Here is a 57,671-nt window from a genome sequence, read left to right as displayed (position 1 = left end):
CAACAAACGGCACTGGCGATCGCGGGTGCGAAGTTTCACTCTCCGACCACCCGTACATTACTGAAAGAGTTTGACGGGTTAACCCATGTGATCGTGCGTCTACCGGACGGGACGGTCACCCATTAACTTCAAGGACTCACCGAGAAGGGGATCCAGATTCTTCGGTGGATTCGGATCCGGACGGATAACCTCTTGATGGAAGCTTCCTTGCCACCGGCGGAAAGCGGGTAATCGACCTCTCGGCGGGCGGGTTTTCGACAATAAACGACAACTGAATCCTCCGAGAGGTCCTCGTTTGTGGAAATGACGTCGAACTTTGTCGAAAATAGGTAGATAATCAATTCCATGTTTCGACATTCTTCGATATGCGAAAAATGGGCTCGACCCGCGGGATGGGAGGTATTAAGCGATCGCAGTAAGCTAAAAATTCTGATCTCAACAACCGCGCCCTCTACAAAGGAGGGATTTGTTGCAATTCCTGTTTATGGAAGTGTCGTCGATCAGAGATCGAGCAAAAACCCCGGGGGATCGACGACAAGAGACGGGTCGCTCAAAGTCACCAGAATCCGCGTCATCTGAAACAAAGACTCCGTTTCAGGAGTTGACGCACTTCTCCGCACACTGTATGCTAGTAGCGACAGATCCCTTGTATAATGCGGAAAAAATGGGTTCGTAGCGTGCCTATGAGGAATGGAAACCAGATTCGATAGCCCCGAGCTTTGCGGCGCGGTCGACGGGTTCGTAGCGTGCCTATGAGGAATGGAAACAGGCTTCGACGGCTCACCACCAGAGCCCCCAGAACCTCCGTTCGTAGCGTGCCTATGAGGAATGGAAACTCCTCCCCCGGCACCACCGGCCCCCGGCGAATAGATGTTCGTAGCGTGCCTATGAGGAATGGAAACTGGTCGGCGGCCGGACGAGCATGGGGAAATCGGCGTTCGTTCGTAGCGTGCCTATGAGGAATGGAAACAGTATCACCCCGGATTCGGATGGCACATGAGCATCAGCCGTTCGTAGCGTGCCTATGAGGAATGGAAACCCCCCACTATCGCCGCCCAGGGTTTTACTGCGCACGAATGTTCGTAGCGTGCCTATGAGGAATGGAAACTTGCACTTCCGCCGCCGGTGTCGCCCCCGGCCTGTCCTCGTTCGTAGCGTGCCTATGAGGAATGGAAACTCCTCCCCCGGCACCACCGGCCCCCGGCGAATAGATCATGTTCGTAGCGTGCCTATGAGGAATGGAAACCCGCGCCAATCGTAATTTTCGCCCCCACGGCTCTCACGTTCGTAGCGTGCCTATGAGGAATGGAAACGAGAGAAGATGATCGAAGTTGGAGAGAAAAACGAATGTTCGTAGCGTGCCTATGAGGAATGGAAACAGACGAATTTTCTCGATGCGGCGACCGTACTCGAAAGGAGTTCGTAGCGTGCCTATGAGGAATGGAAACCGGCAGAAGCGATCTGGAGGCGCGGGCACGGAGCGTTTAGTTCGTAGCGTGCCTATGAGGAATGGAAACATATGGCTCAGGCTCAGTCATCCAAAGGCCAATTAGGCAGTTCGTAGCGTGCCTATGAGGAATGGAAACTCGCGTAAACTCCTCACCCAATCCGGGTGCATCGGACGAGTTCGTAGCGTGCCTATGAGGAATGGAAACCGGGAAGGAGCCATCGTGGAGGTTCAGCAAACGGAAGCGTTCGTAGCGTGCCTATGAGGAATGGAAACCTCTGCGAAGTTTGACAATCCTCTCGGCAAACACAGTTCGTAGCGTGCCTATGAGGAATGGAAACTAGAATAATACGCCAACCGTGATGTTCATGCTTTCTTCCGTTCGTAGCGTGCCTATGAGGAATGGAAACTCCAAAAGGCTGGCCACAAGGTCCGGATCATGCACCTGAGTTCGTAGCGTGCCTATGAGGAATGGAAACCGATGCAGCCGGGGTAGGGACGGTCACTCACTCCGGAGTTCGTAGCGTGCCTATGAGGAATGGAAACTACAGGGTGACACGAAAACTCCGGGCCGCCGCACAAGAGGTTCGTAGCGTGCCTATGAGGAATGGAAACCAAGTCTCGTGATCGCCCCCGGATACAACGCCGACAGCGTTCGTAGCGTGCCTATGAGGAATGGAAACTGTGATGAGTCCGAGGGCCACAGCCTGCGCGAGGTCATCCGTTCGTAGCGTGCCTATGAGGAATGGAAACGAAACATGCCGTCGGACATCGATACCAATGAGGGAAGGTTCGTAGCGTGCCTATGAGGAATGGAAACCACCGTTCCCGCGTTTCGCCGAGGGTGGCGAGGGCGGAGTTCGTAGCGTGCCTATGAGGAATGGAAACTGTGATGAGTCCGAGGGCCACAGCCTGCGCGAGGTCATCCGTTCGTAGCGTGCCTATGAGGAATGGAAACGAAACATGCCGTCGGACATCGATACCAATGAGGGAAGGTTCGTAGCGTGCCTATGAGGAATGGAAACCACCGTTCCCGCGTTTCGCCGAGGGTGGCGAGGGCGGAGTTCGTAGCGTGCCTATGAGGAATGGAAACCGATTGCGGTGCCGGAGCCTCCCCGGGAGGCACATAGTTCGTAGCGTGCCTATGAGGAATGGAAACCGCGGGCTTGATCCGGTCGATGCCCGCCCTCCGGAGTTCGTAGCGTGCCTATGAGGAATGGAAACTACGAAGCATTCCCAAGTCTTGGGTACGGAGCGATCCCGTTCGTAGCGTGCCTATGAGGAATGGAAACATGTCAGCGGTGTAATGTCCGCTCCCACCCAAATGGGTTCGTAGCGTGCCTATGAGGAATGGAAACCCAAACGTCTGGCTTGGCGTTTCTGTCGAGAACCAAAAGTTCGTAGCGTGCCTATGAGGAATGGAAACTTCGGCAAGGACAGCCAGAATCGATCAGACTTTGAACTGTTCGTAGCGTGCCTATGAGGAATGGAAACTTCGGCAAGGACAGCCAGAATCGATCAGACTTTGAAGTTCGTAGCGTGCCTATGAGGAATGGAAACAGGGTTATTCGCCGGTCTCCGAGGTCGAGGACAGCCTCGTTCGTAGCGTGCCTATGAGGAATGGAAACGCGAGACACGAGGTCAAGCGATCATGCGCTGTGAGTTGAACGTTCGTAGCGTGCCTATGAGGAATGGAAACCAGTATCTCGTATGAGGAAATGCTTCGGATGCGCGAGGCGTTCGTAGCGTGCCTATGAGGAATGGAAACTGACATCCCTCCATATGTGTTTTTCAGAGCATCCGCGCTCGTTCGTAGCGTGCCTATGAGGAATGGAAACATGACTACGAAATTATCGAGGTCGAATTTGATGACGATGTTCGTAGCGTGCCTATGAGGAATGGAAACTCACAGTAAAACGCAGTTCCTAGGCACCAATTGCCAAATGGTTCGTAGCGTGCCTATGAGGAATGGAAACCTGTATGGAAAGAAAATGGTCCAGGTTCTGGAGTCGTTGTTCGTAGCGTGCCTATGAGGAATGGAAACGCAATCGCTGCAAACGATCCTGAGCTAATGGAAATCAGAGTTCGTAGCGTGCCTATGAGGAATGGAAACCCGAGCTTCACAGGACGCCCACCTTCTGGGCTAACAAGTCGTTCGTAGCGTGCCTATGAGGAATGGAAACATTTCGTTGCTGAAATGATAATGTTTTGGTTCCTCGTGCGGTTCGTAGCGTGCCTATGAGGAATGGAAACTTTGTCCACGGGAGGCCTCATAGCATACCCAATCACGGTTCGTAGCGTGCCTATGAGGAATGGAAACCGCTGTTCTGCGCCTCCGAGCAGGTCCGAGAGGTATGCTTGTTCGTAGCGTGCCTATGAGGAATGGAAACAGCAAACGCGACCGCACGAACCGAATCATCGACCTGGTTCGTAGCGTGCCTATGAGGAATGGAAACCTCGTAAGCTTTGGGCGGCCTGGGCACGGCATCGCCGCTCAGTTCGTAGCGTGCCTATGAGGAATGGAAACTAGCCGTCGTGTATCGGATTCGTGCCTCCAGCCATGCAGTTCGTAGCGTGCCTATGAGGAATGGAAACTTGGACGTGGATAGAAGAGGCGTATCAGGTGACGAACGAGTTCGTAGCGTGCCTATGAGGAATGGAAACTCGCCTCCAGGTATCTCACCTGTGGCGGGCCAAGCAGAGTTCGTAGCGTGCCTATGAGGAATGGAAACTGAAAGCCCACTGGGGGCCCGTCCGGCAGTTTGTGACCAGTTCGTAGCGTGCCTATGAGGAATGGAAACGGTGCACGTAGATCCTGTACTGCTGGATCCTCTGGATGGTTCGTAGCGTGCCTATGAGGAATGGAAACCAGACGAGCGTGGTTTCGTGGGTGAGCAGGGTTCGCGTTCGTAGCGTGCCTATGAGGAATGGAAACAACCGACACCGCCGGCAACCGGATATGACCTGGCCCAAGTTCGTAGCGTGCCTATGAGGAATGGAAACACCTCGGGCAAATAAAAATGGCCCGAATCCATTCCGGTGTTCGTAGCGTGCCTATGAGGAATGGAAACTTGACAACTCGGGTGGCTGTTGCCCGGCTGGCACGGGGAGTTCGTAGCGTGCCTATGAGGAATGGAAACCCCGAAGTTTTCCAGGATACTCAAGCCCTCGTTCGCCAACGTTCGTAGCGTGCCTATGAGGAATGGAAACTATTCCAAGGTGATCCGGATGTCGTAAATCCAAAAGGCAGTTCGTAGCGTGCCTATGAGGAATGGAAACAGGAAACGTGACCGGATCGCAAAGGCACTCATGGAAAAGTTCGTAGCGTGCCTATGAGGAATGGAAACCTTCGACGTTCTCCTATGATGGCTCCAATAACTTAATCGGGTTCGTAGCGTGCCTATGAGGAATGGAAACCCGAAGTCGACGTACCGCACGAGTATGGGTATCCGACGGGTTCGTAGCGTGCCTATGAGGAATGGAAACTCGGGAGTACGCCCAAACCTGGATAGACGAAGGTGAAAGTTCGTAGCGTGCCTATGAGGAATGGAAACAAGAGGAGGGAGACGAGGGCGGGGAGGGAACCGGCTTGGTTCGTAGCGTGCCTATGAGGAATGGAAACACATGGTTTATGTCTCACCTTCCGCCGCAGATCCCGAGTTCGTAGCGTGCCTATGAGGAATGGAAACTCGGGAGTACGCCCAAACCTGGATAGACGAAGGTGAAAGGTTCGTAGCGTGCCTATGAGGAATGGAAACTTGAAATCGACGCCCGCAAGGGCACGTGGCGTAAATTCGTTCGTAGCGTGCCTATGAGGAATGGAAACCCTACGCCGATGTAAAAACCTCCGACGATAACCACATGGTTCGTAGCGTGCCTATGAGGAATGGAAACGCGAACAACCCGATGGTGGTGGCGGACATCCTGTCCGGCGTTCGTAGCGTGCCTATGAGGAATGGAAACTGTTCCTCGGGGCGACGGGAAGTGGGAAAAGTTACCTGGTTCGTAGCGTGCCTATGAGGAATGGAAACATGTGGCTGTGGTTCACGCTGGGCGGGAGGGGGAGAACGAGTTCGTAGCGTGCCTATGAGGAATGGAAACAACCGCTGCGGAAGGATGTCGCCGCACTTCGGGCCGATGTTCGTAGCGTGCCTATGAGGAATGGAAACGCGAAATCCAAGGCGGACATTCAAAATGAGCGGGAGTTCGTAGCGTGCCTATGAGGAATGGAAACTACGCTCCTCTCGGAATCCACGTCGTAGAATCGCCGCTTACGTTCGTAGCGTGCCTATGAGGAATGGAAACTGAACGAAGGCCGATAGGACACCCGTCAGATAATCGGTTCGTAGCGTGCCTATGAGGAATGGAAACTAATTCAAAATTGTTCCCCCCGCTGGCGGTTGTGGTACGGTTCGTAGCGTGCCTATGAGGAATGGAAACCCCCCGACTCCAATCGGCCAGTGCGGTGATCGCGGCGGCGTTCGTAGCGTGCCTATGAGGAATGGAAACAATGCCATCGATCTCGGCATTTTTACGTAATTCCAATCGTTCGTAGCGTGCCTATGAGGAATGGAAACGAGACGCATTGTCGGCTGCGTTACTGGCCGCCATCGGGTTCGTAGCGTGCCTATGAGGAATGGAAACTCGCAACAGGGACGTGATCGAAGGTGGTCGAATCGAGTTCGTAGCGTGCCTATGAGGAATGGAAACTAGATTCGACATCCCCGAGCTTTGCGGCGCGGTGGACGGCGTTCGTAGCGTGCCTATGAGGAATGGAAACTTTGGATGGCATGGACAGGAATTTGTTGACAATCCCACCGTTCGTAGCGTGCCTATGAGGAATGGAAACTATCGTCCGGATCCAGAAGACAGTTTTCCCCTTCGTCCTTGTTCGTAGCGTGCCTATGAGGAATGGAAACTCGTCCGTTTCTCCCAACAATTCGGCCCGCAACTTGACGTTCGTAGCGTGCCTATGAGGAATGGAAACTTCTGCATCGGTAAAAGGCCCAAAAGCAGATCGGAGTTCGTAGCGTGCCTATGAGGAATGGAAACAACTCCATCACCGACGAGCAGTACGCCAGGACCAACTGGTTCGTAGCGTGCCTATGAGGAATGGAAACTCGGCGTCGCAGCCAGCAGCCGCATCTCTTGGACCGTTCGTAGCGTGCCTATGAGGAATGGAAACGAAAACCATAAGCACAAAATGAAGATGGGCTTAAATGTTCGTAGCGTGCCTATGAGGAATGGAAACTCTATGCGACGCGGCCACGGTGCCATCCACAGAGTCTGTTCGTAGCGTGCCTATGAGGAATGGAAACTTTCGTGCCCACCGCCACTTGCTCCACCCCTTTCTTCGGTTCGTAGCGTGCCTATGAGGAATGGAAACATCCTGCTGTCTGTTTTTACGTCCAGTTCATGAATAAGGCGTTCGTAGCGTGCCTATGAGGAATGGAAACCGCAGAGGAAAGGCGAGAAAACTTTTCGGAGAGTCTCTGGGTTCGTAGCGTGCCTATGAGGAATGGAAACCGGGCGGCAGAAAGATGGGGTATGGTCGCCAAAAACGGTTCGTAGCGTGCCTATGAGGAATGGAAACACGATTCTCATTCAGGTAGCAGCCTTGCTCCTTTTCTGTTCGTAGCGTGCCTATGAGGAATGGAAACTCAGCGTAAATACGCATTACTCCATCACCCCGAGCACCGTTCGTAGCGTGCCTATGAGGAATGGAAACCAACCCGCCGTATAAGCATTACGACGAGCTGGTCGCGGCGTTCGTAGCGTGCCTATGAGGAATGGAAACAATCGTTGTTGGGCCACTGTTGCTTGGTCAATGGCTTGGTTCGTAGCGTGCCTATGAGGAATGGAAACTCGCAACCCCGGACGCCACGTACTCCAACACACCCTCAGTTCGTAGCGTGCCTATGAGGAATGGAAACCCAATAAATCGACGATAGGACCGATAAAACCGGGATGGTTCGTAGCGTGCCTATGAGGAATGGAAACTGGCATGGAAGCCAAAGGGCTTGTGAGGCTGGCCGACAGTTCGTAGCGTGCCTATGAGGAATGGAAACATGTGCGAGTGATTCACCGACGGCGGGAGGGGGAGGATGTTCGTAGCGTGCCTATGAGGAATGGAAACTGCGCATACTGCGATGACAAAAAATGCGCGGTGTGCCCGAGTTCGTAGCGTGCCTATGAGGAATGGAAACGTAAATTCAAGGTCCAAAAAAGTCGGGGCACTTGAGTTCGTAGCGTGCCTATGAGGAATGGAAACGCGGGGTAAAAAAACACAACCCCAGGTGACGGCCTGGGGTTCGTAGCGTGCCTATGAGGAATGGAAACTCAAGGTGCATCCCCGCTCGGTCGGGGTTATGCGGTGTGTTCGTAGCGTGCCTATGAGGAATGGAAACTTGATGCGGGCCCGCTCGGCCGCAAGGACCTTCCTGTGGTTCGTAGCGTGCCTATGAGGAATGGAAACTGCGCGGATGGCGTAAAGCTGGCCGGCTTTCCTTCGATGTTCGTAGCGTGCCTATGAGGAATGGAAACATCGTCAAACGCCAGTTTGAGGCGGCGCAGGAAATGTTGTTCGTAGCGTGCCTATGAGGAATGGAAACCGTACATCGTTCCGTACAAAACCAGAGGGAAGATGGTTCGTAGCGTGCCTATGAGGAATGGAAACTCCGATCGACTCTCCACACCGCGGACGATTTGACTAAGTTCGTAGCGTGCCTATGAGGAATGGAAACCTCGTGGACGACAACCTCCGAGGCCGCCAACAAGGCATCGTTCGTAGCGTGCCTATGAGGAATGGAAACCGAAGCTTCGAGGTGTTGATCGTCAAGTAGAATTGACCCCGGTTTGGCACTGAATTTTGACCCCCCTCAGAAAACGGAAGTCATTGCTTGCCATGTCGTGTCGTCACTCAGGGTTCATCGTCGTCGGCCGTTGTCCCAACGGGCCGAGTGTATCGGCCCTGGCCGCTCCGTCAAGGGACGCTTCGCTCGCCCAAGGGCGCCCTTGACCTCGCGGCTGCGGGCCGATGGGGGGCCCTTAGGGGACAACGGCCACGTGTGCGTGTCGCACACGCACGGACAACATGGGGTACCAAGTCCGCCGGGCTGGTGATTAGGCGGAGGCATCGGCCTTGAGCTTGTCCTTCATCCGGTAACTGTGACCCTGAATGTGAAAAATGTGACTGTGATGCACCAGACGATCAATGATGGCGGCAGAAGCAATTGTATCGCCAAACACCTTGTCCCACTCGTCAAAAGGCATGTTGGTCGTCAGGATGATTGATCCCGTCTCATAGCGCTTGCTGACGAGCTGGAAAAAGAGGTTCGCCCGTTGCTTGTCCATGGGCATGTAGCCCAACTCGTCGATGATCAGCAGGTGGTAGCGGCTCAGCGACGCCAGCTTTTGGGGCGTGGAACGATCCGCTAAACTGGCATACAAGAGATCCGCCAGTTCAGAGGCGGTGAAAAACGCGACCCGGAGTCTGGCCGTGCACGCTTTGACCCCAAGGGCAATCGCTAAGTGCGTTTTTCCAACCCCTGGAGGACCTAGGAAAATAACGTTTTCTTTTCGGTGGATAAAGCCGAGTTCTCCCAATTCCCGAATCTCCGCGGCATGGAGCGAAGGTTGAAACGAGAAATCGAACTCCTCCAATGTACAGATCCGCGGGAATCGCGCCAGATGAATCTTCGTGGCAATGGACCGGTTGGTCTTCTGCAACACTTCCGCTTCCACGAGCCGCGTGAGAAAAGCTTGGTAAGTCAGCTTCATTTTCACCGCGTTCTCAATTTCCCGTTCCACCACCTCCCGCATATACGGCAGTTGGAGCGTTTTGAGATGTTGTTTCAGGGTCTCCATCGCATCTTCGGTCACGGGAACTCCCCCTTGTTAATGCAACAGTTGACTGTAGTAGGACAACGGGCGAATGGTGTCGGCGCGCCGAGATAACGCCTGGACCTCGACGTTTCTCGAAGAGGCGGCCGGTTTTGTCGGGTAGTTGGCCAGCAGTTTCAACACGACCTTCTCGTCCGTGGCTCCGTAAGCCAAGGCCTCCTTCAGGGCCATTTCAATAGACTCGTCGCTATAGGTGCTGCGCATGTCCAGGATGCGGGCGGCATGGTACCGAGCGTTGTGGGCATACCGACGGGTGAGCCCTTGGTAGAATGCCGCACCGCTGGGAAACACCTCGCAGAATCGCTGACGAACCGAGACACGCTCCCGGTGAGGCGCCTGGTGTTCGGGCAGCGTGTGGATCGAGCCGGTGTCTCTCGATTTGACGTGCCGACACAAGAAGGTGCCGTCTGGGCCGTACATCTCGACATATGCCCCCCTGGGTTGCGTCACCCACACCTCCCGGCCGAGGTAGGAGGGCGGGACCGAGTATTCCACGTGATCGACGGAGATGTATCCGTCTCTGCTGACGCGGCGCAAGACGCGCACACTGTCGACATACCTGCGCTCGGGGAGGGGCCGTAAAGCCGCCCGGTCCGCCTCAAACCGCTCCAACGGGGTTTGTCCCAACCGGCGGTGCACCCGCTGATTCTCCGATTCGTCAAAGGACTTCCCTTGGGTAATGAGGTCCTCAAAGTCTTTGAACTCCGTCCCTTTGAGGAAATGCTGTTCCAGCATATAGAAGGCCCGTTCCACTTTCCCCTTCGTTTGGGCGCGGTACGGGGCGCATGCATACGGGTCCATCCGGTACAGTCCCATGACCTTGAGAAATTCCGGGTGGTACCGTACAGCTCCATCCGGCCGATGATCCACGACCATTTGACCGGCATTGTCGATCAGCACCCTCTCAGGCACACCGCCAAAGTGGCGAATCCCGCACTCCAGAGCTTCCAGGACCGTCTCCAGCGTTTGATTCAGCGCAAAGTGCGTGTATCGCATTCGACTATAACTGAGAATGTAACGGTACGCGTATACCTTGACCTCCTTGCCTCCTATCTTTACTGAGTACTCCGACCAGTCGAACTGGGCTTGTTCACCTGGAGCCGTCTCCATCCGCTGAACCCGCACTTCGGTGTGCGGCTGTTCTTTCTTCAGCCGCTGCAGACACCGGTGAACCGCAGAAAGTGAACCTTGGTACCCCATCTTCTGCAACTCCGCATAGATTCGTGTTCCGATCAATTGTTTTTCCACGTACATCTGTCGAATGTGCTCCAGGAATGGGTCTGTTGCCCGAGCCGACGGCTTCTTTCGCACATACTTGGGTGGATCGTCTCCCCGCAAGGCACGACGCACAGTGTTGCGCGAAATTCCCAGTTGCCGCGCAATCGCCTTAATACTGACACCGCGGGCATGGAGTGCTCGAATCGCAGTCCAATCCTCGATAGAGATCAACCCTTTCTCCCCCGCTCCCACTCAGATTAGTAGGAGCGTACCAGTCTATCTGGTGGGGGTCAATTTTCACTGACGATCTGGGGTCCATTTTCAGTGTATATCAACACGAGGGCGAATGGTGGTCGCGAGCGACGGTTCGTAGCGTGCCTATGAGGAATGGAAACCCGTCTCCAAACTCATGTGACTCCTGAGCAACCTCGGGTTCGTAGCGTGCCTATGAGGAATGGAAACTCCTTCTCAATCGTCGCTTCAAGCGACTTGATATAGAGTTCGTAGCGTGCCTATGAGGAATGGAAACTCCTCGGCATCGTTCCGTATGGCGACGACACGCTTGAGTTCGTAGCGTGCCTATGAGGAATGGAAACATGAGCTTCCACGCGGCCTCATCCCACACCACGCCGAGCGTTCGTAGCGTGCCTATGAGGAATGGAAACACCAAATGAGGCAAGCGGTGGAGCGGCAAGGCGGCGCCCGTTCGTAGCGTGCCTATGAGGAATGGAAACTCGAATCTCCGACTCCCGTGGCACTCTCGGCTGTTTCCCGTTCGTAGCGTGCCTATGAGGAATGGAAACTTCTTTCTGGGTATAATATACCACATAATATATTAGTCGGTTCGTAGCGTGCCTATGAGGAATGGAAACGGAATGGATGAAGAACACCGCGACGACTACGTGGCAAAGTTCGTAGCGTGCCTATGAGGAATGGAAACATGCCTTCCGTGAGCATGTTCATCAGGTTCGGCGCCCACGTTCGTAGCGTGCCTATGAGGAATGGAAACCGGCTGACCTCTTTGCCGTTTGGATCGTACAAGATCGTTCGTAGCGTGCCTATGAGGAATGGAAACCCAGACTGGTTTCATCCTTGCGCTGAAGCCATTTGCTGAGTTCGTAGCGTGCCTATGAGGAATGGAAACACGGATGATGGGGGACCGTGAAGTGATCCAACTGGGTTCGTAGCGTGCCTATGAGGAATGGAAACACGTACGGATACACGATCATCCTTGACGTGTCATCGTTCGTAGCGTGCCTATGAGGAATGGAAACCAGCGGGGGGAACTTGACTCAGGTGCAAGAGGTGGTTGGCGTTCGTAGCGTGCCTATGAGGAATGGAAACACGATTATTTGCTCCAAAAGTTTGCGGACGCGTTCGAAGTTCGTAGCGTGCCTATGAGGAATGGAAACTCAGCGGGATCAAGCTGGACCGATACATCACGTTCTCCGTTCGTAGCGTGCCTATGAGGAATGGAAACCACCTCGTGGCCAGGTCCTGGTTTACATCCGCGGGGTTCGTAGCGTGCCTATGAGGAATGGAAACCGGAAGGAAGAGCTGATTCCCTACGTGGGCTGCGTAATGGGTTCGTAGCGTGCCTATGAGGAATGGAAACCCTACCATTTTTGATCGCCTCTTCCTGGCTCCAACAGAACGTTCGTAGCGTGCCTATGAGGAATGGAAACTAAGTGGATCGGCGGCTTCGACACCAAGAAGGCAGCCGAAGTTCGTAGCGTGCCTATGAGGAATGGAAACACTTTGGCGAGGCAATCATTCACAGGCCCGACCCCCTCGTTCGTAGCGTGCCTATGAGGAATGGAAACTCGTTTGGTGGGCGGGATGCAGCGCCCGAGCAATCTCGCGTTCGTAGCGTGCCTATGAGGAATGGAAACCGCCACCTCCACATTTTCCTCGTCGTGCACAACGACTCGTTCGTAGCGTGCCTATGAGGAATGGAAACCTAGCTTCGCGTCCGCTTCGGCAGCCTTCCTCTCGGCCTGTTCGTAGCGTGCCTATGAGGAATGGAAACCGAACGAAGATGGCTCCGGCGTCAAACGAGAGAACATCGTTCGTAGCGTGCCTATGAGGAATGGAAACCGGCGACGTGTCCGACGAGGATGTCATCGCCGCAGAGTTCGTAGCGTGCCTATGAGGAATGGAAACTCTGGATCATAGCCGACCATGGACAGGAACGCCTCAGAGTTCGTAGCGTGCCTATGAGGAATGGAAACTCTTCCGCCTGGTCTTCGATCATGTCGGCCGCGTCCAGGTTCGTAGCGTGCCTATGAGGAATGGAAACCTCCGTACGTGCCGGGAGATGGCCGGGTACTCCCAAGAGGTTCGTAGCGTGCCTATGAGGAATGGAAACATGTGTTACAGGAGGCCAGCATGTGATATACTGGCCGTTCGTAGCGTGCCTATGAGGAATGGAAACCAGGGCCAAATGAACCACCAAGCGTGAAGTTAGTCGTTCGTAGCGTGCCTATGAGGAATGGAAACGCTTCTCAGGCGTATAGCTGGGGTGCGAACCTCATCGTTCGTAGCGTGCCTATGAGGAATGGAAACGAGATGGAAAAGAAATACCGCAAACATGTTGTTGTGCGGGTTCGTAGCGTGCCTATGAGGAATGGAAACCTGGGATGACGAAAGAAAGATGTTGGTCGGAGAGATGTCGTTCGTAGCGTGCCTATGAGGAATGGAAACTAAGCAACGGACGTCTGCGGCAACAGAGGTGTGCCCCGTTCGTAGCGTGCCTATGAGGAATGGAAACCCTATCTGGAGTCGATCGGCGAAGGGGCGCGGGGAGTTCGTAGCGTGCCTATGAGGAATGGAAACATTCTCTACATCCGGGACGGGAACATCGTGGCACCGCGTTCGTAGCGTGCCTATGAGGAATGGAAACTGTGCCGGTCAACTATGCCCCGATAGATGCTCCTACGTTCGTAGCGTGCCTATGAGGAATGGAAACCGGTTTCGTATGATTTTGTCATTTTTATTATACGAAACGTTCGTAGCGTGCCTATGAGGAATGGAAACTAATCCTAGGTTCTATCTTTTTCACGGGTGCTTTCTTTGGTTCGTAGCGTGCCTATGAGGAATGGAAACCGTCGCTCCGACCGTCATGCTTGCGGGGGCGTCCAGTTCGTAGCGTGCCTATGAGGAATGGAAACCTTAGTTCGTCCATTCGACCATCTCCCCCAAAATGAGTTCGTAGCGTGCCTATGAGGAATGGAAACTACCGCGACTATCGGGCGATTTTGTCGGTGCTGAATGAGGAGTTCGTAGCGTGCCTATGAGGAATGGAAACTACCGCCGCCGCAACCCAAAAGACACGAGATAAGCGTTTGGTTCGTAGCGTGCCTATGAGGAATGGAAACCTCCACACGACATCTGCGAAGGTGATCCGCCGACCGTTCGTAGCGTGCCTATGAGGAATGGAAACCCGCGAGTCATTCCAGCGCGTTTCGCCGCTTCTTCGTTCGTAGCGTGCCTATGAGGAATGGAAACCGGCGCAAGGTGGAGCTGCCGATACGGCGCATGCTACTTGTTCGTAGCGTGCCTATGAGGAATGGAAACCGGAGTTTTTCGGGGTGAGCACGGACTACCTGCTCGGGCAGTTCGTAGCGTGCCTATGAGGAATGGAAACATCTCGATCTTTCGGCGGATCGCATTCGCCTCCGCCTCGGTTCGTAGCGTGCCTATGAGGAATGGAAACTCTGCTGATTTCAACCTCCATCACCCCTCGCCCAATTCGTTCGTAGCGTGCCTATGAGGAATGGAAACTGCATCCAATCAACCAGAGCCTTCCTCGTGTCCTCGTCGAGTTCGTAGCGTGCCTATGAGGAATGGAAACCCCTCACCCTCTGCCTCCCGTTCCGTAGTGCCTCGTTCGTAGCGTGCCTATGAGGAATGGAAACAGGCGATTGACGAGTTGGAGAGATTGCGGAGGTTGGAGGTTCGTAGCGTGCCTATGAGGAATGGAAACGACATATCCGGATGTAAATAGATAATGGAATAGAGGTTCGTAGCGTGCCTATGAGGAATGGAAACTCCAGGAACCGCAGTCGGATGATTTTCGCTTCATCCGTTCGTAGCGTGCCTATGAGGAATGGAAACATTTGCCGGAACTGGACCGGAAGGCCACTCGGCAGGCGTTCGTAGCGTGCCTATGAGGAATGGAAACTGCACCGACTCATGAATAGGATTACGTCTAACATTTGAGTTCGTAGCGTGCCTATGAGGAATGGAAACGCATTTTCCGGACTGGTAGCCGCGATTGGGGCGGTGGCGAGTTCGTAGCGTGCCTATGAGGAATGGAAACTCACCAAGCCGTTCTCTTTGCCCTCATGCGGGGTATACCAGTTCGTAGCGTGCCTATGAGGAATGGAAACTGTATGACCACTTGGTAACGTACTCAACTATTCAGCGTTCGTAGCGTGCCTATGAGGAATGGAAACCTTAAAAGGGAGGCAGCTAATATGGCGTACTACACTGTTCGTAGCGTGCCTATGAGGAATGGAAACTTTATTCATACAACAGATGCGAATACATATTCATACATTGTTCGTAGCGTGCCTATGAGGAATGGAAACGCCGTCCATTGAATGAAGTCTCCAGCAACATCGGTTGGTTCGTAGCGTGCCTATGAGGAATGGAAACCGTATAATGCTTGATTTTATTGGCTTTTTTCATTGGTTCGTAGCGTGCCTATGAGGAATGGAAACACCCGTTCTTCCAGCATGGCGGCCCTGGCCATCTCGAGTTCGTAGCGTGCCTATGAGGAATGGAAACTATCTCTCTTTAAACAACGTTCAGCAGCGTCAAAGCTGTTCGTAGCGTGCCTATGAGGAATGGAAACTATCTCTCTTTAAACAACGTTCAGCAGCGTCAAAGCTAGTTCGTAGCGTGCCTATGAGGAATGGAAACTCGACAGCAACCGCATAACCGTCTATGCGGTTTTCCCGGGTTCGTAGCGTGCCTATGAGGAATGGAGGTTGTCCCGGTCGTCGTGGATTTTCGTGACGGCCTTTTTCTTCAATTTACGCGGTGATGGATTTGTTTTCCTGCTGTGGTTGCGGATGTACACATTTGTGTAATGCATCAAGAAGCAGAGGGATTTGGCGAAATCCCTTGACGGTCCTGAACTTTTTCTCCGCCTCCAAAAATCCTGCAGCCGCCCAGCGCAGCACCTGTTCCCCATTCTGCCAGCGCTTGACGTTCCGACTCACCATCCGCACCTTCTCATTGGCTGATTCGATCGCATTCGTCGAGCGCAGAGTTCCCCGAAGCAGTTCCGGAACTCCCAGCCGGATCACGGTCACGGTCTCTTCCATCCCCTCGCGCAAACTGGCTGCTGCTCCTGGATGCGACTTCTCAAGTTGTGCCGCCAAGCGCCGCAGGGCCGCCAGTGCCTCTTTTTCGGTTTCCTGGCGCCAGGCCTCCCGCAATTGCCTCTTGACCCAATCTCGCTGTTTCTCCGGCAGATGCTCCAGGACATTGCGCTCCTTGTGCACCTGACACCGCTGAACCAATGCCGTCTCTCCAAACACGTCCCGTACTGCGGCACGCAAAGCCTTACTCCCGTCGATGACGACCAGGATCCCATCATCGGTTTTCAGTCCCCGGTCCACAAGATCGGTCAGCAGTCCTTTACACACTGTCGCATTCTCTGTCGCTCCCTCCCAGATGCCCAGGATCTGCTTCTGTCCCCCTACGTCAATCCCTAATGCCGCCACTACGGTGTGGTCCGCCATGACGATCCCGTCAATAACTAGCGCCACGTACCGGCGGTCGTCCAGGCGCCGCTGCATGAGTTTTTCGAGCAGCTTCTTCGTGGCGGCAATGAAACGCCGGCTAACGGCGCTCTTGCTCGTGCCGGAGGTTTCCACCTCGTTTCCGACCGGCTCAAGACCAAACGCATAGTTTCGGGTCGACAAGCCATGAATCATCCGCTCCAACGCGGCCTGGGTCAGCAGCGTTGGATCCTGAAAAGCCTGGTAGGTCTCCAGCGGGATTTCATGACCGTCGACGCTGCGTACCCGAACTTTTTCCACAGCCACCTTCCGGCCCCCAAGCATCACGGAGCCCTTTTCCTTTCCGTGTCGCACAGCCTTGCGCTTTGGATTGTGTTTCCCTTTGGGGCCCACCAAAGCTTCGACTTCCTCTCGCATCATGAGTTGAATCACTCGAAGCCCGGTTTGAACCGCCAAGGCCATGAGTCCCTCTTTCGCGCTCTCCATCACGTCCAGTAGCGACAGTTGGAGGGTGAACTGCTGAAAAGGATCTAGTGTCGAAAACAGGCTCTGGTCATTTCTCACAATTTGATGTACCCTTGATTTCATAGGTGGCGTTCTCCTTTCTTGTTGTGCCCAATCCCGTTATACCAAACGGGTTCAGGAGACCGCCACCTTCAAATTTCCACGAAACCTGGGACAACGCCGAGGAATGGAAACATCCCATACCGAAGTTAGAAATCCGTATTTTTGCAAGTTCGTAGCGTGCCTATGAGGAATGGAAACCCGTTCAACAAGGAGATAGGACAACGTTTGAATCAACGTCTAGTTCGTAGCGTGCCTATGAGGAATGGAAACGACGATCCACTGGTACGGTACGTATGGCTCTATCCAGTTCGTAGCGTGCCTATGAGGAATGGAAACAAAGATCGCCATACAGCCCGTTTAATTTCGGGACACTCGTTCGTAGCGTGCCTATGAGGAATGGAAACGAAAGAGGTAAAATTGAATGAGATGGAGTGATGTCAGTTCGTAGCGTGCCTATGAGGAATGGAAACAGAGAAAAAGGACTGGTAGACGATAGTTTTTCTAGCACGTTCGTAGCGTGCCTATGAGGAATGGAAACCTGAAGCCGGTCGGCGAAAACGCCTGGGGAATCGGGGGTTCGTAGCGTGCCTATGAGGAATGGAAACACACAGATGGAAAGACTGTTGATTTTGTACGGACTGGGTTCGTAGCGTGCCTATGAGGAATGGAAACCCTCCCTTTTAAGCAACTTCAGCCGCCCGGCGTTCTAATGTTCGTAGCGTGCCTATGAGGAATGGAAACTCCAGGGGCTGAACCCGGCCAAGAAGCAGTGCTACTTCGTGTTCGTAGCGTGCCTATGAGGAATGGAAACTCCGACCTTACATCCTCGACGCGCACGATCTGGAAGAGTGTTCGTAGCGTGCCTATGAGGAATGGAAACCTTAGTTCGTCCATTCGACCATCTCCCCCAAAATGAAGTTCGTAGCGTGCCTATGAGGAATGGAAACCCCGTAAGTTTTCGTGCCCTGAATGGCATTTTTGCGTTCGTAGCGTGCCTATGAGGAATGGAAACATGGTGCGCTTTACATCAGCGTTACCGATAGTTGGTACACAGTTCGTAGCGTGCCTATGAGGAATGGAAACATGATTAAAGAGGGCGAAAAATGGGAGCCTGGAGACGTTCGTAGCGTGCCTATGAGGAATGGAAACCACTGACCACTCCGCTCACACAGGCACGACCGGCGGGGAGTTCGTAGCGTGCCTATGAGGAATGGAAACCGAATGGCACGGCCTCGACGCGGCGAACGCGCCATTTCGTTCGTAGCGTGCCTATGAGGAATGGAAACTCCACGTCTCGAATCCACAATGCGGGCACGGTACGGGCGGTTCGTAGCGTGCCTATGAGGAATGGAAACTCGTTCAGCACTGGCAGCAAATCACCGGGTTCCTGGGCGTTCGTAGCGTGCCTATGAGGAATGGAAACGGCACAGGAATGTAATCCACATGCCCTAGATATTGTATCGTTCGTAGCGTGCCTATGAGGAATGGAAACGTTGATCGCCCGCGCGCGCGTCCAATACATCATCAGCAGTTCGTAGCGTGCCTATGAGGAATGGAAACCCGAGAATCTCGCCCAGCTCCGCAAGCTCCGCGTCGTTCGTAGCGTGCCTATGAGGAATGGAAACATCACGGTCTTCAGCGCCATCTGGTCGGTGAATTTCTGGTTCGTAGCGTGCCTATGAGGAATGGAAACCACTGGCTGGCCAACGGGACCATCCCGTGGCCGAGGGGTTCGTAGCGTGCCTATGAGGAATGGAAACTCTCTGGGTCGTGCAAACTCACTCACCAGCCTCTCCCTCGTTCGTAGCGTGCCTATGAGGAATGGAAACACCGGGCTCATGTCGAACCTGAAGGACACCATGAATGTTCGTAGCGTGCCTATGAGGAATGGAAACCCGACGAACGAGCGGGAGGGCGCGAAGATCGGCATGTTCGTAGCGTGCCTATGAGGAATGGAAACCTCACGGGCAAACCCTCCTATGGTATACTCGAAGAAAAGTTCGTAGCGTGCCTATGAGGAATGGAAACTTTACGCCGTCGAAGATCATCTCCACCTCCATGTCGGTTCGTAGCGTGCCTATGAGGAATGGAAACAGTCGCGAAGGTCAGAAGAACCTTGCTAAAGCCTGGAAAGTTCGTAGCGTGCCTATGAGGAATGGAAACCCCCTTGGCGCCGGATTTCAACTCGGCCCCGACGACGTTGTTCGTAGCGTGCCTATGAGGAATGGAAACTCGGCTGACGAAGTTAAGGGCCTCATTGAGGGGGCCGTTCGTAGCGTGCCTATGAGGAATGGAAACCAAATCAGGCGCTCAAGGAGGCGGCCGAACCGCTGGCCGAGTTCGTAGCGTGCCTATGAGGAATGGAAACACCAGATCTGCGTATCCGTTTTCCTTGAGCCAGTGGATAGTTCGTAGCGTGCCTATGAGGAATGGAAACGCGAAAAAGACGGAAATATCATCCTTTACGGCGGCCCGCGTTCGTAGCGTGCCTATGAGGAATGGAAACCCACGTGGTCAGCGTCTTGTCTCGGATCTCGGCTTGCCTGGTTCGTAGCGTGCCTATGAGGAATGGAAACTCGCCAAGGCTGAGCGTGGGATGCCGCTCAGCGAGGTTCGTAGCGTGCCTATGAGGAATGGAAACCGCCGTCGTGAATTTCGACACGCTCGCAGACGCCAACGTTCGTAGCGTGCCTATGAGGAATGGAAACCCACCTGTCGCCACAGTTTCACTTTTGGCTTCGGCGCGGGTTCGTAGCGTGCCTATGAGGAATGGAAACCGGCAACCTGGAGTCTGTCTTGATCCGGTCCCCATGCCGGTTCGTAGCGTGCCTATGAGGAATGGAAACTGGTTTTCATTCCACCCACCCCTCCCGCAACCATCGGAGTTCGTAGCGTGCCTATGAGGAATGGAAACCCGCATTTGGGGCATTCCTTTTGCGGGACTGGATGAAATTGTTCGTAGCGTGCCTATGAGGAATGGAAACCAATTCGTGGTAGACGGTCTCTGCGAACGCATAGGCTTGTTCGTAGCGTGCCTATGAGGAATGGAAACGGAACGGATTGGGAACGGACCTTGGAGGGGTTCAGTTTCGTTCGTAGCGTGCCTATGAGGAATGGAAACGCGCCTGGACGCCGAACGACTGGAGCAGTCCGACGAGTGTTCGTAGCGTGCCTATGAGGAATGGAAACCCGTACTGGCAGAAGTCAAGCCTTTAGTTACCGCTTCGTTCGTAGCGTGCCTATGAGGAATGGAAACACCAGACATTCATCAAGTGGAACGCACGCCTAACTGATGGTTCGTAGCGTGCCTATGAGGAATGGAAACGTCTCAAACTGGAGGTGTCCAGCGGTCTCGGCTGGTCCGGTTCGTAGCGTGCCTATGAGGAATGGAAACCGGTTCGGCATCCCTGCAATCCCACAAGATCACGATGTTCGTAGCGTGCCTATGAGGAATGGAAACGGCGATCTCCTTGTCAGTAGCCGTTTTCCTGCCTTTCGGTTCGTAGCGTGCCTATGAGGAATGGAAACAACCGCTTCCCGATCCTTTTCAATCTCTTGCATACGTTCGTAGCGTGCCTATGAGGAATGGAAACCCCTACGCTCCACCTGGTGTTTTCGAGCGCACGCATGGTTCGTAGCGTGCCTATGAGGAATGGAAACCTATGATCCTCTCGTCCAACTCTTTCTGTGCTTCAAAAAGTTCGTAGCGTGCCTATGAGGAATGGAAACTTCTCAGCCGACGCGCTTTTCTCTGTAAAACGCCGCCAAGTTCGTAGCGTGCCTATGAGGAATGGAAACTCCATTCTGCGGACACGTGGATATCAGTCGGAACTGGAAAGTTCGTAGCGTGCCTATGAGGAATGGAAACATCAACCCCTAGATATTCCTCTGCGGTGGCTTCATCCCCGTTCGTAGCGTGCCTATGAGGAATGGAAACTAAGAGATGCGTTGGAAGTCACCTTTCTTCTCGCCGTTCGTAGCGTGCCTATGAGGAATGGAAACAGTTTCGTTTCGGCTTCCTTTTCCGACCGATAGCCGCGGTTCGTAGCGTGCCTATGAGGAATGGAAACATCAACCCCTAGATATTCCTCTGCGGTGGCTTCATCCCCGTTCGTAGCGTGCCTATGAGGAATGGAAACTGTTGATTTTATTATGGCACGATGCCATACATAAGTGTTCGTAGCGTGCCTATGAGGAATGGAAACGTTGAAACAAAAGGCATTCCAAGGTGCATCTGCAACTCGTTCGTAGCGTGCCTATGAGGAATGGAAACACGAAGGAACAGGGCAATGGGGGGTTGCGGCGTATACGGCGTTCGTAGCGTGCCTATGAGGAATGGAAACATTTCGATGACGTCGTTCAAGCCGGGGTGCTTGGCTACATTGTTCGTAGCGTGCCTATGAGGAATGGAAACCTCCGCCCAACTTCTGCACGCGGTAAGGGAATCGAGGTTCGTAGCGTGCCTATGAGGAATGGAAACTTTCCGGCTCCGCCCGACCGCAATGGTGATGTCTGCATCGTTCGTAGCGTGCCTATGAGGAATGGAAACCCAGCGAGTCCCCTGTAGTGCCTGCATGAGCGCGAACTGTTCGTAGCGTGCCTATGAGGAATGGAAACTCTAAGGCACTGAGCATGGCCTTCGTGTCTGCGATTTTCGTTCGTAGCGTGCCTATGAGGAATGGAAACAACCTCGAATCGAGGAGGCGATTTTTTCCCGCATCCTCAGTTCGTAGCGTGCCTATGAGGAATGGAAACCAGCCTGGAGAAGAAGCTTCTGTACCCCTTCCTCACGTTCGTAGCGTGCCTATGAGGAATGGAAACACCCCGAAGATGCTGTCTTCGGGCCGACGAAAGAAGAGGTTCGTAGCGTGCCTATGAGGAATGGAAACGATTTATCAGGCAATATCCTATGGCCATGCGGGGGAAAGTGTTCGTAGCGTGCCTATGAGGAATGGAAACCAGAAGTCGATGACGAAGAAAGCCAACAAAAAATTGTTCGTAGCGTGCCTATGAGGAATGGAAACTATCGTCATCGAGGCGTTTGTGGCTAGGAAATGTAAAAGTTCGTAGCGTGCCTATGAGGAATGGAAACCTTCACTTCCGCATATACCCATCTACAAAACGTGAGGTTCGTAGCGTGCCTATGAGGAATGGAAACTTGCACCGGGGTCATGGACGGACCAAGTATGGGACGATAGTTCGTAGCGTGCCTATGAGGAATGGAAACATGTGAAATCCTCATCGCAACCTAGAACACCCTCCAATTGTTCGTAGCGTGCCTATGAGGAATGGAAACAGCCGTTCCACGCGATGTGCATTCAGCACTACATGAGACGTTCGTAGCGTTGTTGATCGTCAAGTAGAATTGACCCCGGTTTGGCACTGAATTTTGACCCCCCTCAGAAAACGGAAGTCATTGCTTGCCATGTCGTGTCGTCACTCAGGGTTCATCGTCGTCGGCCGTTGTCCCAACGGGCCGAGTGTATCGGCCCTGGCCGCTCCGTCAAGGGACGCTTCGCTCGCCCAAGGGCGCCCTTGACCTCGCGGCTGCGGGCCGATGGGGGGCCCTTAGGGGACAACGGCCACGTGTGCGTGTCGCACACGCACGGACAACATGGGGTACCAAGTCCGCCGGGCTGGTGATTAGGCGGAGGCATCGGCCTTGAGCTTGTCCTTCATCCGGTAACTGTGACCCTGAATGTGAAAAATGTGACTGTGATGCACCAGACGATCAATGATGGCGGCAGAAGCAATTGTATCGCCAAACACCTTGTCCCACTCGTCAAAAGGCATGTTGGTCGTCAGGATGATTGATCCCGTCTCATAGCGCTTGCTGACGAGCTGGAAAAAGAGGTTCGCCCGTTGCTTGTCCATGGGCATGTAGCCCAACTCGTCGATGATCAGCAGGTGGTAGCGGCTCAGCGACGCCAGCTTTTGGGGCGTGGAACGATCCGCTAAACTGGCATACAAGAGATCCGCCAGTTCAGAGGCGGTGAAAAACGCGACCCGGAGTCTGGCCGTGCACGCTTTGACCCCAAGGGCAATCGCTAAGTGCGTTTTTCCAACCCCTGGAGGACCTAGGAAAATAACGTTTTCTTTTCGGTGGATAAAGCCGAGTTCTCCCAATTCCCGAATCTCCGCGGCATGGAGCGAAGGTTGAAACGAGAAATCGAACTCCTCCAATGTACAGATCCGCGGGAATCGCGCCAGATGAATCTTCGTGGCAATGGACCGGTTGGTCTTCTGCAACACTTCCGCTTCCACGAGCCGCGTGAGAAAAGCTTGGTAAGTCAGCTTCATTTTCACCGCGTTCTCAATTTCCCGTTCCACCACCTCCCGCATATACGGCAGTTGGAGCGTTTTGAGATGTTGTTTCAGGGTCTCCATCGCATCTTCGGTCACGGGAACTCCCCCTTGTTAATGCAACAGTTGACTGTAGTAGGACAACGGGCGAATGGTGTCGGCGCGCCGAGATAACGCCTGGACCTCGACGTTTCTCGAAGAGGCGGCCGGTTTTGTCGGGTAGTTGGCCAGCAGTTTCAACACGACCTTCTCGTCCGTGGCTCCGTAAGCCAAGGCCTCCTTCAGGGCCATTTCAATAGACTCGTCGCTATAGGTGCTGCGCATGTCCAGGATGCGGGCGGCATGGTACCGAGCGTTGTGGGCATACCGACGGGTGAGCCCTTGGTAGAATGCCGCACCGCTGGGAAACACCTCGCAGAATCGCTGACGAACCGAGACACGCTCCCGGTGAGGCGCCTGGTGTTCGGGCAGCGTGTGGATCGAGCCGGTGTCTCTCGATTTGACGTGCCGACACAAGAAGGTGCCGTCTGGGCCGTACATCTCGACATATGCCCCCCTGGGTTGCGTCACCCACACCTCCCGGCCGAGGTAGGAGGGCGGGACCGAGTATTCCACGTGATCGACGGAGATGTATCCGTCTCTGCTGACGCGGCGCAAGACGCGCACACTGTCGACATACCTGCGCTCGGGGAGGGGCCGTAAAGCCGCCCGGTCCGCCTCAAACCGCTCCAACGGGGTTTGTCCCAACCGGCGGTGCACCCGCTGATTCTCCGATTCGTCAAAGGACTTCCCTTGGGTAATGAGGTCCTCAAAGTCTTTGAACTCCGTCCCTTTGAGGAAATGCTGTTCCAGCATATAGAAGGCCCGTTCCACTTTCCCCTTCGTTTGGGCGCGGTACGGGGCGCATGCATACGGGTCCATCCGGTACAGTCCCATGACCTTGAGAAATTCCGGGTGGTACCGTACAGCTCCATCCGGCCGATGATCCACGACCATTTGACCGGCATTGTCGATCAGCACCCTCTCAGGCACACCGCCAAAGTGGCGAATCCCGCACTCCAGAGCTTCCAGGACCGTCTCCAGCGTTTGATTCAGCGCAAAGTGCGTGTATCGCATTCGACTATAACTGAGAATGTAACGGTACGCGTATACCTTGACCTCCTTGCCTCCTATCTTTACTGAGTACTCCGACCAGTCGAACTGGGCTTGTTCACCTGGAGCCGTCTCCATCCGCTGAACCCGCACTTCGGTGTGCGGCTGTTCTTTCTTCAGCCGCTGCAGACACCGGTGAACCGCAGAAAGTGAACCTTGGTACCCCATCTTCTGCAACTCCGCATAGATTCGTGTTCCGATCAATTGTTTTTCCACGTACATCTGTCGAATGTGCTCCAGGAATGGGTCTGTTGCCCGAGCCGACGGCTTCTTTCGCACATACTTGGGTGGATCGTCTCCCCGCAAGGCACGACGCACAGTGTTGCGCGAAATTCCCAGTTGCCGCGCAATCGCCTTAATACTGACACCGCGGGCATGGAGTGCTCGAATCGCAGTCCAATCCTCGATAGAGATCAACCCTTTCTCCCCCGCTCCCACTCAGATTAGTAGGAGCGTACCAGTCTATCTGGTGGGGGTCAATTTTCACTGACGATCTGGGGTCCATTTTCAGTGTATATCAACAGCGTGCCTATGAGGAATGGAAACCCGACGCGAACGCGGCTCCAGCATCTGTCACGCTGGCGGAGTTCGTAGCGTGCCTATGAGGAATGGAAACTTTCATCTCGGTCTTTGTCCACCGCCGCGTCACGTCAGTTCGTAGCGTGCCTATGAGGAATGGAAACTATTCTTGGTCCGGTTCTGAGAATTTTCCCTTGTACAGCGTTCGTAGCGTGCCTATGAGGAATGGAAACCCCGCATCCTCTCGTTCTTCTCCGCCCATGTGTCAGTGTTCGTAGCGTGCCTATGAGGAATGGAAACAAAAGATGGTCGCAGATTCGTGGGATAACATCAAACAGGGTTCGTAGCGTGCCTATGAGGAATGGAAACTAACGGTCCCGCTGGTTTCCCACTTCGCGCTATCTATGCTGTTCGTAGCGTGCCTATGAGGAATGGAAACATTCACCCCTAGCCAGCCGGGCCACGGCAACCCTCGTGGTGTTCGTAGCGTGCCTATGAGGAATGGAAACCAGGTTCAGAGCTCTCACGCACATCATGATCGAGTGGTTCGTAGCGTGCCTATGAGGAATGGAAACCACCCAAGTATCCCCGTGATGAGCTTCTGGCAAATGCCGAGTTCGTAGCGTGCCTATGAGGAATGGAAACGTATACCACGTATGCACATAGAAGTCAAGTACCTTTTGTTCGTAGCGTGCCTATGAGGAATGGAAACTTCGGATGCCAGGACCCACGAGCGAGGTCCAGATACCGTTCGTAGCGTGCCTATGAGGAATGGAAACGACTGAGAAATTTCTGCTGGCAGTGGGCACCCTGCACATGTTCGTAGCGTGCCTATGAGGAATGGAAACCGCCGGACTGGTCACAGTCCGAACGCTCCTACACTCTGTTCGTAGCGTGCCTATGAGGAATGGAAACAGGTTGTATGATGACGATATGTACTGCCGGGAGCGTTCGTAGCGTGCCTATGAGGAATGGAAACACAAAATTTCCGTTTGTATCATGATATATTGCCCATCCCCGTTCGTAGCGTGCCTATGAGGAATGGAAACTGAGACACCAGGTAGCCATACAATTGCGGATCGTTCGGAGTTCGTAGCGTGCCTATGAGGAATGGAAACTCTGAATGCGCACCCTCGGTCCTGTCGGGCGGGCGTGGAGTTCGTAGCGTGCCTATGAGGAATGGAAACTGCCGTGTCTACGGTAAGTGTCGACGGCACTCCGCCGCGTTCGTAGCGTGCCTATGAGGAATGGAAACTATGTCAACACACAAGCCAGCGCGGGCGATGTCGACAGTTCGTAGCGTGCCTATGAGGAATGGAAACCCAATAAATCGACGATAGGACCGATAAAACCGGGATGGGTTCGTAGCGTGCCTATGAGGAATGGAAACTAGACGAGGTTAGTTTCGGTCATACCGTTCACGTGCTACTGTTCGTAGCGTGCCTATGAGGAATGGAAACAAGGGGGAGATGCAGAGCCTGGACCGGAGGAGCCCAGTTCGTAGCGTGCCTATGAGGAATGGAAACCTTGGTCTTTTGCCCATGCAGAATAATTCGGTTTACGCCGTTCGTAGCGTGCCTATGAGGAATGGAAACTGCGGAGAGCTGGGCAGAAAAAAAGCGCGTTCGGATACGTTCGTAGCGTGCCTATGAGGAATGGAAACCCTAAGGCTATGGTTGAATGGCTTCGCCGTCGAGGGAGTTCGTAGCGTGCCTATGAGGAATGGAAACCGATCTTTCTTGGGTACAAGATTTTCAAGCGGTTTACGGGTGTTCGTAGCGTGCCTATGAGGAATGGAAACACACCTGATTCGGTGGATGCGTTGGCGTCGGCGATTGTTCGTAGCGTGCCTATGAGGAATGGAAACTCGAGGCAAAAAGGCTGCGACTTTCAAGGAAGCCTACATCGTTCGTAGCGTGCCTATGAGGAATGGAAACGCAATATCTTTCACTTTCCGGCGCCTCCCTTCAGTTGGGTTCGTAGCGTGCCTATGAGGAATGGAAACCAGACGCATTGATAATATCACTGGCCTGCTTCCCGCGTTCGTAGCGTGCCTATGAGGAATGGAAACGAACTCTATGTATCCGGGAAAATTTTCCTAAACAACACGTTCGTAGCGTGCCTATGAGGAATGGAAACCAGTTAGTCATGACGAACCCAACCGGATCTGCCCCGTTCGTAGCGTGCCTATGAGGAATGGAAACATCACGAGTGTCTGGATCAGAAGCCGGATCGCGCTGTTCGTAGCGTGCCTATGAGGAATGGAAACTCGTTCAGCACTGGCAGCAAATCACCGGGTTCCTGGGCCGTTCGTAGCGTGCCTATGAGGAATGGAAACCTGATGTCGATGACACGCCTGGGCTGCACGAGGTCCTTCCGTTCGTAGCGTGCCTATGAGGAATGGAAACTACAGCCACTCGAATGCCTGCACCACGCCGTTCGCGTTCGTAGCGTGCCTATGAGGAATGGAAACAGCAAGTGATCGAGTTCTGTGCGGAGACATACGGGGTTCGTAGCGTGCCTATGAGGAATGGAAACATCGGCATCCCGCTTCTTATCGTTCAGCACTGGCAGGTTCGTAGCGTGCCTATGAGGAATGGAAACACCGGGGGCGGGTGTTCAGGTACGGGAAAGACATCATGTTCGTAGCGTGCCTATGAGGAATGGAAACCGCGCTCGGCGTTCGAGCTGTCGGTCACTGTCAGCCCCGGTTCGTAGCGTGCCTATGAGGAATGGAAACCATCAGAGAACGACGAACTGCGCGGATGGGTGTGGATATGTTCGTAGCGTGCCTATGAGGAATGGAAACCCTCGTCATCACGCACTGGCAGGGGATCAAAGAATTTTTGTTCGTAGCGTGCCTATGAGGAATGGAAACTGTGAACACTCAGAAAATAGTTTGCCTTCGCCTGATTGGTTCGTAGCGTGCCTATGAGGAATGGAAACACCTGTTTCACGGTGGCGCTTTCGTGAGCCAAAAACCGAGTTCGTAGCGTGCCTATGAGGAATGGAAACATCCAGAGGCCGGCGAGGATGAGCGCCGCCGCGTGGTTCGTAGCGTGCCTATGAGGAATGGAAACAAAAACCAGGGAACCACGCCAATCAATGGCTTTTTCCTGGTTCGTAGCGTGCCTATGAGGAATGGAAACTCCGACCTTACATCCTCGACGCGCACGATCTGGAAGTTCGTAGCGTGCCTATGAGGAATGGAAACGCTTGTCAAAGTGACCGGGACCTCGGAGATCCAGTGGGTTCGTAGCGTGCCTATGAGGAATGGAAACGTCAGAACAGCGTGAACTTCTACTACGAGCCGGTCGTTCGTAGCGTGCCTATGAGGAATGGAAACTTCTCGAGGCCTTGCACCAGGCGGTTGCGCAGGGACGTCGTTCGTAGCGTGCCTATGAGGAATGGAAACCTGCACTTGGCGTGCGAGTACCCGACTGTTCAGCTCACGCGTTCGTAGCGTGCCTATAAGGAATGGAAACCCATAGGCGTAGGGATCGGCGGCCACAAACTCCAGCGTGGGTTCGTAGCGTGCCTATGAGGAATGGAAACCAAGTGCCATCATGTGACCCCGTCGCAAGGTCCCCGGGTTCGTAGCGAGCCTATGAGGAATGGAAACCGGATTGTGCTAATCTCAAATCTACCTGACCAGACGTTCGTAGCGTGCCTATGAGGAATGGAAACTAATTCAAAATTGTCCCTCCCGCGGGCGGCTGTGGTACAGGTTCGTAGCGTGCCTATGAGGAATGGAAACCCAAATAGAGCAGTCCGCCTCCGACCAGTGCCAAGATCACGTTCGTAGCGTGCCTATGAGGAATGGAAACGGAAAGAAGAGGAAATGTTAAAACGCATTATTTTCGACGTGTTCGTAGCGTGCCTATGAGGAATGGAAACAAGCATTTTCTTGGGGAGGTGGTGCCCGAAGAGTTTTCGGTTCGTAGCGTGCCTATGAGGAATGGAAACACGGGACGGACATCCCTGGCACAACAACGTATTCGCAGACGTTCGTAGCGTGCCTATGAGGAATGGAAACACTGCCGACAATCCGCAGTATGAGCCGGTGTTCATTCGTTCGTAGCGTGCCTATGAGGAATGGAAACCTGTCCCAGATGCCCTGGTTGTCGTGCAGGCTGGCCTCGAGTTCGTAGCGTGCCTATGAGGAATGGAAACACCACGAATCGGCGGCCTACGTCGTGGAAGGAAACCTCGTTCGTAGCGTGCCTATGAGGAATGGAAACATGGCACCGAACCACAGGAAGAGGACAAAGAGGCCGGAAGTTCGTAGCGTGCCTATGAGGAATGGAAACTCTCCGCGTGCGCGGCGACTGCATGGCGGGCGGGCGTAGTTCGTAGCGTGCCTATGAGGAATGGAAACAAACGTTAGCTCGGTTTTCTGCATACATGGGTGCTGAAGTTCGTAGCGTGCCTATGAGGAATGGAAACCATGCTCTAACCAGCCCCGCCGAATACAGGCAACAGTTCGTAGCGTGCCTATGAGGAATGGAAACTCCGGTATGCGGTTTCCACTGGACCATCGCATATCGTTCGTAGCGTGCCTATGAGGAATGGAAACTCGGAATATTCAACAGATTGTTGTTTCCATCCCGAAGTGGTTCGTAGCGTGCCTATGAGGAATGGAAACCGCCGATGTGACGCTTGTGACGCCCGCTTTCCTGGGTTGTTCGTAGCGTGCCTATGAGGAATGGAAACCGGCCGGGGAAAGGGCGAGCAGTCCGGAGATGGGTACGTTCGTAGCGTGCCTATGAGGAATGGAAACAAAAGCAGGGCGGGGCGCAGGACGTGGCCTCTGCGAAGGTTCGTAGCGTGCCTATGAGGAATGGAAACCACTCGCTGTCTGCACTTGCGGCGCGGGTTCTATGGGGTTCGTAGCGTGCCTATGAGGAATGGAAACTAGATGTCGAACAGCGTCGCGCCGGTCAGGTGCCCAGGAGTTCGTAGCGTGCCTATGAGGAATGGAAACACCACGGCCTGCGTTTCATACTCGAGCAAGTTCACGCGTTCGTAGCGTGCCTATGAGGAATGGAAACCCACGAAGGGAGAGAGGGAAGCAAATGGAAATCACGATTGTTCGTAGCGTGCCTATGAGGAATGGAAACTCGCCACTGCCAACTGGGGGACGATCACGCATATCGGGTTCGTAGCGTGCCTATGAGGAATGGAAACAAAGCGCCCTGAAGTTTCACTTCGACCGTCTCCCCGGGTGTTCGTAGCGTGCCTATGAGGAATGGAAACCGCTCTGGTTCGTTGCCTCCGGCTGTGTGTTCCCTGGGTTCGTAGCGTGCCTATGAGGAATGGAAACCAACACGAGGTCGAGGCCACCCTCGACCTCGGCGATGGCCGGTTCGTAGCGTGCCTATGAGGAATGGAAACAAATCACGATTCGCGCCGGAGGGTACGGCGAGGAGAAGGTTCGTAGCGTGCCTATGAGGAATGGAAACACGAAATCTATCATGTCGGCTACGGGGCAAGTTTTCGTTCGTAGCGTGCCTATGAGGAATGGAAACATTTCCGTCAGCATCTCGCGAATTTCCCCGATGCTCCCGGTTCGTAGCGTGCCTATGAGGAATGGAAACCGGCGCGGTGGACGGCGTTACATCTTGTGGAGCCGCACGTTCGTAGCGTGCCTATGAGGAATGGAAACCAGGAGTCGACACGCCGGACAGGATGTCCGCCACCACCATGTTCGTAGCGTGCCTATGAGGAATGGAAACTAAGGAAATTCAGGAGCAAAGGACACAGCTTGGGCACTGTTCGTAGCGTGCCTATGAGGAATGGAAACTTGACAATCCCACCAATCACCAATAACGGATCAAAGAGGGTTCGTAGCGTGCCTATGAGGAATGGAAACCCAATAAATCGACGATAGGACCGATAAAACCGGGATGTTCGTAGCGTGCCTATGAGGAATGGAAACCCGGCGGCGGTGTCGGTTCAGGATCCGGAGTCGGTTGTTCGTAGCGTGCCTATGAGGAATGGAAACGTGCATGCGAGAGACGAGGCTGCGCAGTTTCTCGTCCGACGTTCGTAGCGTGCCTATGAGGAATGGAAACCAGGCCCGTCGACGTCCGCGAGGAAGACGGCCTCGCTGTGGTTCGTAGCGTGCCTATGAGGAATGGAAACGCCATCCACCGTCACCCTCTCGCCATCGTCGGCGACGTTCGTAGCGTGCCTATGAGGAATGGAAACGTGCATGCGAGAGACGAGGCTGCGCAGTTTCTCGTCCGACGTTCGTAGCGTGCCTATGAGGAATGGAAACGCCATCCACCGTCACCCTCTCGCCATCGTCGGCGACGAGTTCGTAGCGTGCCTATGAGGAATGGAAACGCAACCAGGAATTCCTCCACATCAAACAGTGCCGCCAGCGTTCGTAGCGTGCCTATGAGGAATGGAAACTAAGAAGCGAGCTAACAGCGAAACATCATCCTCGGTGTTCGTAGCGTGCCTATGAGGAATGGAAACACGGTCTTTGAAGAGGTCTGCAATTCCGGACGTCTGCGTTCGTAGCGTGCCTATGAGGAATGGAAACATGTGCACGCTGAGAAGATACGCCGCATGAGCCTGATTGTTCGTAGCGTGCCTATGAGGAATGGAAACTTCCGACCGCCACGTCCGTAAAATTTCGTCGCCTGCCGGTTCGTAGCGTGCCTATGAGGAATGGAAACCTCGGGGTGCCGTGCGAGTTAGGGACGATCACGTCAAGTTCGTAGCGTGCCTATGAGGAATGGAAACTCCCCCGAGACCGTCCAGGCGCTCATCGCGCACAGGGTTCGTAGCGTGCCTATGAGGAATGGAAACACGCAAGCCGCACGATACTCGGTACCTATGGGTACTGTTCGTAGCGTGCCTATGAGGAATGGAAACGATTGCTTTCAAGACTCGAAGTTTAATTTGCATCTCGTTCGTAGCGTGCCTATGAGGAATGGAAACCTCTCCCTGGCGGGTACGCACGATGACTATATCGCTGTTCGTAGCGTGCCTATGAGGAATGGAAACGGACGCCATTTCTCCCGCCGCGATCGAACTGGTGCAAGCGGTTCGTAGCGTGCCTATGAGGAATGGAAACTTCGGCATCGTCCCCGTCTGTTCCCCAGTGTCGTTGGTGTTCGTAGCGTGCCTATGAGGAATGGAAACAGCCGAAACGCCCTTCGGGGCGTCCACCCAGGGGTGGGTTCGTAGCGTGCCTATGAGGAATGGAAACACCACTCGGGCGTACCCGGTGTCATTTGCGTGAAAAGTTCGTAGCGTGCCTATGAGGAATGGAAACGCGAGAACGTATATTCGCGGCCCAGGAGTTGCGCCCCAGTTCGTAGCGTGCCTATGAGGAATGGAAACACTGGGAATATCTGGACAGAGTAAACTGGGAATGTATGGTTCGTAGCGTGCCTATGAGGAATGGAAACCATCGAAGCTCGGATAGCCGCTTCTTGTCTGCCCGCTCGGGTTCGTAGCGTGCCTATGAGGAATGGAAACTCTTTCTAATAAAAAACTTGATCAGGCATTTATCGAAGTTCGTAGCGTGCCTATGAGGAATGGAAACGGTGTGCATCAGCTTGGAAAGCCTTTCTACTATCTAAAGGTTCGTAGCGTGCCTATGAGGAATGGAAACTTCAAAACATTATGCCAGTCATCTCCCTCCACTCTCTCCCGTTCGTAGCGTGCCTATGAGGAATGGAAACGCTTCATTCGCTTCCCGTTCATCCGGAGATTGGTTTGGCGTTCGTAGCGTGCCTATGAGGAATGGAAACTTTTCATGTTCTGTATATACGTAAAATGACGTTGGTTCGTTCGTAGCGTGCCTATGAGGAATGGAAACATGTTGGTATGGCAACAATAGCAGCAGGAAAGACATGGGTTCGTAGCGTGCCTATGAGGAATGGAAACCGACAACTCATACATATTTTTACTACGTTTTTTAAGATCAGTTCGTAGCGTGCCTATGAGGAATGGAAACGAATCTCATATCTTTCAAACTTTCGTCGTTTATCCGCGTTCGTAGCGTGCCTATGAGGAATGGAAACTAAATTTTGACTCCCTTTACAGTCAGCGCCTCGGCCAGCGTTCGTAGCGTGCCTATGAGGAATGGAAACGCCGTTCCCCGGCGACCGTATGCTACAAAGCCAGAGATAGTTCGTAGCGTGCCTATGAGGAATGGAAACACGAGGAAGAGGCGCGGGAGCTATATCCTGCGCTATTGTTCGTAGCGTGCCTATGAGGAATGGAAACCGCCATGGCTTGTACGGCATGCGGAGATCTTCCGAGTTCGTAGCGTGCCTATGAGGAATGGAAACTTGAGCCGACCTCGCGGTATGGGGTGATTTTTTGGGATGTTCGTAGCGTGCCTATGAGGAATGGAAACGCGAGGAAAAAAGGCGTCGATTTCGAGGACATCGTTGTTCGTAGCGTGCCTATGAGGAATGGAAACCGGCGGACCGCATTCGCCTCCGCCTCGATATCCGCCCAGCGTTCGTAGCGTGCCTATGAGGAATGGAAACCTTTTTCCAACCATGCCAATCGTCGTTCACGATGTCCGCCAGTTCGTAGCGTGCCTATGAGGAATGGAAACACAATATGATGCAAGCCATAGGAGTGGACTAATATGGGTTCGTAGCGTGCCTATGAGGAATGGAAACATCTTCAATTTCTTCTATATCATCTTCAGATAAATCATGGTTCGTAGCGTGCCTATGAGGAATGGAAACTCCATATAGTAAATATAGTCAACGGTCTTCCATTCAACTGTTCGTAGCGTGCCTATGAGGAATGGAAACTCGGTTGTACTACAATGCGCTTTCCACGTTTCCGCAGTTCGTAGCGTGCCTATGAGGAATGGAAACAACGTCGGTTATGAGTCATTGAACGGCATATATAAGTTCGTAGCGTGCCTATGAGGAATGGAAACCCTGGCTATCACTGGAAAAACGTTGCAGGATGTGAAGTTCGTAGCGTGCCTATGAGGAATGGAAACCCGGGGCGACATCATCGATCCAAGCGCATTCGCGGTAGTTCGTAGCGTGCCTATGAGGAATGGAAACAACTTCGTTGCGGCTGCGCTGGCGGCCATCCAGCCCGGGGGTTCGTAGCGTGCCTATGAGGAATGGAAACATCTTCCGCATCAACTCAATCTCCACCACCATCAACCCCGTTCGTAGCGTGCCTATGAGGAATGGAAACAAAGGAGGTGAAGCCGAGATGACGCAGACCGAAGCCGCGTTCGTAGCGTGCCTATGAGGAATGGAAACCAGAACCCGCCGATGGACGACGATGTCCGGGAGCTGCGTTCGTAGCGTGCCTATGAGGAATGGAAACTTCCCCCCTCTCCACAGGCTCATGCCGCCGGGCCCGGATCGTTCGTAGCGTGCCTATGAGGAATGGAAACACGCCGGCAGCGCGGCTGTGCTGACAAACAAACTCCTGGTTCGTAGCGTGCCTATGAGGAATGGAAACTACATCATTCCCCTTCTCGTGGGCGATCACTTCGGAGTTCGTAGCGTGCCTATGAGGAATGGAAACCAGCTGTGCAACGGCGCGGGGCTAGCGTAAAGGGGAGGCGATCAGAGTCACCCACCAAAATATGGATTGGCACAATTCTTGCATGTGTCCACCCATCCCCACAGCTTCCACCTTCTCCCATCTCACCCCATCCCACCACCTTCCACCCATTTCCATGCCACCCCATCCATGCCCTCCCATCTCACCCTATCCAAAAAATAGCCATATAATTTTCACACAATTAACCCCATAGGCCCATAGTCCTATCCCCCTATATTCACAATTGTATCAGCATCCCACACAATTCCATCCCTCTCCGTTTTCGCAATTGTAGCCACATCTCACACAATTCCCCTTCCTATCCCGCCCATATGTCGGCAACATGTCTCCAATATTCCCGCATCATGTTGTCCGTCTCTCATGGACTACAATTATACGTTCGCCACCCCGGGAACCGCCGCCCAAGGGGACTACCGCCGCCCCCGGCTCGCCCCCGGGGACAACCGACCGGACACCCCCCGCCCCGGGAATCCCCGTCGAATCCTCCGCCACCCCAACCTATTTCCATAATCCGTAAACCCTTCCATTTCTACCGGCCCATCTGAGGCATGAAAAAAGGGCGGGGAATATCCTCATACCCCCGCCACCGAATCGCCCCCGTCTCCGCCCGCCCCTAGCGGTCCCCCGGGGACAACCCGCCGGACATGATCCTGTCGCCCGTTTCCCCCGCCCGACCAATGGAGACCGCCCCGGGAATACCAGTCCGGTCCCCTACAGCCCAGCGATCCAGGGCGGTCCCAACAATCTCCTACGGTCCAGGGCAATCCCATGTCCCCCAGGGCAACCCGGCATGATTCTGCCACCGTCCGCCCACTCCCGGGCAATCCCACGGCATATCAATCCGCCCGCCACCGCCCCGCCCACTCCCGCCCCGTGAACCGCCGCCCAGGGCCGTCCCTGTCGCATTCGTCTCCGCCGATCTCGAGTTTTCCCGCCCCGGATAGCGGCAACATAGCGACACCCCGCCAGCATGATACCGGCAAAATAGCGGCATTCCCGTCCACTCCGCCCCGGGACACCCCAGGCCACCCCACGGCAACCCACGGCAGACCACGCCGGGAACCGCCGCCCCGGCTTACTTTCGTGCGGTGAAGTGGGAAAGGAAGAAGGAAACAAAAAGGCCGCCCCGAAGGGCGGGGAGTCATGCCCCTTCACCGTTTCGCTCTGTCCGGCATGATTGTACCCTATCTAGTGTGACTCGGACAATATGGCATAACTCCAATCTTGGGCACGGCATGCCTCCTGCCTCACACATCTGCGGTAGGCACCGAATCATCCCGTCTTCCACCCATGCCCGGGCAATCAAAGTCGCTTCATTGGTTTCCCGCATGTCTGGCACTTCGGTCCCCATATAACCACTCCCAAAGATTCCACCGTCCGCACCGTATGACATGCCAAGCATTCAAAAACCGTTCGTTTTAACGTCGGTGCTTTTACCCCTTGCAATCGGACCACCCCACTTTCACTTTATCACGGTGAAGCGTGAAAGGAAATGTCTTCATCTTTCCCGGTATTTTTCGGCGGCAATTTCCAACACATCCGCCGCATGAAGCCGTCCTGTTTTGTCCCGCCTCACCCCCTCCAGGTCCGTTTTCCTCAGTTGATACAATTTGCATGCCGCCTCAAACTTGATATTCGGACACCACCCGGTCCCGTCGAAGCGTGACACGTACCGCACCCGTTTGGTCCATATTTTCCGGTATCCGTTTTTGGTGATTTCGTTATACTTGTCCTGCGGCAGTTGAGATGCCTTTGGCAAAAATCCCGCTTGGAAAAAATATTGGTTTTGCCCGTCCGTTTGTTTAATCACCATGATTTCCCCTGTTTTCGTTAAGACCGCCAAAATCCAAGTTTTTCGTCCAACCGTTTTTTCCGCGAATACCCACAAAATATCATCCGGGCGAATCCATGCGGGTTTCCCAGGGTTGGACGTGTTGATTGCCGAGATTTTTCCATTTATCAACACGTCGATCATTTCGCGGGTTTGTCTTTTACGCTGTTCGGCCCGAATGGTTTCCACGTATTTTTTCGTTTCCGGCGTATGCACCACATATTCCACGCCGTACAATTCCATGAACGTACCGGGGAATATCTGTTTCATTTCATCCGGGTTAACTCCTTGGGTCGCCAAATAACCGACCGGGTACACCGTATTTTTCGGCGTTTCCAATGCTTTCGGTCCCCGGGCGTCTTTCTTGTTTGCCACGCTGTTTTCGATCCCGAAATGGGCCGCCATGCGTGATAACAATTTCGGCGACGGGTTCCGGGTTCCATTCATAAGTCGCTTTAATTGGTCATACGTAATTTCCAACTGCCCCGCCAATTTTCGTTTCCCCTTGGTTTCGCGGATTTTTTCCCGCAACGTGTTCCACAACTCCGCCGCCGGGTCGGGAACGGGTTCGACAGGTTTGACGCCATAATCAAGAATCGGCGTCAAGCGGTCGTCGGGCAATCCGCTTGCCTCATTTTCTTCTTCGACATACACAGTATGGGTGACTTTTCCCTGCATCCGGATTTCCTTCGCCCGGACATACGTCGGGTACAGGAGACCGGCGGTATAGGGCATGCATGGTCTTCCCCGTTCGTCGTCGTACTTCGATTCGGGATGAATCCCGTATTCCTCGAACAAAATCCGATACGTTTGCACATATACCCCGGATATGGGCGGGACTTCGATCACGTCCCCCATGATCGTATCAGGCGGGAGCGGCGGCACCGGGCGAATGTCCATCGGTTCCAAAGTCGCCCGATCCCGCCACTGCACCGTATCCCACAACCGCACGTCGTCCATATACGCCGTCACCGGCGACGGTTCCAGTCCCGACAAACATTTGTCGCGGTACTGGCAAATGGCCTTCGCATTACATGGGCCGTTTGCAATTGCCCGGTCCCGGCGGCAATAGTAGCGGTCGATTGTCTTCGGGTGGTAATCATAGAAAAACATGGGCAGGCTTTTCAATTGTTGATAAGCCACAGTCAAAAAACCGAACGGTTTCACGCTGTCCGCATAGGGTTTCCCCTTCTCCCGTTCCACCATATGGTATAACCGGGGTTTCGTAATGCTGAATTGTCCCATAATCGGGAGGTCCGCATAATCCGGGTACACTCTTTTTTGGGGGGGCGTATATCCGGGCACCGGATGATTTCGCAACACATCGTCCACCACGAATTTCCACAGGTCCCGTTCAAAATCCTCTTTGGTCATTTCCGGTTTCGGGTACGGTTGCATCAAATGTCCCAAACCGTGTTCCGTATACTTGCCCCATTCCGTTTTGCCCCGTTTTTTCAATTTTGGTTTGCGTCCCGTCCGCTTGACGAGGGTTTTCCCGTCCTGTTTCCACGTCCGCAATCTCCCCTGCACAACCGGGAATTTTCGGGTTTCCTTCCAAAATTTCAATTGCCCGCCCACCACGCGAAACAAGACATAGCGTTTCGCACTGATCGCCACCACGTAAAGCGGGCGATATTCCCCGTCGATAAAATTCACGTCCTCAAGTCCCAACAGGGATTTTTCCTTGCCCGGTTCCTGCCGGTATGGGTACAGGCATTTTAATTTCTCCGACACCTTTTTGGCTATGGCATACGGGTCTTGTTTGGTGAGGTCGTCCGTCCGCAAATCAATGACGCACATGCTGTCCGTATCGGTGAACGCATAGGTTCCGCCCTCCTGTTCGACCAAACATTGGATAATACCCAGGATCATCCTGGCACCGCCGGTAATGAGCGTTCCGATGATCGGGTTGAAATAGGTCCCGGGCCGTTCGACGGTATCCGTCCATGTTTTCACATGTTCAATCCCGTATACATCCACTTCCGTCATTTCCTTCAACTCTTCCCGGTTCAGTTCAACGAACACGCCGTAGCTGGTGCTGTTGGCGAGGATTTTCAGGCCGTACTGGATTTTATTGGCCTCCGGGTCTTTTTTCATCGCTTTGTATTTCAACCGAAGTTCGATAACCGTTTTGAAAAAATCGTCTTTTGCCGGATCAATCAAAAGGTCCGGATTCCCCAGCAGGGCGACGGGCCGCAGGGTTTCCTGTTTCCCTTCCGGGATGAACCGATAGGCCCGAAGGATTTTCGGCACTTTGCCGGTTTTCAGCTTGCAGGCCACAAGGTCGGCCAGGGTAAACCATTTCGACACCCCGCCGAGGTCCAAATAGTTGATCCCGATGTTGAACGAATTTCCGCCGTAGTCAGCTTTGGTCGGCAACCAATGTCCCGCCGGTATGACTTCGCATATCACATTCAACCGTTTGAACGTCTCTTTTTTCAGCATCTCGTCCAGGGTGAGGGTTTCCAGCCACCGGGCAACCTCTTCCCCGCACTGTTCGTATCGGATTTTGTCCGCCGTCACAAAATCCCATAATCCTTGGAGCACGAATACCGACGGGTACATGGACTGAACGTCTGTATGGCAGGCCACCGCCGGTTTCCGCCGATAATGGCACTCCGCCCGCCCGCCGCAATACGTGTCCATGACATACCCCAGGATTTCCGGCGGAAAGTCAGGGTTCTGGACGTGAAACGGTTGAATCCCCATCGCCCGGAAATAGGCTTTCCCGACACTGGCGGCACTGTACATCCGATGGGGTTCCAAGGGTTCGCCCCGGGCGTCCACCAGCGGATGACGATAAAAATCCCGCAAAGCTTCGACCGCAACTTCGAAGGTCGTGAGTGGGTCCCGGTCGGCGTACTCGATATATTCCATCGTCATTTTTCCGTGTTCGTCGGTGTCCAGTTTCGGATGCTTCACCTTGTACAGTTTCGTGGACGCCCGTTTGAGGTCCACCGACTGGGAGTGCAAGGCCCAAATCAATGTCCGCACGTCCAGGAACCGCCCTTGAAGCCCTACCCCGAATTCGTTTTTCTTCGTCTGGTTTCGCGGCGGCACAAGCCGAATGAAGGCCGCTTTCGAATTGAGGGATTGAATGGAAACCCGGTAATCGAAGTCACTTCCCGTCATGTCGAAAATGAATTCGTCCACGTGTTTGCCGTGCTGAAAGGTTTGGACATCGCAGGCTATCCGGGACACGTCGAACGGCACGTTGAAACCGACGATGACCGAACCATGTATGCAAATTTCTTTCATGAACACGTCCCGCACGAATTCATCCCAGGTCATGACCACGATGGAACCGTTTTGCCGGGCGTAGTCTTTCAGCATGCGGATTTCCTCCGACGGCAGGTCTTCGGCGTAGAAGAGAATGTGTCGTTTGAGAATCGGGGTTTCCACTTCGTCCACCCGTTTCAGCACGTTCCCCGACTCGTACACCCGGGCGAAACCAAACCGCAACTTTTGGATACTGTCCCTTGTGGTTTCCGTGTCAAATACGAGCATCCGATACCCGAACGGGTGGGTTTCCTCCGCATTCCACTCGTTCCAGTCCCGGCGGGGTTTCGTTTTGTTGTCCTGCTCCCCGCCCCGAATGACCGTATAGGCCCGGGTGCTGATCGAAAGCCCTTCCCGGATTCCTTTGGGTTTCGTCTCAGTTTTCTTCGGCATCATGATTCTCTCCCGATTTCATCCAGCTTGTCAGCGATCATCCCAGCCAGCATCCGCAACCGGTCCCCCAGGGCGTCCGCCATGAGAATGAGTCCGGCCACTTCTTTCCGGCGGGAGTCTTTCAACCGTTTCAGGTCGTCCAGTCCCGCCACCTGTTTCGCCGTGACCACGGCATGGCAGTTCCGGCACAAAAGCACGGTCGGTCCCCGGTGATTCCCTTCGACATGATGGATTTCCAATGTGTGCGGGTTTCGTTCGCCGCAAAGAAAACATTCCGGGGCCGGGGATTTCAGCCGTATCCGCCGCCGGGCCGTCATGTCGTCATAGTTCCATCCGAGGCTTTCCCAACTCATGTTTGTTCGCCCTCCCGCACGGCGGACAGCCGCACCCCGTCCCAAAAGGCCCGTTCGACCGTCGCTTTTTCCTGCCGGACTCGTTTCAAATAGGAGTCCGGTGCCCGGGTGCCCATGAGTTCATAGACCGTGACCAACGGGTGACGGCTGGTGACACGGCGAATGCGGTCCATAACCTGCCGATGCCCGGCGTCCGTCCAGTCCCCGTCCCAAAAGACCATGACCGGCACCCCGGGCAGGTTCAGCCCTTCCCGACCGGCGGCGTTCACCACCAAAAGCACGTCCAGTTCCCCGGCATTGGCACGTCGGACAGCCTCGTCCCGCTTTTTCGCCGGGACATTTCCGGAAATGATCCCCACCCGTTTCCCGCCGTCCTGAAGCCGTTCGGACAACCGGCGGGCCACCGTCTCAAAAGACGTTACGATCATGACCGAGTTCCCGGCATGGGTTTCAAGCAGGGACAAGAGCAATTCATACCGGGCCGTGTTTTTGTCCGGGTCCGCATAGGCTACCCGCCAGTTAGTAAGTTCCTCCAAACGGCAGTCGGATTCCGCCTTTTCGACTGTGATAGGGTCCTCATGGAATTCGACACAGCGGATGTAGAGTGTCGGTTTCAAATGATCCGCCGTCATGCGAAGGGTGACGGGTGCCAGCATCCGGTGAAGCCGTTCCAGGGCGTCGTCCTGGGGTTCCCAAATGTCGATTTCATCCCCATATTCCGTCGTGATCGTATACGCAAGATATTCGAATTCTTGGCGGAAATCCGCCAGGGTTCCCCGCCACACGTTCAACAGGGTGACAGTCGGGAACAGGTCTTCGACATCGTTCATGATCGGGGTTCCCGTGGACAGCCACACGCCGGATTTTCGTAATTTCCACAAAGTCCATGTCCGTTTTGCCCGTGGATTCGTAATCAAGTGCGATTCGTCTACAATCAACTGCACGGGTTTTGCCAAAATTCGATTTACGGTTTCGACCAATGCCGTAATCGTTTCAAAAGACATGAGCAAAATACCGGAATGGCATTCATTGAATTCGGAAATACTGGAAACGGAACCATTTGATTTTGTTCCGCGAACAACCCAAGCCGAAATATTTTCCACGTCGCATTCATTTTTCCAATGGGATAACAGCGCGGCTTTCGTGACGACAATGGCTTTCGGGACCGGCAATAATTGCACGGAATTAATGAGGATTTTCGTTTTTCCAAGACCCATGTCATAGGCAAGCAATGCAAATTTCATTTTTCGCAGGGTTTCGATGGCTATTTTTTGGTGTTCCATCGGCGGACGATTTTTATTTTGCCCGCATGTTGTCGTCGTGTTATAATGCTGATGTAAGGCTTTATTCATTAGGCAGGCACCTCCGCGACGTAAATGGATTCGCCGAAACGCAGTTCACCGGATAGTTGAAGCCAATAAATGTCACCTTCGATGTCGGTATTGAACCGGTGTTTTTGCCCAGAAACATCGGTCCATGTTTTCCGGTTGTATTTCCGCTTGAATTCCTTTACGGTTTGTTCGTCTTTCGCGTTTAACGCATTATGGAGATCATTCCAATACGTCCCGATTTTGCTACGTTCTTTGAAGTTTTTAGGTTGTACACCGCTGGTCTTTCCGTCTTCCGTTATCATCCACATGCGAGGGCCAGTTGGTTTCCCGTGTCCCCGCAACTCGGAAAGGGTTGCCTTGGGATACCGGGCATGTGCCCGGGCGATTCGTTTGAAATACGCCGAATTCGTGTTCTTTTGGGCCACCGCCCAGTCTTCAAAGGTTTGGTATTTTGGAGCAAACCAACCGGGTTTTGTTTTAGCCATGCGTCACACCTGCCTTTCCATATCCCAAGAAACTCACAATCCAATATCATTGAAAAAATTGCTTTGTGAGTTCGCGGGTTCTTTTTTCCTTCCCGGTTAATGGAGGGCCGATTTTAGACAACCGACTCATAAATTGATGGATGAGCTTTTTGTTTGCAGTAGACTTAAAGGGTAGAATTCCGCTTTCATCCACCCAAACTTCTTCATGAACAGGAATCTTGTCCAATGTAGCTACAAGCCGTAATGGGTTGTCTGAGGTCACAATGTCAATCCCAGATTTTTGGACGATAATTGCATGCCCATTTCCACATTCGCAACCGCACACTGTAATAAACGCCCGGTTCATTTCATTGGCGAGTATATTCCACGCCGCAGGATAGGAAATTAAGTGTCCGCAGGCCGCTTTGATTCGCGTAACGCCGCCCGTTTGTGGTTTTTTCTTGGGTTTACTCAATTTGATTTCCTCCCCTTCAATCGTTGGTGGTAGATTTTCACCAATTCATCCCGGGTGGCGTCCGGGTATTTTTTTTCATGCAGGACGATCATGTCCCGGACATAAGCATCCTCCGCTCTTCCCGGTCCCGCTTTTGCGTCTTCATGATTTCGTTCATGAGTTCCCGCATGCGGTTCCCGTGAACACATTTCATGCACTGTGGATATTCCTGGTGTTCGCACGGGTCGCACTCGTCCAGCATCCGGCAGAGTTTCCTCCGCATGGCATGAAGCTGAATTCGCGTCGCCGTCCATTCCATCCGCATCCCTCCCCGTCTATCGCCGTCGCCTGCTGAATGCTTGCAAGCCAAGGTGAATGACAGCGATCATAGACGTAATTTCAACGATGATCCCCGCCACGTGTTGACTCATGATTCGCTCGCCTCCCAATGATTCATGCGTTCTTTGTACCGGCGATATTTTTCCGCATAGGCTTCGGCATCCTCTTTTTTCCAAAGATAGAGTTTCGACATCTTGACAGCCGGTTCCGGCGGTTTCGGTCCTTTGAAGTTTCCACGTTGAATTTGTCGAAACCACGGAACGGACACCCCCAAGAGCCTAGCGAATTCGTTGGTTGTCACATATTCTTCGTTGAACGTGTTCATATGTGGATCATTCCTTTCTCGTAGTTTGGTGTCACTCTATCACGCTAGCATACTTTTGTCAATAGTTACCTATTATGGAGTTTTCAACTTACAATGCTAAAGTATTTCATTGTTAGTTGAAAATATAAACTTTGTGTGCTATGCCATAGCGCGGTAAGTTGAAACTATGAATTTCGGATTATGGCATGGTTTCCTCCCCTTTTTTCGGCGGTTCCCCGATATGCGTAAACCCGCCATTGATCCATTCCTGCAATTTTTGTTCGTACCGCCGCCGCCGCTGGTATCCCCGGTCTTTCGAAGACTCCACCGGCGGCACCCGGTCGCCCGGGACAATATGGGATTCCGCATGTGCCCAAATGAATTTCCGCCGGTTCGGTTGCGGCACCGTCGGCCAGTCGGGGACGGCCAGGCCGCACCGTGGGCATTTCCAGTAGACCGCGAATCTCTCCATGTTCGGGTTCACCCCCCGTCTTCCATGCTAACGTTACAATGCACCTTCCAATCGGGACATAATATGTCCCACTTTCAAAAAAACCAGTTATATCAAGGATTCACGGGCATAAAACTTTTTTTGGATAACGAGAAAACCCGCTTGACACGTTTTTGCTTACACGTTACAATGTGAATATATTTCATTGTTCAAAAGGGGCGAAAATCCGCATGGTTAAAGGAAAAACGAGACGGAAAACAGTAAAAGCGGTATTAAAATCCCCCATCCTTCCCGAGTACTCCCGAAAACTGTTGACCGAAAGCCGCCCGACAAACGTTTTTGGGTTCGAAGGCAACCGACGGTTGTTCATGAGATGGGCGAACCTGGGAATCATAGAAAGCCCGATTCGGCATATTCGGCATGGGCGGAAGGGCGTGGACGCTATCGAATCCGCCGAAACCGCCGCCCGGCTGTCCATTTTGGCGGATTATTACCAATGGCGGGCAGACGATACCCCACCCTATCTGTCGAAAGCCCTGGGAGACGGGGCGTATGCGGTGATTCTGGCCTTGCATGGCGGATTTCCGTTGACTGACGCCGGATGGGAATTGATGATGCAAACCATTGTTTCGATGCTTGAAAAACGGTATGAAAAGATGAAACATGATATGGAATATCCACCGCTTATTGCTAATGATCCGGGAGAAACTCGGGATATGGACGAATTGGTTCAATATGTCGCCGAACATCGTACACAGGGAAAGACGGCAAAAAAGATGCAGGAGCAATTAAACGAATTCCCAATTGAAACTATATGGGAAAAAGATTTCGACCGGTTTACCGGTGAATATTTGACCGGGAATTTCGAACAAATTGCGGCATTGACCGGGGAAACGACGGAAAAAATCAAGCAGGACGTAAAAAAAGAGGGTTTAACTGTGTTTCAAAAGATTGCCAAACTGGAAACGCCGGACGAATTGATACGATTCCTTGGAAAACTGCCGTTACGCGAATGGAAATTATACATGGAAGATATTGTCACTAATTCGATCTTGTCTTTATGGCTTGGGCATCCGCTTGCGAAACAGACAGCAGGGGTGATTTTCCAAACGTTCAATGAGGACATTACAGAATTCGAAAATTATGTTTGGACGTTATTTGTGATGGATTCCACCCGTCGGGCACTTAACCGCACCGACCGCCGGGCGTATGAAAAAGGGAGAAAACGCATGGGGTTCACGCGAGAAAAGGTATGGGAGACATACCGCCGCATGGCATTGGAACGCATTCAATTTCCTGAACCGGAAACGGGGGAATGACCATGCGTATCTACAGGGCCGTGGGCATGGTGGGGTTGAGCGTGGAACGCGGGAATCTAGTGGTCACGGAACGGTTCGGATCGAAGTTCAACCGCCGGACGGTATTTGAAGCAAGCCGCCCGGACGTGGACCACATCATCGTTTCCTGCTGGGGCGGTTCCCTCTCGTTCGACGTGTTTGAATGGCTGAACCGGCACGGGGTGGCGTTCACGGTGATTGACGAACACGCGGAAATACAGGCCGAAGTCATTCCCGCCGGGCATGTGTCCGCCCACACGAAAGCTCGGCAGGCCCGAATGGGCGAATGGGAACGGTTGGCCCTGGCCCGGCCCATGATCGAAGCCAAAATTGCGGGCGAATGGAGGGTACTCCAGTGGCTTGCACAGGCCGGTATCATTGAGGAATGTCCGGCGGTCCCCGTCGAAGCGGAACCGGACAGCTTGGACGCCCTGCGGTTGGTGGAAGCCCGGGCGGCGGCGGTCTACTGGGGTTGTGTCGCTGGTATCCCGATTCGGTTTGACCGCCCGTCTCGGGTTCCGTCCCGTGACTGGCAGACCGTCGGCCCCCGCTCGTCCCCGAAGACGGGGACACCACGGCGAGCGGTGTCACCGTTTCACGCCACGCTGAACTATGCCTATACGATTCTCGCCGGTCTCGCCCGGCGGGTGATCGTCGAATACCGGATAGACCCGGACATTCCCCTGCTTCATGCGTACCACGCCACCCGCCCGTCACTGGTCTATGATGTGGTGGAACCGGTTCGCCCGATCATTGACCGGGCGGTGTTTTCCGCATTCATGAAACCGGGTGAACCGGGATTATACGCCCGCGTGGAATCCTTCATCTACAAATCGGACGGAACATGCGTCTTAAACCCGGATTTTGCCCGGCAGTGGCATGACCGGGTGGCGACGAAAGAGGTCCGGGGACGGTTTGAACGTATTGTCGAACCATTGGCGGAGGTCTTGAAATCGCCCGCCGCACCGCCTGCCGTACCGACGACAGTACGCATAAAACGCCCGGACGGTTTGGAGTTTTTGCCCGTTCCGATCCGGGAGTATGAACAGAAGGATGCCAAAAATGAAAGCAAGCCGGGTACCGCCCGCATATGTGCGGCAAGCGACTGCGACCGCGAATTTATCCCAAACAACCCGAAACAAATGTACTGTTCCTACCGGTGCCGGGACCGGGAGAAACAGCGGCGGTACCGGAAAGAGCGGGAGAAGGCAGGGCGGTGTATCCAGTGCGGCGGGCCGATGGATTATCCGACTACGATGCACCACAACAAGACAAGCCCGAAATACTGTTCGAAGTGCCAGGAGTATTTTCGGACGAAATACCGGCGGCACCGGGCGGGCGGTTAATCCCCGTCCGGGTGCCTTGGATGTGACAACATAATTATCAGCCAGAGAGGATTGTCGGTTTAATTGTCGTATCTATCTTATGTGGTACGGACATCGAGAATTTAGTTAACAGAGAAGAGAGGGAATGGGCAGTAAATGGATGATTTTATCCTTTGGTCGCACACCGCTGATGTCATATACATCATCCTGTTTGCTCTTGCTCTATATCTAATGTTTGAAACACCAATCATTTTGGGGAGGAAACGAAAAATGAGCAAAGGACGTTTGGCAAAGGCGTTAGGTTTCTTAGGGGTTGAAAGTTTGGAACAAAATTCTTTTGAAATCGCCCATGATGACTCCAAAACATGGTATATTACAATCTTACCAGAGGGAGATTATGCTTTATGGAATAATAAAGAAACTGACCCCAATTTAGTGATGTACTTTGATACTCCTGACGAGGTGATAGAATACTTGCATAGATGGAAAAAAGAAAATGATCCTATGGACCATTTGATCATTGAAAGTATGTACAAGAAATAACCAATTCTCATTTTCTTCACGCCCCGTAGAGGCCAAGAAAAATCGTCGGAAGTAAATAAACGCTGGCAATGTTTCCAGTAAACATCCTGCCGGTCACAGATCTTGGAATAAGATTTTCTATTACGGCGATTGATTCTTACTGGTATCGTTGCCTAGTTGATTAAATAAACTTGTAATTAGTTCAGGGGTTATTTCATCTAAACTATAATTATTTAAGTTTAGTTCAGTTCGATCATCATATCGAATTATTTTAATCTCTTTTCCCGTATACTTCACCTTTCTAAGTGACAAATATGTCTGATACAGCCACTCAAGATGCTGTAAAATGTTCAATCCGAATATAGTATAGTCTATCCAGTTTTGTGATTTCCATACAAGTACGTCGATAGAATCTGGTTTATCCTTATAAATTCCTTCAGCCTGTTCACGAGGAACGAGAAATAAAATATCGTACTTCTCCAAATGTCTTACCTCCTCATTGGGAATGTGAGACCTGTAAATATCGGCAAGTTTAAGATGTCAATCTTGGTTGATTTCCGTAACTCCATAAACATATTACCCCAAAAAGGGCTCTAGAATCTAGTCCAGGTCTAAACGATAGTTTTAGTGGGTTTAATCCCCTTACCTCCCCCGGCACCGGCTGGATTTTTTTCTTTTGCCCTCTTCCTTTCCCACTTCACCGCACGAAAGTAAGCCGGGGCGGCGGTTCCCGGCGTGGTCTGCCGTGGGTTGCCGTGGGGTGGCCTGGGGTGTCCCGGGGCGGAGTGGACGGGAATGCCGCTATTTTGCCGGTATCATGCTGGCGGGGTGTCGCTATGTTGCCGCTATCCGGGGCGGGAAAACTCGAGATCGGCGGAGACGAATGCGACAGGGACGGCCCTGGGCGGCGGTTCACGGGGCGGGAGTGGGCGGGGCGGTGGCGGGCGGATTGATATGCCGTGGGATTGCCCGGGAGTGGGCGGACGGTGGCAGAATCATGCCGGGTTGCCCTGGGGGACATGGGATTGCCCTGGACCGTAGGAGATTGTTGGGACCGCCCTGGATCGCTGGGCTGTAGGGGACCGGACTGGTATTCCCGGGGCGGTCTCCATTGGTCGGGCGGGGGAAACGGGCGACAGGATCATGTCCGGCGGGTTGTCCCCGGGGGACCGCTAGGGGCGGGCGGAGACGGGGGCGATTCGGTGGCGGGGGTATGAGGATATTCCCCGCCCTTTTTTCATGCCTCAGATGGGCCGGTAGAAATGGAAGGGTTTACGGATTATGGAAATAGGTTGGGGTGGCGGAGGATTCGACGGGGATTCCCGGGGCGGGGGGTGTCCGGTCGGTTGTCCCCGGGGGCGAGCCGGGGGCGGCGGTAGTCCCCTTGGGCGGCGGTTCCCGGGGTGGCGAACGTATAATTGTAGTCCATGAGAGACGGACAACATGATGCGGGAATATTGGAGACATGTTGCCGACATATGGGCGGGATAGGAAGGGGAATTGTGTGAGATGTGGCTACAATTGCGAAAACGGAGAGGGATGGAATTGTGTGGGATGCTGATACAATTGTGAATATAGGGGGATAGGACTATGGGCCTATGGGGTTAATTGTGTGAAAATTATATGGCTATTTTTTGGATAGGGTGAGATGGGAGGGCATGGATGGGGTGGCATGGAAATGGGTGGAAGGTGGTGGGATGGGGTGAGATGGGAGAAGGTGGAAGCTGTGGGGATGGGTGGACACATGCAAGAATTGTGCCAATCCATATTTTGGTGGGTGACTCTGATCGCCTCCCCTTTACGCTAGCCCCCTGTGCAACGGCGCCGTGTACGACGAGGACAAGCGGGTTCGTAGCGTGCCTATGAGGAATGGAAACTCAGGACCCCGGGATCAGGATGACTGGAACGCCGGCGTTCGTAGCGTGCCTATGAGGAATGGAAACGAGACCCGCAGTTTTCCTCGGAGATTACATCTTGCGTGGTGGTTCGTAGCGTGCCTATGAGGAATGGAAACAGCCAGGTTCGTCGGGAGGTGGAAAATCGGCAAAACAAGTTCGTAGCGTGCCTATGAGGAATGGAAACGCTCACTATCGCATGTCGGTACACTCAACTTCCGAGGTTCGTTCGTAGCGTGCCTATGAGGAATGGAAACCACGACGAACGTGCCGAAGATTTGCTCGACGACATGTTCGTAGCGTGCCTATGAGGAATGGAAACAAATGATGAGGTTGTCCCGGTCGTCGTGGATTTTCGTGACGGCCTTTTTCTTCAATTTACGCGGTGATGGATTTGTTTTCCTGCTGTGGTTGCGGATGTACACATTTGTGTAATGCATCAAGAAGCAGAGGGATTTGGCGAAATCCCTTGACGGTCCTGAACTTTTTCTCCGCCTCCAAAAATCCTGCAGCCGCCCAGCGCAGCACCTGTTCCCCATTCTGCCAGCGCTTGACGTTCCGACTCACCATCCGCACCTTCTCATTGGCTGATTCGATCGCATTCGTCGAGCGCAGAGTTCCCCGAAGCAGTTCCGGAACTCCCAGCCGGATCACGGTCACGGTCTCTTCCATCCCCTCGCGCAAACTGGCTGCTGCTCCTGGATGCGACTTCTCAAGTTGTGCCGCCAAGCGCCGCAGGGCCGCCAGTGCCTCTTTTTCGGTTTCCTGGCGCCAGGCCTCCCGCAATTGCCTCTTGACCCAATCTCGCTGTTTCTCCGGCAGATGCTCCAGGACATTGCGCTCCTTGTGCACCTGACACCGCTGAACCAATGCCGTCTCTCCAAACACGTCCCGTACTGCGGCACGCAAAGCCTTACTCCCGTCGATGACGACCAGGATCCCATCATCGGTTTTCAGTCCCCGGTCCACAAGATCGGTCAGCAGTCCTTTACACACTGTCGCATTCTCTGTCGCTCCCTCCCAGATGCCCAGGATCTGCTTCTGTCCCCCTACGTCAATCCCTAATGCCGCCACTACGGTGTGGTCCGCCATGACGATCCCGTCAATAACTAGCGCCACGTACCGGCGGTCGTCCAGGCGCCGCTGCATGAGTTTTTCGAGCAGCTTCTTCGTGGCGGCAATGAAACGCCGGCTAACGGCGCTCTTGCTCGTGCCGGAGGTTTCCACCTCGTTTCCGACCGGCTCAAGACCAAACGCATAGTTTCGGGTCGACAAGCCATGAATCATCCGCTCCAACGCGGCCTGGGTCAGCAGCGTTGGATCCTGAAAAGCCTGGTAGGTCTCCAGCGGGATTTCATGACCGTCGACGCTGCGTACCCGAACTTTTTCCACAGCCACCTTCCGGCCCCCAAGCATCACGGAGCCCTTTTCCTTTCCGTGTCGCACAGCCTTGCGCTTTGGATTGTGTTTCCCTTTGGGGCCCACCAAAGCTTCGACTTCCTCTCGCATCATGAGTTGAATCACTCGAAGCCCGGTTTGAACCGCCAAGGCCATGAGTCCCTCTTTCGCGCTCTCCATCACGTCCAGTAGCGACAGTTGGAGGGTGAACTGCTGAAAAGGATCTAGTGTCGAAAACAGGCTCTGGTCATTTCTCACAATTTGATGTACCCTTGATTTCATAGGTGGCGTTCTCCTTTCTTGTTGTGCCCAATCCCGTTATACCAAACGGGTTCAGGAGACCGCCACCTTCAAATTTCCACGAAACCTGGGACAACGCCCAAATGATGGATGGGCGGGGGTACATGGCCGGACTCAAGTTCGTAGCGTGCCTATGAGGAATGGAAACGTGTGGGCTCGCTCTTCTTTTCCGGCACTCTCTCACTGAGTTCGTAGCGTGCCTATGAGGAATGGAAACTCGGGGAGTGGGTGAGTGGTCATGCCTTGGATTCCGGGTTCGTAGCGTGCCTATGAGGAATGGAAACAGACCGTTTCACCGTCCGCCGCAGATCCCGAGGAATGGTTCGTAGCGTGCCTATGAGGAATGGAAACCCAGGTAAACGGAAAATGGATTGTCGAAGTGTCTGGCGGGTTCGTAGCGTGCCTATGAGGAATGGAAACCCCGGCTGGCACGAGGGCAATCGAAAACCTATATCACGAAGTTCGTAGCGTGCCTATGAGGAATGGAAACCTTTTTCTCTTCCGACACCCTAGCGACGGTGCCGGATGGTTCGTAGCGTGCCTATGAGGAATGGAAACAATACAATCGCAATCTTCTTCAGCATAAGTGCTGGAGGAGTTCGTAGCGTGCCTATGAGGAATGGAAACCTCGGGATGTCCGCCTCCGCCTCCTCTAGAGTGGTGTAGAGTTCGTAGCGTGCCTATGAGGAATGGAAACACCATCCCCTCACGGCGCAATTGGTTTCCAGCACGAAGTTCGTAGCGTGCCTATGAGGAATGGAAACAGTACCTTCAGGTAGGTATTTCCAGTATTCACAAACCCGGTTCGTAGCGTGCCTATGAGGAATGGAAACAGATCAGCAATACCAGAATGATGATAGTAGTCGCGTGTTCGTAGCGTGCCTATGAGGAATGGAAACCGGCCCCGAAAAAGAGCAGGAAAATGATGAACCATTGTTCGTAGCGTGCCTATGAGGAATGGAAACACAGACATCCATTTGGCATTGAGTACAAAGAAAATGGGTTCGTAGCGTGCCTATGAGGAATGGAAACCCTTCCGATAGTCCTCCTTTCAAACGAGATTTTATTATCCGTTCGTAGCGTGCCTATGAGGAATGGAAACACGGTATGAACGTTTTGCTAACGAAACTGGCCAGCATGGTTCGTAGCGTGCCTATGAGGAATGGAAACCTCCCATCCTTCTTTCACCCAGAGCAGATCAATTCCGAGTTCGTAGCGTGCCTATGAGGAATGGAAACCGACATCCCACTTACAAGGCGAAGACTCTCCGTGAGCTAGTTCGTAGCGTGCCTATGAGGAATGGAAACTTTGGCGACAGCGGAACTCCTGGGCTCTGTGTCGAAAACGTTCGTAGCGTGCCTATGAGGAATGGAAACATGAATGCACTTTACGGGAAACTGATCGAAATCCGAATGTTCGTAGCGTGCCTATGAGGAATGGAAACTCCGCCCACCACGCACGGCAATAAAGAGCATCCGAAGTTCGTAGCGTGCCTATGAGGAATGGAAACTTCACCCGAATGCAACCCGTAGTAGCACGGCCCGTAGTTCGTAGCGTGCCTATGAGGAATGGAAACTCCGAATACTACGGGAAGTCGGCGGACGGAAGCCCGCCGTTCGTAGCGTGCCTATGAGGAATGGAAACTTCATACCGTTGCCGGGACCCCGAAAAGGCACGGCGGGTTCGTAGCGTGCCTATGAGGAATGGAAACTTCTGATCGATCCACTGTATCCCGCATGGAACTATGAGTTCGTAGCGTGCCTATGAGGAATGGAAACCGATAGGATCCGATATGTGCCAAAAGAGGAATTTTGTTCGTAGCGTGCCTATGAGGAATGGAAACTAAGTCGGTTGAGCCTGCACCTGGGTCTGTGTCGTGTCCACCGGTTCGTAGCGTGCCTATGAGGAATGGAAACCCGACCGCACCCGCCGCGATGCTCTCTCCGGCCGTTGTGGGTTCGTAGCGTGCCTATGAGGAATGGAAACACTCTCGGCGGCTCGGCCAACGTGCACATGTTGTCCTGTTCGTAGCGTGCCTATGAGGAATGGAAACCTTGCATCATATTGTTAAAATACTTTATTAATTTGTGTTGTTCGTAGCGTGCCTATGAGGAATGGAAACATGGGAGAACCGGAAACCGGAAACGATCAGACAGTTCTACGTCGTTCGTAGCGTGCCTATGAGGAATGGAAACGCAACATCTGACGAAAACAGAACGATTGCTTATGTTGTATGTTCGTAGCGTGCCTATGAGGAATGGAAACCCGAGTACCTTTTCGAGTTGGGCTACGGATAGCGGTTTGCGCGTTCGTAGCGTGCCTATGAGGAATGGAAACTAACATGAGTGAGAAATACAACGGCTGGAACAGCTACGGTTCGTAGCGTGCCTATGAGGAATGGAAACCGGAGCCGCACTCACCGCCGCCGGAGCCGGTTCGCTTTGGGTTCGTAGCGTGCCTATGAGGAATGGAAACTCTGGTGACCCGTGGACGCGCCACAAACGCGGCCCGGTTCGTAGCGTGCCTATGAGGAATGGAAACAACGCGCAACATCGAGGTATGGATACTTCCGCCTCATGCGTTCGTAGCGTGCCTATGAGGAATGGAAACCCCGGCCACACTTTCCACCATCGCCCGCAGTCCCCCGTGTTCGTAGCGTGCCTATGAGGAATGGAAACGTATAGCTTTGATCCGAAGAGAGGGAAAAAATTCTCCGTTCGTAGCGTGCCTATGAGGAATGGAAACCTCCTCCTCGTTTTCGGCCTGCCTCATCAGCGCCGGGTTCGTAGCGTGCCTATGAGGAATGGAAACCTGTCATGAGCTTAAAAAACAACATAAAAGTGTATATGTTCGTAGCGTGCCTATGAGGAATGGAAACCGTGGTACGAATATCGTGTCCTGCGAGAGGATGTTGATGGTTCGTAGCGTGCCTATGAGGAATGGATATAATGGACCCAAGAAACTGGACAACAAGAAGGGAGATTTTAAAGTAGGCCCATGCCGAGAAAAAAGTATGATACTGACTTCAAAACCAAAGTTGTCCTGGAAATTCTCAAAGAGGAAAAGACGTTATCTCAGTTGGCATCCGAGTACGGTGTTCACGTCAATCAACTCCGCCAGTGGCGGGATCTCGCCTTGGAAAACTGGCCACGAGCGTTTGAACCTGAGAATAAACAGCTGGCCAAAATTCGTTCAGAATATGAAGACAAGATCCAAGAATTGTATGCGGAGGTCGGTCGCCTGAGCACACAATTGTCTTGGTTGGAAAAAAAATCTCGCCTCGCTCAGTCGAGAGGACAGGCTGGCTCTCATCGACTTCCAAGAACGTGAACTCCCGCTCTCCGTTCAGGCCAAGCTTCTGGGCTTGAACCGTTCCAGCCTGTACTACAAGCCGGTCGGACCATCCGAGGAGGAGGTGAGGCTCAAACACCGGATTGACCAAATCTACACGGAGCATCCGTTCTACGGTTCCCGACGCATCACAGCCATTTTACGCAGCGAACATTGGACCGTCAATCGAAAGGCCGTCCAGCGTCATATGCGGGAGATGGGGATTGCCGGCATCACTCCGGGTCCCAATTTGAGCCGGCGCGCCCAGGCACACCGGGTGTATCCCTACCTGTTGCGCGGCCTGAAGATCGAGCGTCCGAATCAGGTCTGGGGCATCGACATCACGTATATCCGCATGGCGCATGGCTGGATGTATCTGGTGGCGATCCTGGACTGGTACTCCCGTTATGTGGTCAGCTATGAGCTGGATCAAACCTTGCACATGGACTTCGTTCTGAAGGCCTTGGATCAGGCCCTTGAGCAGTGGACGCCAGAGATCATGAATAGCGACCAGGGAAGTCACTTTACCAGCCCGAAGTACACGGACGTGCTGCTAAATCATGGGATTCAGATCAGCATGGACGGTCGGGGTCGAGCCCTCGACAATATCTTCACCGAGCGCCTGTGGCGGAGTCTCAAGCAGGAAGAGGTGTATCTTCACGACTACCAAACGCCGAAACAGGCTCGGGAAGGGATCGCCAGATACCTGGAGTTCTACAACCACAGGCGTCCGCACCAGTCCCTGGGATACGTGACGCCGGCCTCTGTGCACGGGCTCTAGAGGGGGCCCCTCCACCGAGGGGGGCCTCCTGCAGGAGTGGGCACGAAAGACTAGGGGGTGCCCCTCCACCAGAATGATCGAGGGATGATCCAGAAATGGAAAACAGGCCCGGCGTCCATATCCAAATTCAGGAATCCCGACACACTTTAAAAAGGGCCAAAAAAATGTCTTGATAATGGGGTCCACCTCAGGAAACCAGGAGTGCCTCCCTCGTAAAGCGCATTATCCCCGCGTTCGTAGCGTGCCTATGAGGAATGGAAACACCCGAAGGTAGGGCCCGGAAAGATGACGGACGATTGACAGTTCGTAGCGTGCCTATGAGGAATGGAAACCTCGATCCGATCGTTGCGAGCTAATAGGGAGGGATGAGGGTTCGTAGCGTGCCTATGAGGAATGGAAACTCGGGCGAAATGTCGCCGATGCCGTGGATCCGCCCAGGCCGTTCGTAGCGTGCCTATGAGGAATGGAAACCCGCACCATGACGTACCGGCAGATCGGCGCATCCATCGGGTTCGTAGCGTGCCTATGAGGAATGGAAACTCATCGCCCTCTCCCAGATCGTCAGGGGCGTGGAAGGGTTCGTAGCGTGCCTATGAGGAATGGAAACCTATTGTCCACTACGCTTCATATCGTAGTGGACAATATGGTTCGTAGCGTGCCTATGAGGAATGGAAACGCGGTAATTGATCACGGCGTCGACAATGAAAAGGGCGGTTCGTAGCGTGCCTATGAGGAATGGAAACAAACATTTGCGACAGCCCCTGCATCATCGTTTGGGTCTGGTTCGTAGCGTGCCTATGAGGAATGGAAACAACGAGATCGGCTGGCCTCCCGTTGGCAAGATTGCGTCGCGTTCGTAGCGTGCCTATGAGGAATGGAAACCCACGGTATGACACGCGGACAAATCGCGAAACGCCTCGGGTTCGTAGCGTGCCTATGAGGAATGGAAACCAGTGGGTTGTCGAGGCGATGAAAGAGGCCGTCAGGCGTTCGTAGCGTGCCTATGAGGAATGGAAACCCCGCCACCCGCCGTCCGGAAATCCCCGAAACCGAGTCGCGTTCGTAGCGTGCCTATGAGGAATGGAAACCGACATCCCACTTACAAGGCGAAGACTCTCCGTGAGCTAGTTCGTAGCGTGCCTATGAGGAATGGAAACGGAGTTTCTCATCAGGCGGAACAGTCTTCCTATTGGTCAGTTCGTAGCGTGCCTATGAGGAATGGAAACGGTTCCCACCCGGTATCCGCGAATATCGCCAACTCCGGGTTCGTAGCGTGCCTATGAGGAATGGAAACTCCCTTCTGCGGACATGTGGACATCAGCCGAAACTGGAAGTTCGTAGCGTTCCTATGAGGAATGGAAACATAGCCGGGAAAGCCAACGTCGAAAACGCAAGCCCCCGGTTCGTAGCGTGCCTATGAGGAATGGAAACAGGCTGTTCGGGATCATCCCGGCCTGGAGTACGACCGGGTTCGTAGCGTGCCTATGAGGAATGGAAACTCGATTAGCCCGGTCGCCGTTGAGAGCTCGGCCTTTGCCGTTCGTAGCGTGCCTATGAGGAATGGAAACAATCTCCGTCTTGCGCGAAATCTAACGCCCACCACCACAGTTCGTAGCGTGCCTATGAGGAATGGAAACTTCAATTTTTGAATCTTTTTCGCCAACCGATAGACCGTTCGTAGCGTGCCTATGAGGAATGGAAACCCATTTCATGTCATCCACCTACCTTTTTCCATTTTTCGGTTCGTAGCGTGCCTATGAGGAATGGAAACTCTGAACTTGCATGGGCCATGAATCACTGCTCGGAACGAGTTCGTAGCGTGCCTATGAGGAATGGAAACACGAAGCCTCTCTGGCGACGTCACACAATCGCACCAATAGTTCGTAGCGTGCCTATGAGGAATGGAAACGACATGCTCATGAAACGGTTTGGCGAGAAAATTCAGGACGTTCGTAGCGTGCCTATGAGGAATGGAAACCATCGAGGGACCGGCGAGATGATGTACCCGTCCACGGTTCGTAGCGTGCCTATGAGGAATGGAAACTTTCCGGATGGATCTATGCCTATGTGCGCTGAGTGTTGATATACACTGAAAATGGACCCCAGATCGTCAGTGAAAATTGACCCCCACCAGATAGACTGGTACGCTCCTACTAATCTGTGTGGGAGCGGAGGAAAAAGGATCTCGTTCGCCGCATCCGTTAACGACTCGTGCCTATCTCCGCGATTGCCTGGTGTTCCAAAATCGCAACAAATGCTCCTTGACGACCGGCATGTGCTCCCGGAGCCACGTCTCAAAATACGCCGGAGAATGGGTATCGCCGCAGTGGCTGAGGTCGTTGCGCAATTTGCGCACTTCATCGAAATCATTGAGGAGACCCGTGTGGCGTGACAACGTAAATACCAAATCCCGGTCTCGGGGATACGTCATGTTCTCCAGCGGTTTTCGATTGCGGGGGTTCGCTGCGAACTTTTGCGCGACGGTGACCAATTCTTCGATGCGATCCCGTTCTTCTTTACCCTGCACCGGCAAGCCAAATGCCAGTCCAACGGCGGTGATGATCAGTTCCCGGGTTTGGGTATAGGCCTGCTGGATCAATCCATGGTCTATACACCAAAGAATCGCCGCCAATCCCGATTCCACCGGATCTTGGCTGCCCAAGGGAGCGATGCTTCGATTCGCGTGCTCGAACAAGGCCCGCAGCGGACCCATGGCGGGCGGCATTTCTTTGGGGGCTTCAGCCAAGTGTTTTGCTGCTCGCCTGGCCGTGTCGGGAATGGTAAGTGCCCGGTTCGTGTACAACGCCGCGGTTACGGAGCTCCAGGAGTCGGTGAGTTCTTCGGCCCATTGCCAAGAGGAAGGAGCCCGGGTCCGGGCCTCTTTGACCCATTGCCGCAGGGGCTCGGCCCGCCCGGCGGCTACAAAAGCGTAGGTCCGGGTGATCCATTCTTGAAGATCGGCCAGTGCCGTCACATCGACCACCGGAGCAATGCGCTTTTCCACGGGTATATCATCAATTTGTTTCGAAGGCCCCAATTTTTCGATATAACCGTAATAGACGCCTCCCAATTGCACCTCTCGCAGTACCCGGGCAAAGTGAAGAACAAGCAGGGCGAGCATCGGCTGATAACGCATCGAATGAGTGATGT

General features: G+C 53.5%; 21 protein-coding genes, 1 pseudogene and 7 CRISPR repeat arrays (2 of these 29 only partly in view). Of the genes and pseudogenes, 6 read left to right on the top strand and 16 right to left on the bottom strand.

The annotated features are described in order from the left end of the window. A pseudogene (locus tag CVV65_RS17555) lies at positions 1–231 on the top strand (IS1634 family transposase) (its annotated part extends 537 nt beyond the left edge of the window); the annotation flags it as partial. Between the two features lie 437 nt (positions 232–668). Further along, positions 669–8,259: direct repeats of the CRISPR family, unit length 30 nt; unit sequence GTTCGTAGCGTGCCTATGAGGAATGGAAAC. Positions 8,260–8,569: 310 nt separating this feature from the next. On the opposite strand, the gene istB (CVV65_RS13635) reads toward CVV65_RS17555, so the two are convergent. From istB (CVV65_RS13635) to CVV65_RS13570, 13 genes are all read right to left on the bottom strand, one after another. Then, positions 8,570–9,328 carry an IS21-like element helper ATPase IstB gene (gene istB / locus CVV65_RS13635; protein ID WP_100666831.1) on the bottom strand — a complete coding sequence of 253 codons (759 nt, stop codon included), beginning with the start codon at positions 9,326–9,328 and terminating at the stop codon, positions 8,570–8,572. A gap of 15 nt (positions 9,329–9,343) precedes the next feature. After that, positions 9,344–10,798: an IS21 family transposase gene (gene istA, locus CVV65_RS13630; RefSeq protein WP_157935348.1), complete on the bottom strand. Its 1,455-nt coding sequence runs from the start codon at positions 10,796–10,798 to the stop codon at positions 9,344–9,346. A 134-nt stretch (positions 10,799–10,932) separates the two neighbouring features. Beyond that, positions 10,933–15,562: direct repeats of the CRISPR family, unit length 30 nt; unit sequence GTTCGTAGCGTGCCTATGAGGAATGGAAAC. Between the two features lie 44 nt (positions 15,563–15,606). Further along, positions 15,607–16,908 carry an IS256 family transposase gene (locus tag CVV65_RS13625; RefSeq protein ID WP_232796624.1) on the bottom strand — a complete coding sequence of 434 codons (1,302 nt, stop codon included), beginning with the start codon at positions 16,906–16,908 and terminating at the stop codon, positions 15,607–15,609. A 147-nt stretch (positions 16,909–17,055) separates the two neighbouring features. After that, positions 17,056–22,183: direct repeats of the CRISPR family, unit length 30 nt; unit sequence GTTCGTAGCGTGCCTATGAGGAATGGAAAC. A gap of 347 nt (positions 22,184–22,530) precedes the next feature. After that, a complete protein-coding gene (istB, locus tag CVV65_RS13620) occupies positions 22,531–23,289 on the bottom strand; it encodes an IS21-like element helper ATPase IstB (RefSeq protein WP_100666831.1) in 759 nt (252 codons plus the stop codon). Between the two features lie 15 nt (positions 23,290–23,304). Then, complete coding sequence (gene istA / locus CVV65_RS13615; RefSeq protein WP_157935348.1) at positions 23,305–24,759, bottom strand: IS21 family transposase; 1,455 nt, start codon at positions 24,757–24,759, stop codon at positions 23,305–23,307. A 99-nt stretch (positions 24,760–24,858) separates the two neighbouring features. After that, positions 24,859–34,395: direct repeats of the CRISPR family, unit length 30 nt; unit sequence GTTCGTAGCGTGCCTATGAGGAATGGAAAC. Between the two features lie 750 nt (positions 34,396–35,145). Then, entirely contained in the window at positions 35,146–35,463 is a 318-nt protein-coding gene (locus tag CVV65_RS16590; protein WP_133121310.1) for a hypothetical protein, read from the bottom strand. A gap of 469 nt (positions 35,464–35,932) precedes the next feature. Beyond that, positions 35,933–39,937 carry a hypothetical protein gene (locus CVV65_RS13605; protein ID WP_100668593.1) on the bottom strand — a complete coding sequence of 1,335 codons (4,005 nt, stop codon included), beginning with the start codon at positions 39,935–39,937 and terminating at the stop codon, positions 35,933–35,935. Further along, the gene (locus CVV65_RS13600) at positions 39,937–40,290 is read right to left on the bottom strand and encodes an HNH endonuclease (RefSeq protein ID WP_100668592.1); all 354 of its coding nucleotides are present in this window, start codon (positions 40,288–40,290) and stop codon (positions 39,937–39,939) included. Before CVV65_RS13600 ends, CVV65_RS13605 begins: the two co-directional genes overlap by 1 nt. Next, positions 40,287–41,642, bottom strand: coding sequence for an SNF2-related protein (locus tag CVV65_RS13595; RefSeq protein ID WP_100668591.1), 1,356 nt, complete (start codon positions 41,640–41,642; stop codon positions 40,287–40,289). The genes CVV65_RS13600 and CVV65_RS13595 overlap by 4 nt, the downstream gene beginning before the upstream one ends. Continuing rightward, entirely contained in the window at positions 41,642–42,106 is a 465-nt protein-coding gene (locus CVV65_RS13590; protein WP_100668590.1) for a hypothetical protein, read from the bottom strand. The genes CVV65_RS13595 and CVV65_RS13590 overlap by 1 nt, the downstream gene beginning before the upstream one ends. A gap of 46 nt (positions 42,107–42,152) precedes the next feature. Then, entirely contained in the window at positions 42,153–42,560 is a 408-nt protein-coding gene (locus tag CVV65_RS13585) for a hypothetical protein (protein ID WP_100668589.1), read from the bottom strand. A gap of 88 nt (positions 42,561–42,648) precedes the next feature. Beyond that, on the bottom strand, positions 42,649–42,858 hold the full coding sequence (locus tag CVV65_RS13580; protein WP_100668588.1) for a hypothetical protein: 210 nt from the start codon (positions 42,856–42,858) through the stop codon (positions 42,649–42,651). 523 nt (positions 42,859–43,381) lie between these two features. After that, entirely contained in the window at positions 43,382–43,654 is a 273-nt protein-coding gene (locus tag CVV65_RS13570) for a hypothetical protein (protein WP_133121312.1), read from the bottom strand. A gap of 209 nt (positions 43,655–43,863) precedes the next feature. On the opposite strand from CVV65_RS13570, the gene CVV65_RS13565 reads away from it, so the two are divergent. The 3 genes from CVV65_RS13565 to CVV65_RS13555 all read left to right on the top strand — a co-directional run bounded on the left by CVV65_RS13565 (position 43,864) and on the right by CVV65_RS13555 (position 46,838). After that, positions 43,864–44,952 (top strand): hypothetical protein, encoded by a 1,089-nt coding sequence (locus tag CVV65_RS13565; protein WP_100668585.1) that lies wholly within the window; start codon positions 43,864–43,866, stop codon positions 44,950–44,952. A gap of 2 nt (positions 44,953–44,954) precedes the next feature. Continuing rightward, positions 44,955–46,316, top strand: a complete 1,362-nt coding sequence (locus CVV65_RS13560; RefSeq protein WP_157935531.1) for a CRISPR-associated endonuclease Cas1 — start codon at positions 44,955–44,957, stop codon at positions 46,314–46,316. A 249-nt stretch (positions 46,317–46,565) separates the two neighbouring features. Continuing rightward, positions 46,566–46,838: a hypothetical protein gene (locus tag CVV65_RS13555; protein WP_133121311.1), complete on the top strand. Its 273-nt coding sequence runs from the start codon at positions 46,566–46,568 to the stop codon at positions 46,836–46,838. Positions 46,839–46,958: 120 nt separating this feature from the next. Here the strand turns inward: CVV65_RS13555 and CVV65_RS13550 are convergent, their stop codons facing one another. Continuing rightward, positions 46,959–47,300 carry a hypothetical protein gene (locus CVV65_RS13550; protein ID WP_100668582.1) on the bottom strand — a complete coding sequence of 114 codons (342 nt, stop codon included), beginning with the start codon at positions 47,298–47,300 and terminating at the stop codon, positions 46,959–46,961. Between the two features lie 277 nt (positions 47,301–47,577). Between CVV65_RS13550 and CVV65_RS16585 the strand changes: the two genes are divergently transcribed. Beyond that, entirely contained in the window at positions 47,578–47,895 is a 318-nt protein-coding gene (locus CVV65_RS16585) for a hypothetical protein (RefSeq protein WP_133121310.1), read from the top strand. A gap of 769 nt (positions 47,896–48,664) precedes the next feature. After that, positions 48,665–49,034: direct repeats of the CRISPR family, unit length 30 nt; unit sequence GTTCGTAGCGTGCCTATGAGGAATGGAAAC. 56 nt (positions 49,035–49,090) lie between these two features. Here CVV65_RS16585 and CVV65_RS13540 read toward each other — a convergent pair. Further along, positions 49,091–50,392 (bottom strand): IS256 family transposase, encoded by a 1,302-nt coding sequence (locus CVV65_RS13540; protein ID WP_232796624.1) that lies wholly within the window; start codon positions 50,390–50,392, stop codon positions 49,091–49,093. A gap of 136 nt (positions 50,393–50,528) precedes the next feature. Continuing rightward, positions 50,529–53,357: a CRISPR direct-repeat array (repeat unit 30 nt; unit sequence GTTCGTAGCGTGCCTATGAGGAATGGAAAC). Between the two features lie 50 nt (positions 53,358–53,407). On the opposite strand from CVV65_RS13540, the gene CVV65_RS13535 reads away from it, so the two are divergent. After that, positions 53,408–54,521, top strand: a protein-coding gene (locus tag CVV65_RS13535; RefSeq protein ID WP_100668580.1) for an IS3 family transposase whose coding sequence is annotated in 2 segments (ribosomal slippage) — positions 53,408–53,677 and positions 53,679–54,521 — 1,113 coding nt in all. Because the reading frame shifts where the segments join, the coding sequence is not laid out codon by codon here. 231 nt (positions 54,522–54,752) lie between these two features. Next, a CRISPR array of direct repeats spans positions 54,753–56,565; the repeat unit is 30 nt; unit sequence GTTCGTAGCGTGCCTATGAGGAATGGAAAC. A gap of 171 nt (positions 56,566–56,736) precedes the next feature. Here CVV65_RS13535 and CVV65_RS13530 read toward each other — a convergent pair. Next, positions 56,737–57,671, bottom strand: partial view of a TM1812 family CRISPR-associated protein gene (locus tag CVV65_RS13530; RefSeq protein WP_157935530.1) — the 3' portion only. 361 nt of this gene lie beyond the right edge of the window; 935 of the gene's 1,296 nt are visible here — the last part of the coding sequence; the start codon falls outside the window, past its right edge — the gene reads right to left on this strand; its stop codon occupies positions 56,737–56,739.

This window comes from Kyrpidia spormannii (genome assembly GCF_002804065.1).
GTDB classification, from domain to species: domain Bacteria; phylum Bacillota; class Bacilli; order Kyrpidiales; family Kyrpidiaceae; genus Kyrpidia; species Kyrpidia spormannii.
This window is presented reverse-complemented; position numbering and strand designations above follow the sequence as displayed.

What these genes read in the sequence shown, in the direction of transcription:
- CVV65_RS13595 (WP_100668591.1), bottom strand. Translation starts at nt 41,642, where the DNA reads ATGAATAAAGCCTTACATCAGCATTATAACACGACGACAACATGCGGG.
- CVV65_RS13560 (WP_157935531.1), top strand. Translation starts at nt 44,955, where the DNA reads ATGCGTATCTACAGGGCCGTGGGCATGGTGGGGTTGAGCGTGGAACGC.
- CVV65_RS13555 (WP_133121311.1), top strand. Translation starts at nt 46,566, where the DNA reads ATGAGCAAAGGACGTTTGGCAAAGGCGTTAGGTTTCTTAGGGGTTGAA.
- CVV65_RS13625 (WP_232796624.1), bottom strand. Translation starts at nt 16,908, where the DNA reads ATGAAATCAAGGGTACATCAAATTGTGAGAAATGACCAGAGCCTGTTT.
- CVV65_RS13590 (WP_100668590.1), bottom strand. Translation starts at nt 42,106, where the DNA reads ATGGCTAAAACAAAACCCGGTTGGTTTGCTCCAAAATACCAAACCTTT.
- CVV65_RS13570 (WP_133121312.1), bottom strand. Translation starts at nt 43,654, where the DNA reads ATGGAGAGATTCGCGGTCTACTGGAAATGCCCACGGTGCGGCCTGGCC.
- CVV65_RS13565 (WP_100668585.1), top strand. Translation starts at nt 43,864, where the DNA reads ATGGTTAAAGGAAAAACGAGACGGAAAACAGTAAAAGCGGTATTAAAA.
- CVV65_RS13540 (WP_232796624.1), bottom strand. Translation starts at nt 50,392, where the DNA reads ATGAAATCAAGGGTACATCAAATTGTGAGAAATGACCAGAGCCTGTTT.
- CVV65_RS13580 (WP_100668588.1), bottom strand. Translation starts at nt 42,858, where the DNA reads ATGGAATGGACGGCGACGCGAATTCAGCTTCATGCCATGCGGAGGAAA.
- CVV65_RS13605 (WP_100668593.1), bottom strand. Translation starts at nt 39,937, where the DNA reads ATGCCGAAGAAAACTGAGACGAAACCCAAAGGAATCCGGGAAGGGCTT.
- CVV65_RS13600 (WP_100668592.1), bottom strand. Translation starts at nt 40,290, where the DNA reads ATGAGTTGGGAAAGCCTCGGATGGAACTATGACGACATGACGGCCCGG.